Origin of the sequence: Lactobacillus sp. HMSC08B12 (genome assembly GCF_001808415.1) — a bacterium.
Classification (GTDB): domain Bacteria; phylum Bacillota; class Bacilli; order Lactobacillales; family Lactobacillaceae; genus Lactobacillus; species Lactobacillus delbrueckii.
In genome coordinates, this window is sequence record NZ_KV793194.1 from 14,336 (window position 1) to 68,646 (window position 54,311).

Consider the following 54,311-nt stretch of genomic DNA (forward strand, 5'->3'; position numbering starts at 1 on the left):
CGCCGCGTTTAGCCACTTCGCTATTCCTCCGTTGAAGTACTCTATTATATTAACGAAAAAACAGGGTAAGTGCAAGGTTTTTTGGCAATTTTTTTACTTTTTGGCTTAAACTTCCAGGCGCAGGTCCTCTGCCTGGGCAAAGCTCAAGCGGTCGATGAAGAGCCAGCGCATGAAGAAGCCCAAGGCAACTGGGTAAACGACGTAGAGAACCGTCAACAGGATGATGCTCCCCCAGCCTGGCGTCATCTTGGCGTAAGCCGCCAGGGGTCCGATCAGGCCGCTGAAGCCAAAGCCAGCGGAATTAGGCGTCCCCTGCAGGTTGAAGATGGCGGCCAGAAGACCGGACAAAGCAGACGAAAGCAGGACCGGGACAAAAAGCTTCGGCTTCTCCAGCATATTGGCCATCTGGATCTTTGGCGTCCCGATGAAGTGGGCCAAGGTGGTCCCCATCCCGTTGACGCTGTAGCTCATAATCCCCAAAGTGTAGGCCGCCCCAGTGATGCCCAGGTTGGCGGCCCCGGAGGCAACCCCGGTCAAGCCGATCGCCACCGCGATCCCAACTGAAGAAATCGGGGACACGATCATAGCCGCGAAGGACATCCCGATCAAGACACCCATCAAGAGCGGCTGCAGCTTGGTAAAGGCCATGACGATCATGCCGATAAAAGTGGTCACGGTTTTAACGTATGGCAATATCAAGAGGCCGATCCCGCCGCCAACGACCAAGACGATGATTGGCAAGAGAATGGTCGTGTAGGAACCAAGCTTGTTGCCAATCAATTTGATCAAGAGGATGGCTAGGGTGATCGTCAAGCCGATGTTGATAACGTCACCAGTCCCGGCGACCATGATCAAGCCGTTTTTAAAAGTAACCGCGCCAGACCCGATCATGGCCGCGGCTGCGACCGAACACATCTGGATCATGTTCATCTGGAAGAGGTAGGCCGCGCAGAAGCCGGCCATGGCCGCCAGCAGGCTCTGGGTAAAAGTAGTGATGTTGATGACCGTCTGGGCAAAAGCCGGAGCTACACCCAAGAGGGCCTTCATCAGCTGGCCTAAAATCGCGGCCGGCACCAGGGCAGCAATGACCCCGAGTCCGATCCCGTTTAAAATGTTCAGCGTGCCTTGCTTAAGGCCGTTTGTTTCTTTACTTTCCGTCATTCTTATTTTCCTCGACAAATTTCTTGATTCTGCTTACGCCTTCTTTAATTTCGTCCAGTGCCGTCGCGTAGGAGAAGCGGAGCCAGCCCTGCCCGCCCTTGGCGAACCAGGAACCGGCACAAACACCGACATGGGCCTGGTCAGCCAGCTCATAAACGAATTCCGTTTCTTTTTGGTTAAGACCGGCTGGAATCTTGGCCCAGATATAGAAGGCCCCCTGCGGTTTGATCACTTCAAAGCCGGTTTCCGTCAAAGCCTGGTAGAGGTAGTCCCGGCGCTCTTTGAAGGCGGCCTTCATTTCCCGGGCATCCCTGTCCCCGTTTTTAAAAGCTTCCTCGGCCGCGTCCTGCATTGGGGTCGGTTCAGTCGTGGTGATGAACTGGTGGACCTTGGCCAGCTGGTCAGTGATTTCCTGGGGAGCCGCCATGATCCCGATCCGGTAGCCGGTCATGGCCCAGGACTTGGAGACCCCGTTTAAAACGATGGCCTGGCTTCTGAGGGACTTGGCCATTGAGGCGTGCTCTTGCTCGTAGTTCAGTTCACTGTAGATTTCGTCGCAGAGGACAAAAGTTGGCCGGTCCTTGATTACTGCCGCCAAAGCATCCAGCTCTTCCTGGCTGTACATGACTCCAGTCGGGTTGGTCGGGTAGTTCATGACCAGAATCCGGAGGCGGTCGCCGTATTCGTCAACGGCTGCTTGCAGCTGGTCTGGCGTTAATTTGAAGCTGGTCTGGGAAGTGTCGATCTGGACAACTTCAGCTTTTTCCAGGGCCGCGTCAGCAATATATAAAGGAAAGATCGGGGTTGGCAGGACCATCACGTCGCCTGGGTTGATGATGGCAGACATGACCGTGTAGATGGCTTCCGTTGCCCCGTTGGTAGCGATGATTTCGCTTAGCTCATAGTGCATGTCGTAATGCCGGGCCAGGAAGTCTGCCGCGGCTTTTCTGAGTCCTGGCGTCCCGTTTGAAAGAGCGTAGTGGGAGTGGTTGTCCACGATCCCCTTGATGGCAGCCGTCTTGATATGGTCCGGGGTATTGAAGTCTGGCTCGCCAACCGTGAACTTGACGATGTCCGGGTACTGGCTCGTATACTTGGCAAAATTCAGAATAGCTGAAGACTTTACTTCCGCTACTCCCTGCTTAAAGTGCTTAGTTAAATCAACCATGGTGTCCTCCTTGGCTACCGTAAAAACAAAAAATCGCGGATCAGATGATCCACGATTACCAAAGTCTGCTAATGCGCGTGTTCTTGAAACCGCCGGATCTTGATTCCTGCCGTTTCAAAAAATGCTGAGAAAACTCTTATTATTGAAACTGCAGATGCATGTTCTTGCTTGAAAACTTGCATCCGCAGATGCAAGCTAGTTCCAGTAATAAAAGCTAAAGAATTTCGCGTTCTTGCTGATTAAAGCGTTCATGATTCTTGTCCTCTCTCAACATTTGATGCTTTAACTATATCTTAAGAACAAATTAAAGTCAAGCGCGATATGTTAATTTTCTTCCCAATTTTCAGGATTAGCCAACAGGTCCTGCATGGCCTGCAGGAGGTCACGGCCGACTGTGATTGTTCCGGGCTTAAGGAAGTAGCTCAAGGAAATTTCTTCTTCCAGCTGGCCCAACAGCTTTTGAATTTTCTCCGCTTCTTGTTCTTTTCCAGCCATCTGCTGCCTCTTTTCTTAAAATCAATCTGACGACAAAAGTTCTTTTCCATTTTACCAGATTTTTGACCTGCTTTTTTGGTGCGCAAAAAAGGCCAAGCCTTCCGGCCTGGCCTTGCTTATTGCGTTAGCTGGATTCGAACCAGCGCATGACGGTACCAAAAACCGTTGCCTTACCACTTGGCTATAACGCAATCTTACTTGTGAGCTGATCGCTCAACAAATAATATATTACCTAATTTCCTAGCTTTGGTCAACAGTTTTCGACAACTTTTTCTAAAAATCTTTTCCCTTAAACCCGGGCCGGCAGGTCGACCTGGCTTTCAGCCAAAACCTTGCCCTTTAAGGCACGCAAGAATTCATTGTAGTAATAAGGCTGCTCCAGGTCCAGTTTCTCGCTTAAAGTGTAAACCCGGAAGCGGTAGTCGTGGTCCTTGTCCGGCGGAGTCGGCCCGATATAGCCCGTATGCACTTCTTCTGGATCGGTTAAAAAGCGGGAAACAGTACTATTGTAACCCTGGGGCGTATCCGTCGTCCGGCTGAAGTCAGCTGGAATTTCGCTGACTGCTGGCACGTCGCTGGCCAGCCAGTGGATCCAGGCAAAGCCGCAGACCGGAATGGAATCATAGTCGACCAAGGACCAGGCCAGGTACTTGGTCCCTTCCGGCAGGTCCGTCAAGGTAAAAGGAAAAGACACTACCGGATTGCCGGCTTCTTTAACGCTGGCATACTTGGCATATTCATCGGGCAAATAGCCCTTATCCAATTTAACTTGAATCTGCATGGTTAAACCTACTTTCTTTACTCAAGACTTACTATACATCATCTTCATTTTAACATTTTTTCTGTTAAACTAATTAACGGCGTATTTTATAGGAGTTTTCTCATGTCACGTTACAAAATTCAAGCCTTTCTCTTCGTTTTCGTAGCCTTCATGTTGGGCTGCAATGAATATATGATCGTCGGCGTTTTGCCGGATATTTCCCGGGAAATAAATGCCTCCCTCAGCAGCTTGGGCTACCTGGTTACCGTATTTGCCTTGGTTTATGCTGTCGCCACTCCCCTGGTCACTTCCCTGACCAAGTATTTCAAGCGCCACCAGCTCCTCTTCTTTTTGATGGGGATCTTCTTTATCGGCAATACCTGGACGGCCTTGTCACACAGCTATGTCAGCCTGCTTTTGTCCAGAATCCTGTCAGCCACGACAGCCGGGGCGATTATTTCCCTGATCCTGGTTATCGCCAACTTCGTGGCTCCCTTGGAAAAAAGAGCCTCGCTTCTCTCCTGGATTTTTGCCGGCTTCTCGATTGCTTCCATCATCGGCCTGCCAATCGGGACCTTGATCTCAACGACTTTTTCCTGGCATGCTAGTTTCTGGATGATCTCGCTTCTGACACTCGTAACCTTTATCCTTTTACTGGCCTTCGTGCCCCGGGACACTCCGCAGAGCCAGTCCAGCAAGGGCAATAAGCAGTTTGCCATCCTGGGCAACTGGCACATCCAGCTGACCCTCCTGGCCATCATCCTGGTCTGCGCGGCTCAGTATACCTACTATACCTACATCCGGACCTTGATCACCGACTACATGCATTTCCCGAAGAGCTGGCTGAATGTCCTGCTCTTGCTGCTAGGCTTGGCCTTTATTGCCGGCAACAAGACTGGGGGCTTTCTGGCCAACCATGGCGGGATCAAGCGCCTGCCTTTGGTCTTTGGCATCCAGACTGTTCTGCTCGTCCTCTTGGCTCCCCTTTTGCCTCTGTCCTGGCTAGCCTTCCTGTGCATCGTCGGCATCTGCTGCGTCAACAGCATGTACGGGTCTTCCACCCAGGTTTATTTCATGGACCTGGCCGCGGCTGAATATCCAGAGTCAATCGACTTCGCTTCCAGCTTCAACTCAATTTTTGCCAATGTCGGCATCTCCCTGGGCTCCTTTACGGCAGCGCAAGCGGCAGGCTTGACCGGGATCGCCAGCACCCCCTACTTTGGCGGGGTCTACAGTTTGCTCAGCTGCCTTCTGATGCTCCTGGTCTGCCGGCAATTAGCTGCTAAGAAGTAAAAATAGGCAAAAGCTGAAAAAATGAATAGATAGTAAAAACTCGCCGCACGGCGAGTTTTTTAGTCGAATAAAGTTTGCCAGTTGGCATCCCGGTGTGCGGCAAAGCACATCTTCACCTGTTCAGTTGAGTTCTTGTTTTCTGCCAAAGGCGGCAGGTCATCTTCCTTAAACCAGGCCGCCTGGCTCGTTTCAGAGTTGGCCTGGAATTCCCCACCTAAAGACTGGCAGAGATAATAGATGTCGGTAATCCCATAAGGGTGAATGGAGCCATGGTGCTTGAAGTGGTCTTGAACAGCGATAATTTTGACCGGTTTGACAGTTAAGCCTGACTCTTCCCGGCACTCCTTAATGCAGTTGTCAGCTGGAGACTGGTCGACGTCACACCAGCCGCCGGGCAGGGACCAATGCCCTTCTTTTTCCTGGACCAGGAGAATCTGGTCATCCTTGAAAATGGCCGCCCTGGTCGCGATTTTCGGAGTCTGGTAGCCAATTTCATTACAAAAGAGCTCTTTGACCTTGTCATAACTGACCGCGCTTTTTTCCGCCAGCATTTCCGCGGCTATTTCCCGCAGGCGGCTGTAGCGCTCCGTGTCAAAAATATCCTTGCTGTAGGCCAGGCCGGTCTGCCCGATCGCTTGGATTTCCATGGCCCAGTCAATCAATTTGTCGCCTTTTTTCATCATGCCCTCTCTTCCTTCTGCTGTAATTGTTCCTGCCTTAATTATAGTCAAAAGGGAAAAATTTTTGCGCAAAAAAGCAGATCCGGAGATCTGCTTTCTTGACTATCTTTAATCTCGATTATTTGACGTAGGCTTCCTTGAAGTCCCAGTTGCCCCGGTTGTAGACCGCGTTCTTTACACTGGTCCGGACCAGCATGACGCTGGTTGAGTAGTAGAGCGGGCAAATGCCGGCATCGTTTAAGAGGATGTCTTCAGCCTTGCTCATGTCGCTCCAGCGCTGGCTGGCAGACATGGTAGTCTTGGAGTCAGCAATCAGCTTGTCGTATTCGCTGTTTGACCATTGCCCGTCGTTTTGGCTGTTGCCAGTCGTAAACAGGTCCAGGAAGGAGATTGGGTCAGCGAAGTCGGCGATCCAGTCGATCAGGCCCAGCTGGAAATTGTGGCTGGCCAGGCGGTTCAGCAGGGTCTTGAATGGCACGCTGTTAACTTCCACCTTAACCTGCGGCAGGGTTGCTTCAATGTTGGACTGGATTGATTCTGCCGTCTTCTCGGCACTGTCCGTGTCACTGGAGATCAAGGTCAGCTTAATCTTGCTCTTGCCCAGTTCAGCCAGGCCCTTAGCCAGGTACTGCTTGGCCAGCTTCTTGTTGCCGTCCTTCGGGTAAAGGCTCTTTGCGCTGCTGGAGATCAAACTAGTGTAATCTTTGCCGTTGACCTTGGTCAAGTCCTTGGAGGTCAAGGTGTTGGCCGGCTGGCTGGCCCCGCCGTCGATGGTAGAAACCAGGCCCCCGCGGTCAATTGCCAGTGACAGGGCCTTGCGGATGTTGGCGTTCTTGACGTATTCGTTGCCGCTCTTGCCCTGGCTGAATGTCATGTAGTAGGTCCCGCCTTGCGGCAGCAAGGTGAAGGCCTTATCGCTCTTCAGCTGCTTGATTTGTGAAGGATCAAGGGAAGTAGCGTCCAGCTTCTTAGCCTGGTAGAGGTTGTAGGAGGTCGTGGTTGATTTTTGTACGCTCCAGTTGATCTGGTTCAGCTTGACCTTGCTCTTGTCCCAGTAGTACTTGTTCTTGACCATCTTCCAAGACAGGTTGGACCCGGTCCAGCCCTTTTGGATGTAAGGGCCGTTGTAGACCAGGTACTTGGAAGCTGTCCCGTACTTGGAGCCATACTTCTTAACGGCTTTTTCATTTTGCGGGAAGAAGACCGCGAAGCCCATCAGATTGTTGAAGTAAGGGATCCGCCGTTCCAGGGTCACGACCAGCTTGTACTTGCCAACCGCTTTGATCCCCAGGCTCGTTGCCGGCTTCTTGCCAGCTACGATCTTGTCAGCATTCTTGATGCCAGAGAAGAGGTATGAGTATTCTGATTCAGTCTTCGGGTTGACTGTCCGCCGCCAGGAGTAGACAAAGTCCTGGGCCGTCACCGGATCCCCGTTGGACCACTTGTCGTTCTTTCTCAAGGTAAAGGTGTAAGTTTTACCGTCTTTGGAAACTTTTTCAGAGGTTGCCAGGCCGGGAGTAATCTTTGAGTCCTTGCCCAGGCGGTACAGGCCTTCAAAGGTGTTGGAGATCTGGGTAAAGGAAACTGAGTCGGTCGCTTTTGACAGGTCCATGGTCGGAATTTCAGCACCAGCTGACCAGTTCAGAGTTTTTTTGGCAGATGAACTTGCCCTTGAAGAGCCACATGCCGTTAACGCGAGTGCCGCCAGGCAGACGCAGGCTGCTTGACCTAAGTTTTTCGGAATTTTCATTGTCTTGCCCCCTGCTTTCACATCTTTGTCATCACTAGTTAATTTTTTAAGCTTGTACTCATTGTATTTCCATTTTGCAGCATATGCAAGGACTTGTCTTTTTTTCCGGAAAACTCTTAGTTTTGGAAGTTTTCTGTCCGACACGGATTTACTTTATTCAGTTGGTCTAGACTTTTGCTTAATTTTCTTATGTGGATAAGCTGGGGAGAAAAATTGGTCTGCTCAGTCAATTTCCTTGAAATACAATCCTTGGTGCTCAACCAGACTCTCTCCTTCTTCCCGCAACTGCCCCTTAAGGTTAAAGAAAATTGTACTAAAACCATCTTCAATCCGCATAAGCGAAAAATCATTCTCCTGCTTAAGCAAGATATTTAAGCTGCCGTAATTGTCAATCACCATAGTATCGATGATTTCTCCCAGCCGCTCTAAGCCACTGTTTCCTAGGTTATTGTTTTTCAGATCGGGGTAAAGGGCATTAGCCACTGCTTCATCTAAGTAGACATATGACTCGTGCTGGTACATCAGCGCGAAGGCAATAAATTTTATTTTTTCTGCAAATCGCGGCTTAAAGTGTACGTTTAAATACATCTCTAGTTCTGCATAATCTTCATTTTGAAAAGTAAACGGAACAAAATCAGCAAAATACTTGTCTGATTGCTGGTCAATCAAGTGGTCAATAAGATCAACGGCATTGTCATAATTCATGGGCAAAACTCCACTGTTCATTACATTATATTTTGATCTATAGATTACTTACTATTCATTAATCTATAGAGTTCCAAAACACCTAAAAGCAGACTAAACCCTCCTAAAATTAAGTAGTCATATGTCGAATTAGACCTTTCTGTCCGTACCGTTAATCTTGCGGCAGACCACCCCGTAAAAAATATAAATATAAACGCTAATATGCTTCTGGAAACTTTACTAGTCAAGATTTTTTTCATCGCATTTTTTATACTTCCGTTTTATATAATGTAAGCATTTTTATTTAATTTCATATCAATTTTACCCCCACTAAGCAAAAATACAAGTAACAGCTAAAAAAGGGCATCCCTACAAGCACATTTCATGGCTTAAGAGATACCCACGTTTCTACTGAAAAACATTATCTGAAATTGATGCAGAAAAAAAGCACCAGCAAAATGCTGATGCTTTAAATCTCTTGGATTCGATATGATCTGTTGTGACCATATGTGACCATTTGAAGTCTCGAAACCGCTGATCTGATGCCGTTCTTGACGATCCAGATTAACGCTTTGAGAATTGTGAAGCCTTGCGGGCCTTCTTCAGACCTGGCTTCTTTCTTTCCTTCATTCTTGGGTCACGAGTCAAGAAGCCGGCCTTCTTCAGTGGACCACGGAAGTCTGGGTCTACTTCAAGAAGGGCACGGGCGATACCATGACGGATCGCACCGGCTTGACCTGAGAAACCACCACCGTTAACGTTAATGATAACGTCGTATTGGCCTTCAGTTTCAGTCAAAGTCAAAGGTTGCTTAAGGTCCTTAACCAAGATTGGCAATGGAATGTAGTCAGCAACATCCTTGTTGTTAACAGTGATCTTACCATCGCCTGGTACTAAACGAACGCGAGCTACGGCGTCCTTACGACGACCAGTACCTGCATATGCAGCTTGTTGTGCCATCTAAACTACCTCCTAGATCAAATTGTTAATGTCTAACTTTTCAGGCTTTTGCGCTTCGTGCTTGTGTTCTTCACCAGCATAAACGTGCATCTTCAAGAATTCTTGGTGGCCAAGAGTGTTCTTTGGAAGCATACCCTTAACTGACAATTCAACCAATTTAACAGGGTTCTTGGCAAGCAATTCGCCAGCTGATACAGACTTCAAGCCGCCACGGTATTCTGAGTGGTGGTAGTAGATCTTGTCAGTTGCCTTCTTACCAGTCAGCTTTAACTTAGAAGCGTTAACGATGATGACGTTGTCACCAGTGTCAACGTTTGGGGTAAATTGAGGCTTGTTCTTACCTCTAAGGATAGTAGCAACAGCAGTTGAAAGACGGCCCAATGAAACATCAGTAGCGTCAATCAAGTACCACTTACGTTCAATTTCACTAGTCTTTGCTAATGGTGTAGTACGCAATGTAAATTCCTCCGTTTAATTCGTAGTTTGAATACAATAAGTTTCCGGGGCCTACCGTGGACAAACATACTCCTATATCATATGTCCTAAATACCAAAATGTCAATTATAAATCAAGGTCGAGCCGATATTTTCTTGGCACCTCCTCGTAAAAGACATGGTAGAGGTACAAGCCGCAGGACTGGGCGGTCTGCTGGACCTCCAGCCGGTTCTTGGCCGCGATCACCCGCTTTAAGTCGTGCACCGGCCGGCGGCCATTGCCGATCTCCAGCAAGGTGGCCACCAGGATCCGGACCATGTTGTACAAAAAGCCGGTCGCGATAAAGTCCATGATCACTTCGTTGTTTTCTTCATCCAGGGCCACGTTGACATAGTACATGTCCCGGACTTTATCCTCAATCTGCCCGCCGCTGGCCGCGAAACTGGTAAAATCATGCCGGCCCAGGAGGTCCTTGGCGGCTTCTTGCATCTTTTCCACATCTACAGGATATGGGTAGTGTCCTGTGTAAAAACGCTTAAAGGGGTTTACGAAGCCGTCCAGGCTGACCCGGTAGCGGTACCACTTCCCCTTGACGGAAAAACGGGAGTGGAAATCTTTATCCACAATTTCACAGTCAGTAAAAACCATATCCATCGGCAGCTGGGAATTTAGGGCCTTGATCATGTTGGCTGCCGGAATTTCCCTGCCTGGATAGTCAAAGTGGATTACCTGCCCGACTGAGTGGACTCCGGCATCAGTCCGACCTGACCCGAAGACCCGGACCTCCTGGCCCTTAGTCATCCGCTTGAGAATCTCCTCTACCGTCCCTTGAATCGTTCTTTGCCCCGGCTGGGACTGAAAGCCATGAAAGTCATGGCCGTCATAGGACAATGTCAATTTGTATCTGCTCGTCATCAATGCTTCCTTGTCGTGATCATCAAAATTGTCAACAGCAGGCAGTAGGCTGCTGGAATCAAGTCCACCTTACTCCATTCCAGGATCCGGTAGCGGGTCCGGCCCTCACTGCCCTTGTAGCCCCGGGATTCCATGGCTGTGGACAAGTCCAGGGCCACTTCCAGAGAATCGATAAAAAGCGGCACCAGCATCGGGACAACTGACTTAGCCCGCTTGACCAGGCCGCCGTCGTTAAAGTCGGCACCCCGGGACCGCTGGGCATTCATGATCTTGACCGTCTGGTCAAACAAGGTCGGCACGAAGCGCAGGGCGATCGAAATCACCAAACTAATCATGCCCACGTTGACCTTGAAGAGCTTGAGCGGCGTCAGCATCCATTCCATGGCATCCGCGATTTCCAGGGGCTTGGTCGTCACCGTCATCACTGTTGACACCAGAATGATCATGGCAAAACGGATGAAAACGTACAAACCATTGATCAAGCCCTCGCTGGACAGGGTAAATATCCACCAGTGCCAGTAGACTTTTCCACCGGCCATGAAGAAGGTCTGCAGAAGGGAGGTGAAAACAATCAGCCAAATCATTGGCTTGACCCCGTCCCAAAAAACTCTGGCCTTTAGTCCCGTCGCGAAAACGCAGGCCAGGCCGAAGATGCTGATCACCAGATAGCTGACCCAGTTGTTGGCCAGGAAGATCATGATGATAAAGTAAAAAGTCGTCAGCAGCTTGGCCCGCGGGTCTACCCGGTAGACAAAGGTCGTCCCCGGCAGGTAGCGGCCGATAATAATCTTACTCATGCTCTCCCCCCTTCAAGCTTTGCTTGATCGCGTCCGCCAGCTCCGGCATGGTTAAAGGCTGGCCCGGCAGCTTTAAGCCAGCCGCCTCAAGTTTTGCGGCAAAACGGGCGCTGCGGGGTTCAGCCAGGTGGTGTTTTTGCAGCCATTCACTGTCTTTGAAGACTTCCTTAGGGCTGGCATGCTTGATCAAGCGGCCATGCTCCAAAACCAGTACGTCGTCGGCGTAATCTGCCACGTCATCCATGTTGTGGGTTACCAAAATCACCGTATGCCCAGCTGCCTGATAGTCCTTAAACAGCTGCATCATTTCCAGCCGCCCCATTGGGTCCAGGCCAGCTGCCGGCTCATCTAAACAGATGATCTCCGGCTCATAGGCCAAAACCCCAGCCAGGGCCACCCGCCGCATCTGCCCGCCGGACAGGTCGAATGGCGAATGCTCAATCAAGTCATCTTTCAGACCCACCTTTTTAAGCCATTTTAAGGCCGCCTCACGGGCCTCATCTTCACTGAAGCCAAAGTTCCTTGGCCCATACTCAACGTCCTTTAGAACCGTGTTTTCGAAGAGCTGGGCCTCTGGAAACTGAAAGGCCAGGCTCACCTTGCGGCGCAGGTCCTTCAAGCCCTTGTTGCCAGTCTCCGGGGTGATGGTGTAGCCCGCGATTTCGATCTTGCCACTGGTGGGCTTTAACAGCGCGTTAAAGTGCTGCATTAGGGTCGACTTGCCGCTGCCCGTATGGCCAACCAGAGCGATGAACTTCCCCTCTTCCAGGCTGAAATTCAGCTGGTCCAGGCCGATCGCCTCCAGCGGTGAGCCAGGGCTGTAGACATAACTTACATTTTCGAATTTAATTGCCATAAGCTCTGAACCAACTTTTCCTCATCATCAATTTCATCCGGGAGCACAATCCCCCGTTCCTTCAAGAGCTGCTTGAGCCGGTAGACAAAGGGAATATCCAGGCCGATCCGCTCCAGCATCTCCACCTTGGAAAAAATTTCCTCCGGCTTACCTTGGTCTAGCAGCTGGCCGTCGTCTAAGACCAAAACCTGGTCAGCCCCCGCGGCCTCTTCCAGGTCGTGGGTGATGGAAATAACCGTCAAGTTATTGTCTTCCTTGATCTTCCGAACCAGGTCCAAGATCTGCTCCTTGCCTTCCGGGTCCAGCATGGAGGTCGATTCATCCAGGATGATGACCTGGGGCTTGACTGCCAGGATGCCGGCGATCGCTACGCGCTGTTTCTGCCCCCCTGAGAGGTTGCTGGGCTCGCTGTCAGCATAATCAGCCATACCAACGTCAGCGACCGCCTGAGCGACGATTTTCAGCATTTCCGGCCGGGGCACTGCCCGGTTCTCCAAGCCAAAAGCAACATCGTCACTGACCGTGGCCCCGACAAACTGGTTGTCAGGATTCTGGAAGACAATGCCGACCTTCTCTCTGACTTCCCAAACCGTGTCAGCCCCCAGCTTGACCCCGTCAACTGTAATAGAGGACTTATCCAAATCATCTGGGGCCAGCAGGCCATTGATCAATTTAGAGACCGTTGACTTGCCGCTGCCGTTATGCCCGATCAGCGCCGTCCAGCTTCCCCGCTCAATCGCAAAAGAGAGGTCAGACACAGCTGGCCGCGGGCTGTCCGGGTAAGTAAAAGTCACATGGTCAAAAGAAATAATATTGTCGCTCATCGCGTCACCACCTATTTGCTCATTTCCCTCTATTGTATCAAGCCAGGGTAAAAAAGCGCAAAAAAAAATCATCCATGAAGAGGGATGATATCGAACCATCTAAGCTAGACTAAGGTTTCCCCACCATCATCGCGCTTATTCTCGCTTTCATGAATAATTTCAAAAAGTATTAAATTTGCAGCTTGAGAATTAAACCAATTCCAAAACTACCATAGGAGCTGCGTCACCCTTACGAGGAACTGCCAGCTTCATGATCCGGGTGTAACCACCGTTACGGTCCTTGTAACGAGGAGCTACGTCGCTGAAGAGCTTTTGAAGTGCTGACTTAACAACTACTTCGTCGCCTTCTTCGTGGATATCAGCGATTTCGTTACGTACAAAAGCAGCAGCCTTTCTTCTTGCAGCCAAGTCACCGCGCTTGCCCAAAGTGATCATCTTTTCAGCAGTGCGACGTACTTCCTTAGCGCGAGCTTCAGTAGTGACGATGCGTTCGTTAATGATCAATTGGGTAGTCATTTCACGGAGCATAGCTTTTCTTTGACTACTGTCCCAACCTAATTTACGGTATGACATTAATGTGCCTCCTTTATTACAGACTAGTCTTCTTGACGAAGTGAAAGACCCAGGTCTGCCAATTTATTCTTAACTTCTTCCAATGATTTACGTCCCAGGTTGCGTACCCGCATCATTTCCGCTTCTGACTTAACAGTCAAGTCTTGCAGGGTGTTGATGCCAGCCCGCTTCAAGCAGTTGTATGAACGAACTGAAAGGTCCAGGTCCTCGATAGTCATTTCGAGTTTCTTTTCCTTTTGGTCGTTCTCTTGTTCTACCATAACTTCGCCGATTTCGGCAGCAGCGTCAGCTGATTCGAAGGCCTTGAAGTGTTCGACCAGAACACGGGCGGCAAAGTTGAGGGCGTCATTCGGAGCGATTGAACCATTTGTCCAAATTTCCAGGGTAAGCTTGTCAAAGTCTTCTCTCTTACCAACCCGGGTTGATTCAACTTGGTAGTTGACCTTTTCGATTGGTGAGAAAAGTGAGTCAACTGGAATGTCGCCGATGGACATTTCAGCAGACTTGTTTTCGCTGGCTGGTACGTAGCCCCGGCCGTTGCAGACATCAATCCACATGTGCAGGTGGCCACCTTGAGCGATGGTACAAATGTATTGGTCAGGATTCAAGACTTCAACATCAGCATCAGCCTTCAAATCTTCAGCAGTTACCGTAGCTGGACCTTCAACGTCGAGTTCGATCGTCTTTACTTCTTCAGTGTAGGCCCGGAGTTCAAGCTTCTTCAGGTTCAAGATGATCTTGGTTACGTCTTCTTTAACACCGGGAACAGTAGTGAATTCGTGCAAGATACCATCGATCTTCACCTTCACCAAACCGGTCCCTGGGACAGAAGTCAGCAAAACCCGACGCAGTGAATTACCTAAGGTAGTACCAAACCCACGCTCCAGCGGTTCAACGACAAACTTCCCGTAACTGTCTTCTTGATCCACGACGGTAATATTTGGTTTTTTAAATTCAATCATTACTGGGCCCCTTTCAAAACGCACGTCTCAAAGTAAGATTTTATTAAACACGACGACGCTTTGGTGGTCTAGAACCGTTGTGAGGTACTGGAGTAACGTCACGGATTGAAGTGATTTCCAGACCAGCAGCTTGCAGAGCACGGATTGCTGATTCACGACCAGAACCTGGGCCCTTAACTGATACTTCGATGTGCTTCATACCTTGGTCAATTGCGCTCTTAGCAGCAGCTTCAGCAGCCATTTGCGCAGCAAATGGAGTAGACTTACGGCTACCCTTGAACCCCAAAGCACCAGCTGAAGACCAGGCAACGGCGTTACCTTGAACGTCAGTAATCATAACTAAAGTGTTGTTAAACGTTGAGTGAATGTGAGCCACGCCACTTTCAACGTGCTTCTTCACACGACGCTTACGAGCAGTTTTCTTTGCAGGCATCAATAAACCTCCTTATATTATTTTTGGATTAACGGCTTCTCTTAGCACCCTTACGAGTACGTGCGTTGTTCTTGGTGTTTTGACCACGAACTGGAAGACCGCGACGGTGACGGATACCACGGTATGAACCGATATCAACAAGACGCTTAATGTTCATGCTTACTTCACGACGCAAGTCACCTTCAACACGGTACTTGTCGACTTCTGCACGAAGCTTTTCTTGTTGTTCTGGGGTCAAGTCCTTTGAACGAACGTCTTCAGATACACCGGCTGCTGCACAGATTTCTTGTGCAGTGTGTTCACCGATACCGTAAATGTAAGTTAAAGCGATAACGACTCTTTTATCTCTTGGTAAGTCAACACCAGCGATACGTGCCATAGAATGCACCTCCTACTTTCTAAAATTAACCTTGACGTTGCTTGTGCTTTGGATTTGCAGGGCAAATAACCATAACACGACCATGTCTCTTAATGACCTTGCAATGTTCGCACATTGGCTTAACAGATGGTCTAACCTTCATGTTTGCCTCCGTTTTTATTTAATAAACCGATACGTAATTCTACCTTTAGTCAAGTCATATGGAGACAGCTCCACAGTGACCCGGTCGCCAGGCAGGATCCGAATGTAGTGCATTCTGATCTTGCCGGAAACGTGAGCCAAAATAGTGGCACCGTTTTCCAATTCGACTTTAAACATAGCATTAGGTAAGGTATCAACTACCTTACCTTCTACTTCAATGACATCATCTTTTGCCAAAGTTGCCCCTCCGCAATCAAAACAGTCATACTTCGAAATTATAACATGTTCGAAAAAATTTGCAAATTCTTTTAGCTAATCCTTGCTCAGGATAGCGTCGATATCTGCAAAAACTTTTTCAGGTGCTTGTTCGCCGTTTACAGTAGCGAGCAAACCCTTCTTGTCATAGTACTCCTTCAATGGAGTATTCATCTTTTCGTTAACTTCCAGCCGGTTCTTGACAACTTCAGGCTTGTCGTCTTCACGTTGATAGAACTCGTGGCCGCCGCAGCGGTCGCAAGTCCCTTCGACCTTAGGTCTCTTTGAGAACTTGTTGTAAGTCGCGCCGCAATTCTTGCACATGAACCGTGCAGATAAACGATCGATTAAAGTCTCTTCCTTGACATCGATTGCGATGACGTTGGTCAGCTGCTTGTTCAAGCGGGTAGTGATTTCGTCGAGCAATTCTGCCTGGTTAGTCGTTCTCGGGAAACCGTCAAGAATGAAACCATTCTTAACGTCGTCTTGACCGAGACGTTCTTCAACCAACTTAGCAGTTACTTCGTCTGGAACCAAATCGCCCTTGTCGATGTAAGACTTGGCTTCCAAGCCTACTGGAGTCTTGTTAGCCATAGCTTCTCTAAACATATCACCGGTTGAAATGTGAGCCAAGTGATACTTGTCAACGATTTGTTCAGATGCAGTACCCTTGCCTGCGCCTGGCAGACCAAGAAGAATCAAATTAATCATATTTTTTCACCTATCTAATAAATCCGGCATATTCACGCTTCATCAACAAACCGTTGATTTGCCGTGACAATTCCAGAACAACCCCGATAACGATCAACAAGCTGGTCCCACCCAAGCCAATTGAACTTGGCAGGTCCCAGATGTTGGTTGCAAGCTGTGGAAGCAAAGCAACCAAACCCAGATATACGGACCCGACCGTTGAAAGCTTCAGCAACATTGAACTTATATATTTCTCAGTGTCCTTACCTGGCCACACGCTAGGAATATATGCACCCTGCTTTTGTAAGTTTTCCGCCAGCTTCTCAGGATTTACCTGAACGAAGGCATAGAAGAAAGTAAATAGAATGATCAAAAGGGTGTAGATAATTGCACCAGGGGTTGTCTGCAAGCTAAAGATATTCGATAAGACCTGATACCAAGTCGTGTCGCCGTACTTGCCTTGGAAAGCCATCAAAATCGTGGCTGGCGTAACGATGAACGAACTGGCGAAGATAACTGGAATAACGCCGGAGACGTTAACCTTTAATGGTAGAAAACTTTCTGATCCACTGGTCGTCGCTCTTCTCGTATATTGAATCGGAATACGACGATCAGCTTGTTCAACCCAGGTAACGAATTTCGTTACCAATAAAATTGCGACAATAAGCGCAACGAAGAACGCAACTCCTTGCCAGCGATCACTTGCACTGTTGTTGATCACCTGATCTTGGAAGACTTGGTAAAGTCCGCCTGGCAGACGGGCAATGATCCCAGCAAAGATAATTACTGAAACCCCATTGCCTAAACCCTTATCGGTAATTTCATCACCCAGCCAAGTTAACAGGAAGGTACCAGCTGTCATGATCATACCGATTTCGAAGTAGGTTTGCCAAGTTTGAGTCTTAACCAGACCGAAGGAAGACAAGGCGTTAAAACCTAATGTAATCCCCACACTCTGGACAAAAGCAACAAACAGCGTTAAATACCGGGTAACCTGGTTGGTTTTGCGCCGGCCAACTTCCCCTTGCTTGCCCCATTCGACAAGCGTTGGTACGATGTCCATCTGCAACAGTTGGATAACGATTTGCGCAGTGATGTATGGTGATACCCCCAATGAGAAGATGGAGTAGTTGTCCAAGCCACCACCGGAAACCGTATCTAACACGGAAACAAGTCCCGTATTAGCAACTGTCGTCAGAGCCTTCGCATTTATCCCCGGAACTGTAATATTTGCACCGAGTCGGTAAATTACAAGGATAAACAAAGTATAGAAAAGCTTATTTCTAATTTCCTTATCCTTGAAGGCGTTCTTCAAGGTTGAAAACATTAGATCACCTCTACAGTGCCACCAGCTGCTTCGATCGCGCTCTTAGCAGCTTCAGAAACCTTGTTAACCTTTACAGTCAACTTAACGTTCAATTCGCCGTTGCCAAGTACCTTGACACCTGACAATTGCTTCTTAACCAAGCCCTTAGCCTTCAAAGCTTCGAAGTCAACTACGCTGCCTTCTTCGAACTTGTTCAAATCTGCAAGGTTAACGATTGCGTATTCCTTGCGGCTGATGTTCTTGAAACCACGCTTAGGCATAGTTCTGAACAATGGCATTTGACCACCTTCAAAACCTAAACGGGTTTTACCGCCGGAACGTGCGTGTTGACCCTTTTGACCACGACCTGAAGTCTTACCGAAGCCACTTGAAGTACCACGGCCGACACGCTTTCTAGCGTGGCGTGAACCTTCGGATGGGTGTAATTCATTAAGTTTCATTAAATTGGACCCTCCTTGATTTATTTGTTAACTTCTTCAACAGAAATTAAGTGAGCGATTTTCATCAGCGCGCCACGAGTTGCAGCGTTGTCTGGTTGGACAACAGTACTGTTGATCTTGCCTAAGCCGAGAGCTTCAACAACTTTTCTTTGTTCAGGCAGACGGTGGGCAACACTTCTAATTAAAGTAATCTTTAAATCTGTCATCTATAATCTCCCTAATCTTGCAAGCTCTTAGCTGATTCACGAAGCTTCAGAACGTCTTCGCGAGTCTTCAACTTTTGCAGACCATCGATAGTGGCCCGGATAACGTTGATTGGAGTGTTTGAACCCAAAGACTTGGAAGTAACGTCGCCGATACCAGCCATGTCCATAACGATACGTACGGCACCACCAGCTGCAATACCTGAACCGGCTTCAGCTGGCTTAAGCAGAACGTTACCTGAGCCGTAGTGGCCAAGTACTTCGTGAGGAATAGTAGTACCAACAGTTGGAACTGAGATCATGTTCTTCTTGCCGGCTTCGACTGCTTTGCGGATAGCTTCTGGAACTTCAGTTGCCTTACCAGTACCAAAGCCAACGTGACCCTTCTTGTCACCAACGACAACTAAGGCAGCAAATCTTTGACGGCGACCACCCTTAACAACCTTGGTAATCCGGTTGATGGCGACCAATTGATCTTCGATGTCTTCCTTGCTTCTACGATTTTTTGAATCGTTTCGGTTTGCCATGTGTTAATCTCCTTTCCTAGAATTCTAAGCCGTTTTCACGAGCTGCGTCAGCCAAAGCTTCTACACGACCGTGGTAGATGTAACCACCTCTGTCAAAGACAACTTCAGTGATGCCCTTGGCCTTACCAGCTTCAGCAATGGCCTTGCCAACTGCTTGAGCTTGTTCTACCTTGGTAGCATCCTTTGAAACGGACTTATCTAAAGTTGAGGCACTTGCAAGCGTGACACCCGCTACGTCATCAATCAATTGAGCGTAGATGTTAGTGTTTGAACGGAAAACACTCAAGCGTGGGCGCTCAGCAGTACCAGAAATCTTACCGCGAACACGTCTGTGGCGCTTTAAGCGCAACTTGTTTTTATCTGGTTTTGAAATCACAATTTCACCTCAAAATTTATTTTCTATTACTTACCAGTCTTACCTTCCTTGCGGCGAACTACTTCGTCAGCGTAACGGATACCCTTGCCCTTGTAAGGTTCAGGTGAACGCACGGCGCGAATTTCCGCAGCAAATTGGCCGACTACTTGCTTTGAGATACCTTCAATAGTAACGTCAGTTGCTGATGAGGTAGTCACAGTAACGCCTTCTGGGGCCTTCATTTCAACTGGGTGTGAGTAGCCAACGTTCAGAGTCAAGACATTGTTCTTGGCAACTGCACGGTAACCAACACCGATCAGCTTCAATTCCTTCTTGTAGCCAGTTACGACACCTTCGATCATGTTAGCCAGGTTGGCTCTCATAGTGCCGTGGATAGCCTTGTCATTTTCGTTTGAACGGCTGAAGCGGATTACGCCGTCTTCTTGTTCGAACTTGATGCGTGGGTCGAATTCTCTAGTCAATTCACCCTTTGGGCCCTTAACAGTAATTTCATTACCATTCTTGGTAACAGTGACACTTTCAGGGACGTTAATTACCTTTAAACCAATACGGCTCATTAATTGTTCTCCTTCCTGTCAGAATTACCAAACGTAAGCGATAACTTCGCCGCCGACGTTCTTTTCTCTAGCTTCCTTGTCGGTAAGGATACCAGCTGAAGTAGAAACAATGGCGATACCTAAGCCGTTCAGAACCTTTGGCAGGTTGTCAGCTGAAACGTAGTTTCTCAAGCCTGGCTTGGAGATACGCTTCAAACCGGAGATAACACGTTCACCGTTTGGACCGTACTTCAAGGTAATCTTGATTACGCCTTGCTTACTGTCTTCAGTTACTTCGTAGTCACGGATGAAACCTTCTTGCTTCAAGATTTCTGTAAGTGACTTCTTAATGTTTGATGCAGGAATTTCTACTGAATCGTGCTTAGCCATGTTGGCGTTTCTGATTCTAGTCAAAAAGTCTGCGATTGGGTCAGTCAATACCATCTATGCTATCCTCCTTACCGATTTACCAGCTGGCCTTCTTAAGACCAGGGATTTGACCTTTGTGTCCCAATTCCTTCAGGCAAATGCGGCACAAACCAAACTTGCGGTAAACAGAGTGTGGACGCCCACAACGTTCGCAGCGAGTGTATTCACGTGAAGAAAACTTTGCAGGACGGTGATTTCTTACCTTTTGTGATGTCTTAGCCATGTATGTCCTCCAAATTACTTAGCAAATGGCATGCCAAATTGAGTCAAAAGTTCACGAGCTTCTTCATCAGTTTGAGCAGTAGTTACGATAACGATATCCAACCCTCTAGTGCGGTTAACCTTATCGAAGTCGATTTCTGAGAAGATCAATTGTTCCTTAACACCCAGAGTGTAGTTGCCCCGGCCGTCAAATGAACGAGTTGAAACACCACGGAAGTCACGAACACGTGGAAGAGATACGTTGATCAGCTTGCTCAAGAAGTCGTACATTCTGTCGCCTCTAAGGGTAACCTTAGCACCGATAGACATACCTTCACGCAAACGGAAGTTGGCGATTGACTTCTTGGCCTTGGTAATCATTGGCTTTTGGCCAGAGATCAGAGTCAATTCTTCAACAGCTTCGTCCAGGTTCTTTGCGTTGGCAACGGCGTCACCAACACCCATGTTCAAAACGATCTTGTCGATCTTTGGTACTTGCATGCTTGAAGTGTAGTTAAACTTCTTAGTCAATGCAGGAACGATTTCTTCGTTGTACTTAGTTGCAAAACTATTAGCCATTAGTGTCCTCCTTCCCTAATTAATCTTTGTTGCTTTCAGCTTTAGCAATAACCTTAACGTTAGAAGCGTGGATTGAACCTTCAGTTTCAACCACACCGCCGTTAGCGTTAGCAGCTGAAGCCTTGGTAGCCTTCTTGATCATGTTGACGCCCTTAACAACAACGCGGTTCTTCTTAACGTTTACGGAAAGGACAGTGCCTTCCTTGCCTTTTTCTGAGCCGGCAATAACTTTTACCTTGTCACCAATTTTAACGAACATTCGCGCAACTCTCCTTTTACAATACTTCAGGGGCAAGTGACACGATCTTCATGAAGTCCCCTTCACGGAGTTCACGTGCAACTGGCCCGAAAATACGAGTACCACGAGGGCTCTTGTCAGCGTTGATAATAACTGCTGCGTTTTCGTCAAACTTGATGTATGAACCGTCTTCACGACGAGCGCCTGACTTGGTTCTTACGATAACAGCCTTAACGACGTCACCCTTCTTTACAACACCACCTGGCGTTGCTTGTTTAACAGCTGCGACAACGATGTCACCGATGTTACCGGTCTTGCGCTTTGACCCGCCCATAACGCGGATAACAAGCAATTCACGTGCACCGGAGTTGTCAGCTACCTTCAAACGAGTTTCAGTTTGAATCACTATTAAATCCTCCCTTAGCTAATCCGTAAATTAAACAGATTTCTTAACAATGTCAACTAAACGGAAACGCTTAGTACGTGATAATGGACGGGTTTCCATGATACGAACGATGTCGCCTACCTTGGCTTCGTTATTTTCATCCATAGCGTAGTACTTCTTTGAGTAACGAGTACGCTTGCTGTAAACTGGGTGGTTCTTGTAAGTATCAACTACAACAACGATAGTCTTGTCCATCTTGTCGGAAACGACACGGCCTTGGTAAACGTGGCGGCGGTTTCTTTCGATTGATTCGCTCAAGTTAGTATCTCCCTTCCACTAGTTTTGTTCTAATTCTTTTTCGCTCAAGATAGTCTTGATCCGAGCGATGTTCTTACGGACTTGGCTCAAGCGAGCGGTGTTTTCTAATTGACCGGTAGCTTGTTGGAAACGCAAGTTGAACAATTCTTCCTTGTATTGCTTTTCCTTTGCCAACAATTCATCAGTTGATAATGATCTGATTTCCTTAGTCTTCATTAGTTGCGCCACCTGCTTCCTGGTCTTCTCTCTTCACGAACTTGCACTTAATTGGAAGCTTGCTTGCTGCGAGGCGCATTGCTTCGCGAGCAGTTTCTTCTGAAACGCCACCAATTTCGAACATGATCTTTTCTCTCTTAACTACAGCTACCCAACCTGCTGGTGCACCCTTACCGGAACCCATACGTACACCAACACCCTTAGCAGTGTAGGACTTTTGAGGGAAGATTCTGATCCAAACCTTACCACCACGCTTCATGTAACGAGTCATCGCAACACGGGCAGCTTCGATTTGACGGTTAGTAATCCAGTGGGATTCAAGTGCTTCAAGACCGTATTCACCAAATGCTACAGTCTTGCCACCCTTGGCAGCACCACGCATCTTACCACGGAATTCACGACGGTGTTTTACACGCTTTGGTACTAAAGGCATTACTTCTTACCTCCCTTTGAACGCTTTGCAGGTTGATTCTTGCGACCTGGCAAAATTTCGCCACGGTTGATCCAAACCTTAACACCGATTTCGCCGTAGGTAGTAAATGCGTTTACCCATGCGTAGTCGATGTCAGCTCTTAAAGTATGAAGTGGAACACTGCCTTCAGTGTGCCATTCACGGCGAGCCATGTCAGCACCGTTCAAGCGGCCTGCAGTTTGTACCTTGATACCCTTGGCGCCGGTACGCATTGAACGTTGCGCAGCTTGACGGCTGGCACGACGGAAAGCGATACGAGCTTCAAGTTGACGAGCGATGCTGTCAGCAACAAGCTTGGCGTCGAGATCAGGCTTCTTGATTTCAACAATGTTAATGTGAACTTGCTTGTTAGTCAAAGCGTTGATTTCCTTGTTCAAGGCTTCAACTTCAGCGCCGCCCTTACCGATAACCATACCTGGACGAGCAGTGTGGATAGTGATGTTTACACGGTTAGCAGCACGTTCAATTTCAACAGTGGATACGGAGGCATCCTTCAACTTTTCATCGAGGAACTTTCTGATCCGAAGGTCTTCGTTTAAAGTTTCCTTGTAGCCTCTAGCAGCGTACCATTTAGCTTCCCAGTCGCGGTTAACACCAAGACGGAAACCAATTGGGTTAATCTTTGAACCCATTCAAATACCTCCCTTAATCGTTCAATTCTGAAACAACAACAACTACGTGGCTGGTTCTCTTCATGATTGGAGAAGCAGAACCCTTGGCACGTGGACGGAATCTCTTCAAAGTAGCACCTTCGTTAACGTATGCTTCTGATACGTAAAGGTTTGCACTTTCAAGATCGTAGTTGTGTTCCGCGTTAGCAACTGCTGAACGCAAAACCTTTTCAACGATTGGGGAAGCAGCTTTTGGCGTAAACTTCAAAATTGCCAATGCTTCAGCAACGCTCTTACCCCGGATCAAGTCTACAACGAGACGAGCTTTTCTTGGGGCGATACGAACAGTTCTTGCTTCAGCTCTAGCTGAACTAATTTGTTCTGCCATTTAATTGTTTCTCCTTCCTTATTACTTGGATGCCTTGTCGTCAGCCTTGTGGCCGCGGAAGGTTCTAGTAGGTACGAATTCGCCCAGCTTGTGACCAACCATGTCTTCAGTTACGAAAACTGGAACGTGCTTTTTACCGTCGTAAACAGCGATAGTCAACCCTACGAAAGAAGGGAAAATAGTTGAACGACGTGACCAAGTCTTGATAACTTGCTTCTTTTCTGCGGCTTGTTGCTCGTCAACCTTCTTCAAAAGGTGGGCGTCTGCAAAAGGACCCTTTTTAATACTACGGCTCATTTAATTACCCCCTTCTCTTACTTACGACCCTTGCGGTGACGGATGATTAACTTTTCACTAGCCTTCTTGCTGTCTCTAGTCTTAACACCACGTGACTTCTTGCCCCATGGAGTCATTGGCTGTGGACGGCCGACAGGTGCCTTACCTTCACCACCACCGTGTGGGTGATCGTTAGGGTTCATTACAGAACCACGGGATTGTGGACGCTTGCCCATCCAACGTGAACGACCAGCCTTACCGATGTTGATCAGTGAGTGTTGTTCGTTGCCGACAGCACCGATAGTAGCGCGGCATTCTGAAAGGATTTCACGAACTTCGCCGGATTGCAGACGAACTTGAGTGTACTTGCCGTCAACACCCAAAACTTGAGCTGAAGTACCAGCACTACGTGCGATTTGGCCACCCTTGCCTGGCTTAAGTTCGATGTTGTGAACTTCAGTACCAGTTGGGATGTTCTTCAGTGGCAATGCGTTACCAACCTTGATGTCGGCATCTGCGCCTGATTCTACCCATGAACCTACAGTCAAGCCCTTAGGAGCCAAGATGTAAGCCTTAGTACCATCAGTGTAGTGCAACAAGGCGATGTTTGCTGAACGGTTTGGATCGTATTCGATTGCGACAACCTTAGCCTTAGCGTTGTCCTTAGTACGCTTGAAATCGATGATACGGTATTGTTGCTTGTGACCGCCGCCACGGTGTCTTACAGTAATGTGACCGTATGAGTTACGACCTGCAGTCTTTGACTTAGAAGCAAGCAAAGTCTTTTCAGGCTTTGACTTAGTGATTTCTGCAAAGTCAGAAGAAGTCATATTACGACGACCGTTTGATGTTGGCTTGTAAACTTTAATAGCCAATTGACTGACCTCCTAATTACTTGATTTATTCGTTGTTTTCGTCTTTGAAAATCTTGATGTCGTTTGAATCTTCAGTTAAAGCAACAATAGCCTTTCTGCGACGAGCAGTCTTGCCAGTGTAGCGGCCTACGCGCTTTTCCTTGCCGCGAACATTCATGATGTTCACGCTCTTAACCTTAACATCGAAGATTTCTTCAATAGCGTCGCGAACTTGAAGCTTGGTAGCAGTTAAGGCCACGTCGAAAGTGTACTTCTTGCTGTCCATCAAGTCGGCTGACTTTTCAGTGATAACAGGTCTTAAGATAATGTTGCGTGCGTCCATTAAGCCAATACCTCCTCAATCTTCTTAACGTCGTCTTGAGTCAAAACGAGCTTGTCGTAGTTAACGGCGTCTTCAACGTTCAAGCCGTTAACTGGAACAACCTTAACCTTTGGCAGGTTCTTGGCTGAAAGTTGTACGTTCTTGTCGTCTGAAACAACCAGAACCTTGCCTTCAAGCTTCAAGCCGTTCAAGATTGCAATGAAGTCCTTAGTCTTAGGAGCGTCCAGAGTCAGCTTGTCCAGAACTACCAAGTTTTGGTCAAGGAGCTTTTGTGACAAGACAGACTTGATAGCCAGACGGCGTTGCTTTCTTGGCATGCTGTAAGCGTAGGAACGTGGAGTAGGCCCAAAGACAACACCACCGCCGCGCCATTGTGGAGCACGGATTGAACCTTGACGAGCACGACCAGTACCCTTTTGTCTCCAAGGCTTCTTACCACCACCGCGAACGGCAGATCTGTTCTTCACCTTAGAGGTACCCTGACGCTTGCCAGCTCTTTGTCTGATGATTGCATCAAAGACAACAGCTTCGTTTGGTTCAACGCTAAACACGTTGTCGTTTAAAGTTACTTCACCAGCGTTGTTGCCGTTTTGATCCATAAGTTTGAAATTAGCCATTTGAGTCCTCCTTCCTACTTGCTAGCCTTTGCAGATGACTTAACAATGATCAATGAGTTCTTGGCACCTGGCACGTTACCCTTGATCATCAAGACGTTCTTGTCTGCAACAACTTTTTCTACTACTAGGTTTTCAATAGTAACAGTCTTCACACCCATGTGACCTGGCAACTTCTTGCCCTTTGGCACGCGGTTGATGATTGAACCCATTGAACCCGGAATTCTGTGGTAACGGGAACCGTGAGTTTCAGGACCACGTGATTGGTGGTGGCGCTTGATGTTACCTTGGTAGCCATGACCTCTTGAAGTACCAGTAACGTTGACAACGTCACCTTCCTTGAACGTCTCCACAGTAGTTTCTGAGCCGACTTCGTAGTCACTAAGCTCTACTCCGCGGAGTTCACGAATGAAGCGCTTAGGTGAAGTCTTTGCCTTATCAGCATGACCTTTTTCTGGCTTGTTGCTCAAAACTTCACGCTTGTCTTGGTAGCCCAATTGTACAGCTTCGTAACCGTCGTTTTCTACAGTCTTAACTTGCATAACAACGTTTGGAGTTGCTTCAATAACAGTTACTGGTACAAGAACACCATCTTTAGTGAAGATTTGAGTCATGCCAACTTTTCTTCCTAAGATTCCTTTGGTCATGATTACACCTCTTTCTATCTAAAAATTAAAGTTTAATTTCGATGTCTACGCCGCTTGGCAGATCGAGCTTCATCAATGAGTCAACCGTCTTAGGGGTTGGGTTCAAGATGTCGATCAGACGCTTGTGGGTCCGCATTTCGAATTGTTCACGTGAGTCCTTGTTCTTGTGTGGTGAACGCAGAACAGTGAACAAAGTTCTTTCAGATGGAAGCGGAACTGGACCTGAGATTTCAGCGCCAGTTCTCTTCGCAGTGTCCACAATCTTAGCAGCTGATTCATCGAGAATGCTATGTTCGTAAGACTTTAATCTAATACGAATCTTTTCATTTGCCATCTAATTACCTCCTATACGTCTTCTTTAAAAGATGACTAGCTCGGCGAAAATTCCCTGCACAACCACTGTGGCAATGCAGCCTGGCGTGCCGCAACCTTCCGCGTCGAAGCTACCTACAATTTGTACTCAGAGGGCCTTTTCCCTCTCAAAAGCACTTTATCTAGTATAAGGCCTTAAGCCTTAAATAGCAAGGGTTTAGCCCTATTTTTTTCGAAAAAGTTTCCTAGAATTGCTTTCCCTTGGTGGAGAAATTTTTCTTTCCTTTTTAACATATTTCCAGAAGCCAGTTTTTCCTTAAAAATACAAAAAATACAAAAAATCCTAGCAAGGACAAGTAATGTCTTTACTAGGATTTCTGTTTTGGCCTAAATCAAGGCTTAGATCATGCTAGGAAGCATTAAGCGTTGCCGCCGCGCTTCTTGATGATTTCAGCTTGGATTGACTTAGGACATGGTGAGTAGTGGTCCATAACCATCGTGAAGGTACCACGGCCTTGAGTGGATGAACGCAGGGTAGTTGCGTAACCAAACATTTCTGACAATGGAACCATCGCGTTGATGACCTTGGCACCTGCTCGGTCTTCCATACCTTCCATTTGGCCACGACGAGCAGTGATTGAGCCCATAACGTCACCAAGGTATTCTTCTGGAGCGATGACTTGAACCTTCATGATTGGTTCAAGGATAACAGCGCCAGCCTTTGAAGCAGCGTTCTTCAAAGCCAATGATGCGGCAACCTTGAAGGCAGCTTCGCTTGAGTCGACTTCGTGGTATGAACCGTCGTACAGCTTAGCCTTAACGTCGATCAATGGGTAGCCAGCCAGAACACCGTTCTTCATGGCTTCTTGCAAACCAGCGTCAACTGCTGGGATGTATTCACGAGGAACTACACCACCGACAATGGCGTCTTCGAATTCGTAGCCCTTGCCTTCGTTTGGAGTAAATTCGATCCAAACGTCACCGTATTGACCCTTACCACCGGACTGACGAACAAACTTACCTTGAGCTTGAGTCGGTACAGTGAAGGTTTCACGGTAGGCAACTTGTGGTTCACCGATGGTTGCTTCAACGTTGAATTCACGCTTCATACGTTCAACCATGATGTCCAGGTGAAGTTCACCCATCCCGGAGATCAAAGTTTCACCAGTTTCTGGGTTAGTTTCAGCCCGGAAAGTTGGGTCTTCTTCAGTCAGCTTTTGCAAAGCGACATCCATCTTGTCCCGGTCAGCCTTTGACTTAGGTTCAACTGAAACTTGGATAACTGGAGCTGGGATGTCCAGGCTTTCCAGAATCAATGGGTGAGCTGGGTCAGTCAAAGAGTCACCAGTAGTGGTGTTCTTCAAACCGATGGCACCAGCGATGTCACCTGAGAAGACTTCTGGGATTTCAGTACGTGAGTTGGCGTGCATTTGCAGCAAACGACCAACACGTTCACGTTGGTTCTTTGAAGCGTTCAAAACGTAGGAACCTGATTCCAATGAACCAGTGTAGACACGGATGAAAGTCAAACGACCAACGAATGGGTCAGTGGCGATCTTGAAGGCCAAAGCTGCAAATGGCTTGTTGTCGTCAGCCAGCAGTTCAACTTCGTTGCCTTCCTTGTCGTGGGCGATGTAAGGCTTAACGTCAAGTGGTGATGGCAGGTAGTCAACAACACCGTCAAGCATCATTTGCACACCCTTGTTCTTGAAGGCTGAACCAGCAAATACTGGGAAGGCCTTCAACTCCAAAGTTGCCCGGCGCAAGGCAGCCTTAAGTTCTTCGTTGGAGATTTCTTCACCGCCAAGGAACTTTTCCATAATGTCGTCGTCAACTTCAGCGATCTCTTCGATCATTTCTTCACGACGGCTTTCGGCTTCTTCCTTGTATTCGTCTGGAACTGGAATAGTTTCCCAGTTTGCGCCCAGCTTGTCTTCGTCGTAGACGTCGGCAACCATGTCGAACAAGTCGATAACGCCTTCGAATTGGTCTTCAGCACCGATAGGCATTTGAACGGCGATAGCGTTAGCGTTCAAACGTTCGTGCAGACTCTTAACTGAGAAGTCGAAGTTGGCACCGATCTTGTCCATCTTGTTAACGAAGACGATCCGCGGAACACCGTAGTTTTCAGCTTGACGCCAAACGTTTTCAGTTTGTGGTTCAACACCTGATTGTGCGTCCAGAACAGTTACGGCACCGTCAAGGACACGCAGGGAACGTTCAACTTCGATAGTGAAGTCGACGTGTCCTGGGGTGTCGATGATGTTGATCCGGTGGTCCTTCCATTGCGCAGTAGTGGCTGCGGAAGTGATCGTGATCCCACGTTCCTTTTCTTCTTCCATCCAGTCCATTTGGGAGTCACCTTCGTGAGTTTCACCAATCTTGTGGATCTTACCAGTGTAGTAAAGGATACGTTCAGTAGTAGTAGTCTTACCGGCATCGATGTGGGCCATGATACCGATGTTGCGAGTCTTCTCTAATGAGAATTCACGTTTGTTAGCCATATTTTTCTATCTCCTTAGATAACGAGCACTGGATTAGAAACGGTAGTGAGCGAAGGCACGGTTAGCTTCTGCCATACGGTGCACGTCTTCACGCTTCTTAACGGCTGAACCAGTGTTGTTTGAGGCATCGATCAATTCGTTTGCCAGACGTTCATCCATAGTGTGTTCGTTACGCAGGCGGGAGTATGAAACCAGCCAACGCAATGCCAAAGTAGTTTGTCTTTCTGGACGAACTTCTACAGGAACTTGGTAGTTAGAACCACCGATACGGCGAGCCTTAACTTCCAAAACTGGCTTAACGTTGTTCATGGCTTCTTCAAAGACGTCCATTGGTTCCTTGCCAGTCTTGTCCTTGATGATGTCAAAAGCATCGTACAAGATTGATGAAGCTTGAGCTCTCTTACCATCCTTCATCAAGTGGTTGATCAGCTTAGTAACCAGCTTTGAGTTGTAAACTGGGTCTGCTAAAACGTCTCTCTTTGAAACATGACCTTTTCTTGGCATTATTTAAGTCCTCCTTTAACCCTTCTTAGCGCCGTACTTAGAACGAGCTTGCTTTCTGCCGTCAACACCAGCAGTGTCAAGGGCACCACGAACGATGTGGTAACGTACACCAGGAAGGTCCTTTACACGGCCCCCACGGATCAGTACAACTGAGTGTTCTTGCAAGTTGTGGCCTTCACCTGGGATGTAGGCAGTAACTTCAGTCAAGTTTGAAAGACGTACACGGGCGTACTTACGCAAAGCTGAGTTAGGCTTCTTTGGCGTCATAGTACCGACACGAGTCGCAACCCCACGCATTTGTGGTGCTGGGTTGAAGACTTGTTCCTTCTTCATGCTGTTGTAGCTGTAGTTCAAGGCTGGTGACTTTGACTTAGTAGTCTTTGAGTGACGGCCTTTTCTAACCAATTGATTAATGGTTGGCATTAACTAGTTCCTCCTAAATTTATATATCATTTTGTTCACATATCCGGGAGTTTCTTTTTTGCCTCGCGGAGTAATCTTCAAAACATACATCTGTTAGTATACTCCATTTGCCAGCTAATGCAAAGCTTTTTTCAAGAATTTCCAGCCTGGAAAAAGCTGCGCTTTTTCACTCGATGACAGCGTTTTCTATCTATGCTAAGATTGATTTTATGCGAAAAATATTAATTTGTTGTTAGTAGAAAAGAAAAAATGAGGTAAAAAAATGATCAAATTAATTGCTATCGACACTGACGGCACCCTGCTCAACTCCCAAGAAGAAATCCAGGCCAGCACAAAGGAAGCCATCTCTAAGGCACTTGACCGCGGCGTTAAAGTCGTCCTCTGTTCCGGCCGGCCAATCGCGGGCCTGGCCCCTTACATGAATGAACTTGGTATAAAGGGCGAGGACCAGTATGCCCTAACCTTAAACGGGGCAATCAGCCGCAAGGCCAGCGGGGAAATCATGACCAGCGACTTGATCGCTAATTCAGTTTACCGGCGGCTGACCGCCTACGCCCTCTCTTTAAAGCTCCCCTTCAACATCGTGGACTTTGAATCCCGGATCATTACGCCGAACCATGACATCGACCCGATGGTTTACCAGCAGGCTTACGAAAACCAGGCCGTCCTCTTTGTCAGAAGCGTTGAGGAATTTCCGGAGAAGGGCCAGGCCATTGCCAAGGCCTGCTTTGTCGGCAGCCAGGAGCTTTTGGACAGAGTAGAAGACCGGGTCAAGGAAGACTGGGGGCAGGACTTCAACGTTCTGCGGACTGACGCCCGCTTCCTTGAACTGCTCAATCCCAAGGTCAACAAGGGCCAGGGGCTCAAAGAACTGTGCGGCCGGCTGGAAATCGCGCCAGAAGAAGTCATGGCGATCGGCGACGAGAGAAACGACTTAGACATGTTTGCTTTTACCGGCACCAGCGTGGCCATGGGCAACGGCAATGACCTGGTTAAGCAAGCCGCTGACTATGTCACCAGTAGCAATGATGAAGACGGGATCGCCCAGGCTCTGGAGAAGTTTGTTTTTTAGCAGGTAATTTTCCCTAAACTGACAATTTTTTGCCTTTTTAAAAAATATTGGCAAAAAAGGTGTAATAGTAAGTGGAGGGAAAAAATGCTCAGCGAAATGATTTCTTTACTCTGCGGTCTTTTGGCAGCTCTCATCGCCGACCGTTATCGTTATAATACCTTTCTTGAGTGTAAAAGCCGGCTGGCGGATGATATCCCTTACATCATCCTGGCCGGAAATTTGTTAGTTTATTTAATCTCCAATTCTAGGAGCAGTGCTATTTCTTTGCTCTTTATAATCAACTTCTTTTTAATGGTTGTCAGCGACCTGCATGAACAGTCTTTTGATACTTGCCTGCTCGTCGTACCGCTGGCCACCGGGCTGATGCATTTTTTCCAGGCACCAAACACGGAAGGCCTGGGGCAGGCTGCAATTTTTCTGGCAGTCCTGGTCTGGCTCGCTTTTACAGGGAAAATGGGCAGCGGGGACGTTTGGCATTTTTTACTCCTGTCTTTAAATTTTTCATGTCCCGTTGCTGTGAAGAGTTTCCTGCTGGCCTCCCTGCTGGCCATCGCCCACGCGCTTTGGCATAAGCGGCCGGGTAAAGAGCCCTTTGCCTTCCTGCCCTACTTATTCTGGGGCCTCAACCTCCAATTTTTCCTTTAGGGTAAAAAAAAACGTTCGGATGACTTTGAGCCATTCGAGCGTTTTTTCTTGTTAATTAAACTGGATTACTTGCTTTCAGTTTCCTTGTTTTCGTCTTCCATCTTCTTTTCCAGGTCAGCGATTGAGTAAACTGAGTCTGGTTGTTGAACATCGGCCTTTGGCACTTGGTCGCGGTAAATTGGCATACCAGTACCAGCTGGGATGATCTTCCCGATGATGACGTTTTCCTTCAAACCAAGAAGCGGGTCGTTCTTTCCGCGGATTGACGCGTCGGTAAGAACCCGGGTAGTTTCTTGGAAGGAAGCAGCTGACAGGAAACTGTTGGTTTCCAAGGCAGCCTTGGTGATACCCAGAATGTCAGCCTGGGCAGTAGCCGGGATCCCGCCGCTGATGATGACGTCACGGTTTCTGTCGCGGAATTCAGCGATGTCCATGACTTCACCTGGCAAGATGTCGGTTTCACCTGGGTCAAGAACCCGGACCTTCTGCAGCATCTGTCTGGTCAAGACTTCGGCGTGTTTGTCGGCCAGGTCAACCCCTTGAGTCCGGTATGACTTCTGGACTTCAGCCAGGATGTATTCTTCAGTCGTCAAGGTGTCAGTTACCTTGATCAATTCCTTAGGGTCGATAGAACCAGGGATCAGCTTGTCACCACGGTGGATTTCATCACCTTCCTGAACTGCTGGCTTAGCAGTGTAAGGAATGGTGTAGACTCTGGTGTCGATCTTGCCCTTAACGGTGATTTCCTGCAAGTGTTCAGCCGCGTTGCTTTCGATCTTGTCAACAACACCGTCAACTTCAGAGATAACCGCGCGACCCTTAGGGTTGCGGGCTTCGAACAATTCTTGCACACGAGGCAGACCTTGAGTGATGTCTTCTGCGCCGGCAACACCACCGGTGTGGAAAGTACGCAGGGTCAGCTGGGTACCTGGTTCACCGATTGACTGAGCGGCAACCGTACCAACTGCTTCACCGATTTCAACTTCTTCGGCAGTGGCCAGGTTCCGGCCGTAGCACTTCCGGCAGATACCGTGGGAAGTGTTGCAAGTCAGGATTGACCGGATTTGAACTTCCTGCACGCCAGCGTCAACAATCTTCTGCGCCATTTGTTCGTCCATCAGGACACCCTTAGGGCAGATGACTTCACCAGTTTGCGGGTCACGGATAGTCCGGTTGGTAAAGCGGCCGACCAGACGGTCGTAAAGTGATTCAATCAAGCCGGCATCCTTGTCAACGATGGCCTTGGCAGTAATGCCGCGGTCAGTGCCACAGTCGTCTTCACGAATGATAACGTCCTGGGCAACGTCGACCAAACGACGGGTCAGGTAACCAGACTGGGCAGTCTTCAAGGCCGTGTCAGTCATCCCCTTCCGGGCGCCGTGAGTGGACATGAACAGTTCCAGAACGGTCAGACCTTCCTTGAAGTTGGAGATAACCGGGATTTCGAACAACTCACCACTTGGAGTGGCCATCAAACCACGCATACCAGCCAGCTGGGTAAAGTTGGAGATGTTACCACGGGCACCGGACTGCTGCATGACGGAGATTGGGTTCTTTTGGTCCTTGAATTCAGCAATTTCCTGTTGAACGGCATCCTTACAGTCAGTCCAGATCTTGATGACGTTGTCGTGACGTTCCTTGTCGGACAGCTTGCCCCGGCGGAACATCTTGGATACTTGCTTAACCTGCTTGCGGGCTTCAGCAACCAAGGCATCCTTGGTCTTGGTTTCCGGAACGTCAGCCATACCGATGGTCAAACCGGAAATAGTTGAAGCTGAGTAGCCCATTTCCTTCAAGTCGTCCAGGTATTCAGAAGTTCTTTGTACCCGGTAGCGCTTGTAGATTTCAGAAATAGTGTCACCCAGGAAGCCCTTCTTGAATGGCGTAGCCACCAGGTCCTGGCCAATTTCAGCGATCTTGTCCTGGATGTCCTGGCCATCTTCCAAGAAGTACTTGTCAGCCATTGGCTGCTTTAAGTTGTCCTGGGTTGGTTCGTTGATGTAGAAGTAGTCGTCTGGGAAGAGGGAGTTGAAGACCAAGCGGCCGTAAGTAGTTACGAAAATGCTGTCTTCGTGGCCCGCGCCCCAGTCCTTCTTCGGCATCGAAGCGGCTGACACACCGATGATGGTGTGGTAGTGAATATCACCGTTGTTGTAGGCGATGGTTGCTTCTTCTGGAGTAGCAAAGATCATGCCTTCGCCTTCCCGGCCGATTTCAGCCTGGGTCAGCCAGTAGTTACCCAAAACGATGTCCTGGGACGGAGTAACGATTGGCGTACCGTCCTTAGGAGTCAAGATGTGGTGGGCAGCCAGCATCAAGAGGCGGGATTCAGCTACAGCTTCGTCTGACAACGGCACGTGGATGGCCATCTGGTCACCGTCGAAGTCGGCGTTGTAGGCTTCACAAGCCAGCGGGTGCAAACGCAGGGCCTTGCCTGGGACCAAAACTGGTTCAAAGGCCTGGATTGACAGCCGGTGCAGGGTAGGTGCCCGGTTCAAAAGAACTGGACGTTCCTTAATGACGTATTCCAATACGTCCCAGATGTCGTCGTCTTCCCGGTCGATCTTGCGCTTGGCGTTCTTGATGTTGGAAGCAATGCCCCGGCGGACAAGTTCCCGCATAACGAATGGCTTGAACAATTCCAGAGCCATTGGACGCGGAACACCACATTGGTAAAGCTTCAGCTTTGGAGAAACGTCGATAACTGAACGGCCGGAGTAGTCAACACGCTTACCAAGCAAGTTTTGACGGAAACGCCCTTGCTTACCCTTCAGCATGTGTGAGATAGACTTCAGTGGCCGGTTGCCTGGCCCAACAACTGGGCGGCCCCGGCGGCCGTTGTCGATCAAGGCGTCAACTGCTTCTTGCAGCATCCGCTCTTCGTTTTGCACGATCAAGCCAGGAGCGTGCATGTCCAGCAGCTTCTTCAACCGGTTGTTACGGTTGATAACCCGGCGGTAAAGGTCGTTCAAGTCGGAAGTGGCGAAACGGCCACCTTCCAGCTGAACCATTGGCCGCAAGTCCGGCGGAATAACCGGAACAGTTTCCATAACCATCCATTCAGGCTTGTTGCCGCTGTTTCTGAAGGCATCAAGGATGTCCAGCCGGCGGATGGCCCGGGTCCGCTTTTGCCCCTTCAAGGTTTGCAGTTCTGCCTTAAGGGCAGTAACTTCCTTGTCCAGGTCAACCTGCTTAAGCAGGTCGCGGATAGCTTCGGCACCCATCTTAGCCACGAAGCGGTTGCCGTACTTGGCCTTTTCTTCCCGGTATTCAGCTTCAGTCAAGAGCTGCTTGGCTTCCAGGCCAGTGTCACCTGGATCGATGACAATGTAGGCAGCGAAGTAGATAACTTCTTCCAATTGCTTTGGAGACACGTCCAAAACCAGACCCATTCTTGATGGGATACCCTTGAAGTACCAGATGTGGGTTACAGGAGCAGCCAGTTCGATGTGGCCCATCCGTTCCCGGCGCACGTGAGAGGTCGTTACTTCAACCCCGCACCGGTCACAGACGATCCCCTTGTAGCGAACGCCCTTGTACTTGCCACAGGCACAAGCGTAATCCTTGGTCGGCCCGAAGATCCGTTCATCGAACAGACCGTCTTTTTCTGGCTTCAAAGTCCGGTAGTTGATGGTTTCCGGCTTCTTAACTTCTCCGTAAGACCAGCTTCTGATCTTGTTTGGTGAAGCCAAACCAATCTGCATGCTTTCAAACTTATTTACGTCGATCAAAGTTTAACCTCCCAATTACTTTGAAGCCTTGTCGTCGTCAGCAGTTTCAGCTTCATTTGCATCAGCATTTGCATCAGCATCTGCTTCAGCTGCGTCTTCTTCCGCGCTGCCTTCTGCTTCAGCTTCCGCGGCGATTTCGGCCTCTTCTTCGGCCAACTTCTTCTTTTCTTGCGCTTCCGCAAGGCGAGATAAAGCATCGATGTTTACATGTTCATTTGAGTCTTCGTCCATGTCGCGCAGTTCAACTTCGTTTTCGTCGCTGTCCAAAACGCGCAGGTCCAGACCCAATGATTGCAGTTCCTTGACCAAAACGCGGAATGATTCAGGCACGCCTGGCTTAGTAATTCTTTCGCCCTTGACGATTGCTTCGTAGGCCTTGACACGGCCGACAACGTCGTCAGACTTGTAGGTCAGGATTTCTTGCAGGGTGTAGGCTGCACCGTAGGCTTCCAAAGCCCAGACTTCCATTTCACCGAAACGCTGGCCACCGAATTGCGCCTTACCACCCAAAGGCTGTTGGGTAACAAGTGAGTAAGGCCCGATTGACCGCGCGTGGATCTTGTCATCAACCATGTGAGTCAGCTTCAGGTAGTACATAACCCCGACTGAAACCCGGTTGTGGAATGGTTCACCGGTCCGGCCGTCGTAAAGGACAGTCTTACCGTCTGAGTCAACGCCGGCTTCGCGGACAAAGTCCCAAACGTCGTCTTCGCTGGCCCCGTCGAATACCGGAGTAGCCACGTGGATACCCAAGGCCCGGGCTGCCCGGCCCAAGTGGATTTCAAGTAGCTGCCCGATGTTCATACGTGATGGCACACCCATTGGGTTCAAGCAGATGTCGACTGGAGTACCGTCTGGCAGGTAAGGCATGTCTTCAACTGGAGCAACCAGGGCAACCGTACCCTTGTTACCGTGACGACCGGACATCTTGTCCCCGACTTGGATCTTTCTCTTCTGTACGATGTAAACCCGGACCAGGGTGTTAACGCCTGGTGCCAGTTCGTCGCCGGCTTCACGGGTGAAGACTTGAACGTCTTGAACCACACCGCCACCGCCGTGAGGTACCTTCAATGAAGTATCACGGACTTCACGGGCCTTTTCGCCAAAGATGGCGTGCAGCAGTCTTTCTTCAGCGCTCAGTTCAGTGATCCCCTTAGGGGTAACCTTGCCGACCAGGATATCGCCGTCGTGAACTTCGGCACCGATCCGAATGATCCCGCTTTCGTCCAGGTCCTTCAAGGCGTCTTCACCAACGTTAGGGATTTCCCGGGTGATTTCTTCCGGCCCCAGCTTGGTGTCACGGGCTTCTGAGTCGTAGTCTTCAATGTGGATTGAAGTGTAGACGTCTTCCTTAACCAGGCGTTCGCTCAGCATGATGGCGTCTTCGAAGTTGTACATGTTCCAAGTGGTGAAGGCGATAACCGGGTTTTGACCCAGGGCAAGTTCGCCGTCAGCCATTGACGGACCGTTGGCAATTACCTGGCCGTCAACAACCTTGTCGCCGCGCTTGACGTTTGGCGTCTGGTTGTAGTTCTTAGTCGCGTTTGACCGGCGGTACTTTTCAAGGGTGTAAGTGTCCAGTGTCTGGTCTTCGCGGCGGACGCGGATTTCGTTTGCGTCCACGTATTCAACTTCACCGTCTGCTTCAGCCAGCAAGGCGTCACCGGAGTCGTGACCTGCCCGGTATTCCATACCAGTAGCCACAAGCGGACCGTGCGGGTTGATCAAAGGAACAGCCTGACGTTGGTGGTTGGCCCCCATCAAGGCCCGGTTGGAGTCGTCGTTTTCCAGGAATGGAATACATGCGGAAGTTACGGAAACAACCTGCTTTGGAATAACGTCTATGTAGTCGATCCGGTCTGGACTTACTTCGACGTTGTCTTCCCGGTGCCGGCAAAGGATCACGTCATCAACGAAGGAGCCGTCTTCGTTCAAAGGAGTATTGGCCCCGGCGATGATGTAGTTGTCTTCTTCATCGGCAGTCAAGTAGTCGATCTTGTCGGTAACCTTGTGGGTTGCCCAGGAAACGCGCCGGTATGGGGTTTCCAGGAAGCCGTACTTGTTGATGATGGCGTAAGTGGCCATGGAGTTGATCAAACCGATGTTAGGGCCTTCTGGCGTTTCGATTGGGCACAGACGGCCGTAGTGGGTGTAGTGAACGTCCCGGACTTCGTAGCCGGCCCGGTCACGGGACAGACCACCAGGCCCCAAGGCGGACATACGCCGCTTGTGGGTCAATTCACCCAGCGGGTTGTTTTGGTCCATGAATTGGGAAAGCTGGGATGAACCGAAGAATTCCTTGATTGAACCAACGATTGGCCGGATGTTGATCAATTGCTGCGGAGTAACCGTAGCCGCGTCTTGAATTGACATACGTTCGCGGACAACCCGTTCCATCCGGGCCAAACCGATCCGCATCTGGTTTTGCAGCAATTCGCCAACCCGGCGGATGCGACGGTTACCCAAGTGGTCGATGTCGTCGATGTTGCCGACGCCTTCTTGGAGTTCCAGGAAGTAGTTGACAGAAGCGATGATGTCGGCTGGAGTGATGCACTTAACGTCTTCAGCAATGTGGCCGTTGGAGATCAGCTTGATTTCCCGGTCAGGAATTTCACGGGAGAAGACCTTGATTTCCTGAACAGTTACAGGTTCTGGGATTGCACCTTCATCAGATGGGGTGTAGGTAACAGTCTTGAAGTCGTCGCGGTCCAGGTAGTCCTTCAGAACGTCCATGACTTCGTTGTTGACAACCGTCCCCTTGGCAGCCAGAACTTCTCCAGTGTCAGGGTCAGCCAGGGTTTCAGCCAAAGTGTAGCCCAAAAGCCGGTTCTTCAAGCTCAGCTTCTTGTTGACCTTGTAGCGGCCAACAGCAGCCAGGTCGTAACGGCGTGGATCAAAGAAGCGGGAAACCAGGAGGCTCCGGGATGAGTCGGTAGTCTTTGGTTCACCTGGACGCAGGCGGTCGTAGATGTCCTTCAAGGCTTCTGCTACCCGGCTGTCTGCTGGGTTCTTGTGAACATCCTTGTCCAAAGTCAGGTCCAAAGTGTCGCTGTCGCCGAAGATTTCCTTGATTTCGCTGTCAGAGCCAAAGCCAAGGGCCCGCACCAGGACAGATAAAGGAAGCTTCCGGGTCCGGTCAACCCGGACGTAGGAAATGTTCTTGGCGTCAGTTTCGAATTCCAGCCAAGCCCCGCGGTTAGGGATGACAGTCGTGCCGAAGATTTGCCGGCCGTTCTTGTCGAATTCGCCACTGTAGTAGACACCAGGTGATCTAACCAGCTGGGAAACGATAACTCTTTCCGCCCCGTTAACGATGAAGGAGCCGGACTTGGTCATCAGCGGCAAGTCGCCGAAGAAGACGTCTTGGGTCTTGATTTCGCCAGTTTCGTGGTTGGTCAGCTTCAGAGTCACGTGCATTGGAGCGGAGTAAGTCGCGTCGTGCTTGCGTGATTCATCGACAGTATACTTAGGTTCTTGCAGCTTGTAGTCGACGTATTCCAGAGTCAGGCGGCCAGAAGCGTCGCTGATTGGCAGAATGTCGTCGAAAACTTCCTTAACGCCTTCGTCAAGGAACCACTTGTATGATTCAGTCTGTACGTCGGTCAAGTTTGGCAGCGGCAGGATTTCCTTAATCCGTGAGAAGCTGCGTCTTGTCCGGTGTTGTCCGTAATTTACTACGTGTCCGTTTAGCAAGGAAAACATCCTTTCTATCCTGTTGAAGAAAGCAAATATTACATTTGTGTTACATTTTAAAAAGGCCGGGATTTTGGGCATAAAAAAGACAAAAACGAACCAGTCGTTTTTGTCTGTATCATTTTACTGGACAATATATCAGTAAAATCCTGAACTTCAGCCTTTTAAATCGCCCAATATTGTACCACTAATTTTAAAGGAAAGCAAGCCCTAGCGGCCGCTAAAAAGCATGGCCGCCTGGCTGGCCAGACCAACCCCGGTGAGCTGGTAGCCGCCAGCCGTGATATTCCAGAAAATCTGCTTGCCTTGCGGGCTGAGCTGGGATTTGATCGCGACCGGCTCTAAAGCGATCCGCAAGTCCCGCATCACCTTGCCCAGGTAAACCTTCTCTTCCAGCTGCTGCTTAGCTTCAAGCAGGGCCTCCCGCTCTTCTCTTGGCATTTCGTCGTAAAGAGCGTCGATGATGTCGCTGTAAAGCAGGATCCGCCCGTCAGTCTTCTTGCTTGCTTCTTGTTCTGCCTTAGCAGCTTCAGCTTTTTTCTTCTTGCCAAACATAATCTGCCTCCAAAAATCTATTGATTATCCCTTGATCTTTTCACCGGTCTTGGCCTTGACGATTTCAAAGCGCAGCTTGCCGCCCCGGGCACCGATCTTGACCGTGTCGCCGGCCTGCAGCTTTTCGCTGACCAGGTCCTGGGCCAATTCGTCTTCAACTTCATCCTGGATGGTCCGCCGCAATGGCCGGGCCCCCATTTCCGGATTGTAGCCGTCCTTGGCCAATTGGTCCAAGGCAGCTGGCGAAAGGCGCAAAGTAATGTCTTTTTCCGCCAGCCGCTTGACCAGCTTCCGGGTCAAAAGCGTCACGATTTCCCGCAGCTGCTTGGCTTCCAGCGGCTTGAAGACGATCTTTTCGTCGATCCGGTTCAAAAATTCCGGCCGGAAGAAGTCCTTGGTGGCCCTGGTTACCTTTTCTGCGATCAGCTTGCCCTGGTCTTCCTGGCTGGCTGAGAAGCCCACGTGGCTGCCAGCTTCCAGGCTTCTGGAACCAAGGTTGGAAGTCATGATGATGATCGTGTTTCTGAAGTCGACCTTCCGGCCCAGAGAATCAGTCATGAAGCCTTCATCCAGGACCCGTAGCAAGACGTTGAAAATTTCCGGGTTTGCCTTTTCCACTTCGTCAAAAAGAACCACTGAGTAAGGATGTTCCCGGACTTTGTTGGAGAGCTGGCCCCCTTCTTCGTAGCCAACGTAGCCAGGCGCTGACCCGATCAGCTTGGAGGAAGATTCCCGGTCCATGTACTCTGACATGTCGACTCTGATGATGTTGTCTTCTGAGCCAAAAACTGCCTCAGCCACAGCCTTAGCCAGTTCAGTCTTGCCGACCCCGGTTGAGCCTAGGAAGAGGAAGGAACCGATCGGCCGGTTCTCGTCCTTCAAGCCGCTTCTGGACCGGCGGATGGCATTGGCCACGGCCTTGACGGCATCGTCTTGGCCGATGACTCTTTCATGCAGGATCCCCTCCAGGCGGGCCAGGCGCTTATTTTCGCTGGTCTTAAGCTGGGTTACCGGAACCCCGGTCCAGATGGAGACCACCTTGGCCACGTCTTCAGCCCCAACGACTGACCGCTTCTCATCCTTGCCGGCCAGCTTCTTGGCAATCTCATTCCGCTTTTGCCGCAAGGCGATTTCCTGGTTGCGCAGCTTGGCCGCTTGGGCAAAGTTCTGCTTGGCTGCTTCATCGTTCTTCTGCTTGAGAGTCCGGCTGATTTCCAAATCGATTTCAGCCAGGTCCTTGTCTTCGCCAGTGTCATTAGCCAATTTAACCGCCGCGCTGGCTTCATCGATCAAGTCGATGGCCTTGTCCGGCTGGTAGCGGTCGGCAATGTAGTGGCTGGACAAATCAACTGCTGCCTGCAAGGCTTCTTCTGACAAAGCTACCCGGTGGTAGTCTTCATACTTGTCCTTGATCCCATGCAAAATTTGCAGGGTTTCCTCTTCATTTGGCTCAGCCAGGCGGACCAGCTGGAAGCGGCGGACAAAGGCAGAGTCTTTTTCCATGTGCTTGCGGTATTCTTCAAAAGTCGTGGCCCCGATCAATTGAATGTCCCCGCGGGCCAATGCCGGCTTCAAGGTGTTGGAGGCGCTCATCGCCCCTTCCGCGTCCCCGGCCTTGACCAAAGAGTGGATTTCGTCGACAAAAAGAATGACATTCTTGCTGGCAGTAACTTCCTTGATTAAGCGGTCCATCCGCTCTTCAAATTCACCCCGGTAGCGGGTACCGGCCACCATGCTGTTGACATCCAGTGAAACCACCCGCTTGTCAGCCAGGTCCCGGGGAACCTTTTTAGCAACGATCGCGCTGGCCAAAGCTTCAGCGACCGCGGTCTTGCCGACCCCAGGCTCACCGACCAAAAGGGGGTTGTTCTTGGTCCGCCGGGACAGGATCTGAATCACCCGGTCCAGTTCCCGCTGGCGGCCGATCACCGGGTCAATGTTGCCTTCTTTAGCCCGCCGGTTCAAGTCGATCCCGAAGCGGTCCAAAATCGGCGTCTGCGACTGGCTGCTGCCTGCCGCGGCTGGCCGGCTGGTCTGGCTGCTTTCCCCGGTCACCTGGTTGGCGTCGTCCAGTTCGTCTTTCAAGTTTTCCAGGTCCACGTCCAGGTTGCGCAGGATCATGGCTGACAGGATCTGCTCACTGGAGACCAAAGCCTGGAGAATGTCAGTCGTTTCGATTTCCTTGCTGGACCGGAGTTCAGAATTCCGCTTGGCATAATCCAGCGCCAAAGTCAGGCGGGGAGAAAATTCCATGTAGCTGGTCGGGGCCGCTGAGCCGTAGTCCGTGTAGCGCTCGATTTCTTCCCTGACTCCGGTCGGCGTCACGTTCATGGTCCGCAGGATCTTGCCGGCTTTGCCGTCAGCTTCGATTACCAGGGCCAAAAGGACGTGCTCTGTCCCGACCAGGCGGTGGTGAAACTCCTTGGCTTGTTCCTGGGCAATTTCCAAGACCTGTCTGCTGCTCTTACTGTATGAATTTTGCATATAAAAATCGCCTCACACTGGACCTAGTTGCCTAAAGCTACTGCCGCGATCTGCTCTAAGTACTTCTGGTCCAAATCATCAAAATTGTCTAAATTAGTCGAGTCAAAGTCGTACACGCCCCAAAGGCTGCCATCCCGGTTAAAAACCGGCACGACGATTTCTGAATTGGAGGCACTGTCGCAGGCTATGTGGCCTGGGAAGTCATGGACATTGGCCACGATCTGCGTCTTCTTTTCCAGGGCGGCTTTCCCGCAGACCCCCTTACCCAGCTGGATGTGCACGCAGGCCGGCATCCCCTGGAAGGGTCCCAGGATCAATTCCCCCTTTTCAAAGCGGTAGACCCCAGCAAAATTAACGTTTTTCATCCCCGCCTTCAAAAGGGCCGAAACATTGCCGGTATTGGCGATCCAGTCGCTCTCCCCGGCCGTCAAGGCCTTGGCCTGCTCAAGCAATAACTCGTACTCTGCCTGACTTGCTGCTGCCATGATTTCCTCCTTCACGTCTGCCAATAAATAGGTAAAAAGGCAAAAATTGCTATGCTTGCAAGCATAACATTTCCCGATCTTTTCGACAAGCCAGGCGCCCTGCAGATCTATTATAAGGCAAAAAGAAAAGGCCCGCTAAATTAGCGAGTCTTTGATGAAGCGGAAGACGTGATTCGAACCCGCGACCCCCACCATGGCAAGGTGATGTTCTACCACTGAACTACTTCCGCGATACATTTATTAGTTTACCAAAAAATTTCTCTTTTGCAAGTCTTTTTTGCCCATAAATGAGAAAAAAGCGCCGCTATAAAGTAACGCTTTGATCACACATTGGCTAATCGGGAATGCAGGATTTGAACCTGTGACCTCTACGTCCCGAACGTAGCGCTCTACCAAACTGAGCTAATTCCCGAAGAAGCGGAAGACGGGATTCGAACCCGCGACCCCCACCATGGCAAGGTGATGTTCTACCACTGAACTACTTCCGCAATACATCTATTAGGATAATCTAAAAGCCGGGTCTTGGCAAGGGCTTTTTTATAAAAAATAGTATTTTTCTCGGGGGCAAGTTCGATTAAACTAAGAGTAAGAAAACGTTTGTCTAAATGAAAGGAAGAGAAAAAATGAAAAAGAAAAGACTCCTGGCGGCCTGCCTGGCCTTGGCCCTCCTGCCTCTCCTGTACTCCTGCTCCATGATCAGCGACTACACCCTGGACCTCAAGTCCAAGCTGGTCGGCATCCCCTTTACCGTCTCCACCTATGACTACGACGGGCAGAAGATCGACCAGATCAAGGGTAAGTCAGTCCACATTGAGACCTACAAGCCGATGAGCAAGAAAAATTCCAGCGGCGACGAGCAGTCCAAAGTCATCGACGTGGAATTCGGCGGCCAGCAGATGATTCATGTCGGCTCCAGCTTGATCGCCAACGAAGGCCTGCGCAATTACGAAGATACTTTTTCCAAAAAGGTCACCATTACCGACAAGCAGCGGTCCATTCCGGTTCTGTCAATAATGTACAACAATTTCAGAAACGACTGGCTCTCCAAGGGCAAGGTCATCATGATCCGGTCCCAAGCCGGCAAGCCGATCGCCGTTTATGCCGGTAACAAGGTCCGGGTCAGTACCACTGACATGCCATCAACCACCCAGATCAATGTCGACGGCCACCGGCTCTTTATCTACCGCTGCGACTACTCCATCTATGACATGGAGACTATCAAGAAGATGTAGACGCAAAAAACGTTTCCTCAAGCAGGAAACGTTTTTTAGCATGCTTTTTAGTATTAAGGAGTATTTTTCAAAAATTACAGCTTGGCCAGGGCCTGGTCCAGGTCGGCCAAAAGGTCGTCGATATTTTCCACCCCAACGGAAATTCTGATCAAGTCCGGAGTAATCCCGACGCTGTCCAGTTCTTCGTCGTTCAGCTGGGCATGGGTGGTTGAAGCTGGCTGGATGATCAAGGACTTGGCGTCAGCCACATTGGCCAAAAGAGAGAAGAGCTTCAAGTTGTCAATCAGCTGCTTGCCGGCTTCTTCCCCGCCCTTCAGGCCAAAGGTGAAGATTGAGCCGACCCCCTTCGGGAAGTCCCGTTCAGCCAGGGCATGGTCCGGGCTGTCGGCCAGGCCCGAGTAGCGGACCCAGGCAACCTTTGGATGCTTGCTAAGGTATTCAGCTACTCTTTGCGCGTTGTAGACGTGGCGTTCAACCCGCAAGGACAAGCTTTCCAAGCCCTGCAAAAGAAGGAAGGCGTTGAAAGGACTGAGGCTGGCCCCGGTGTCGCGCAGAACTGTTGCCCGGATTTTGGTCGTGAAGGCCCCAGTCCCCAGCTTGGCCCAAGTCACGTCCTTGTAGGACGGGTCAGGGTTAGTGAAAGTCGGGTAGCGGCCGGACTTTTCATAGTCAAACTTGCCGCTTTCCACGACTACCCCGCCCATAGTCGTCCCGTGGCCGCCGAAGAACTTGGTCGCTGAGTGGACAACCACGTCAGCCCCATGCTCAAATGGCCGGTAGAGGTAAGGGGTAGCAAAGGTGTTGTCGATAATGACCAAAACCCCGTGCTTATGGGCCACTGCTGCTACCGCGTCAATGTCGATCAAGTTGGCATTCGGGTTGCCGATGGTTTCAGCGTAAACCACCTTGGTATGGTCGTTGATTTCTTTTTCAAAATTGGCCGGGTCGCTTGGGTCAACGAAGTGGGTCTTGATGCCCAATGGCGGCAAGGTCTGGGCAAACAGGTCGTAGGTCCCGCCGTAAATGGTGGAAGCAGCTACGATTTCGTCGCCCGCCCCGGCTACGTTCAAGATAGCCGCGGTGATCGCTGCCGCCCCAGTTGCCAAAGATACACCGCCAGTGCCGCCTTCCAGGGCAGCCACCCGGCTTTCAAAAACAGCCGTGGTTGGGTTGGTCAAACGGCTGTAGATGTTGCCGGCGTCGGTCAAGGCAAAGCGGCCAGCTGCCTGGTCAGCGTCGTCAAAGACATAGGACGTGGTCTGGTAGATCGGCACTGCCCGGGCGCCAGTTTCGTCGATTGGCTGGCCGGCGTGGACCTGCAAAGTTTCAAATAACAAACCTTCGTTGCTGATAGCTTCTTTACTCATGTTTTTTACCTCGCTTGTGTTGTTGCTGTGTAATATTTATTTTTTAGTTGTTAGTTGTTGGAAATGATTAGATTGCTGAAATATTGCTGTTACAAACACAAGTGACACATGCAACTGGCCCCAATCGCTGCTCCCCGCCAGAGGATCAGCCAGCGTTTCGTCTGTTGATACCGTTTCCTGCACATGAACCTTACCTCGTAAAAAAAGCCGCCCAACTAACCAGTAGTTCAGGCGGCCTTTACTATCTTCAATATAGTAACGATCTTAGGATGGTGAACCACAGGTATTCGCTTCTACGCTAAAAGGCATGCTGGACATCAGCATGTTCATTGGCATGACTTGCATTTGACAATTCTTAGCTGCGAATTCCATCTTGGTTCTCCCTTCTTCATCAGTTCTTAATTTAGTTTTAAGTATACTAGCCTTAGGGAAAATGTCAATCCGTTTTTTAGAAAAAAGGGCAAACAAAAACCAGGGAATCATGGCAGTGATTTCCTGGTTGATCGTCCTATTCACCAAATCAAGCCGCTGAAAGCACTTTCCCAGCTAAACTTAACCTGTATTTAAAGTATACGAGCTTTTTGTCCAAAGTCAATCTCTTTTCCGGAAAAAATCAGGACCGGGCCAGCAAAACATTGCCCCCGCCCTGCTTTTTCACCTCGTACATCAATTGGTCGGCCTTTTGGTAGAGCTGATCGACATTAGGCAAGTTGTTTAGGTAGTGGATGACCCCGCAGGAAAAACGCAGCTGGCTGAGCCGCTGGCCGTAATTGTCGTTGATTTGCTTTAAGTAGTCTATGTCAACCAGGCCGATGAAGAGGTCAGTGCACTCCGGCTGCTCGATTGCTTTTTGTAAAAGGTCCATGAAGGTCGACCGGAGCATCACCCCGCTCAAGTGGTCAAAATTAGCCTGGACCCGGAGCTCGCGCTGGTTCTCCTTGTACTTGTTAAAAAGCAGGAAAGAGGCGATCCGCTCTCTTTGCACGATATGAAAAAACTAGGCAGCCGGGAAAGACATAAACTGGTGGGGCAGCATGGTCAAAGCGGCAAAGACCAGGTTCAAGACTAAAGCCAGAGTCCAGGCCCAGGTCTCTTCCCTTTTCAGCAAATAGTTGATTGCCAATAAAGCCAGGGCACTTCCAGCTGCCAGGCCTTCTCCCTGCCAAAACAAAAGCAAAGCTGCCGCCAGCAGGCCGCCATTCAAAACGGCTAATGCCCGCTTCCCCGGCCGCCAGAGAAGGTAGGCGCTAAGCCCCTCTAAGAGGCAGAGGACGGCAAAAATCCCCGCCTTTAAGGGCTGGCCGGCCAAATAAGCCGGCAAGCCGCTGCTGGCAGCCAAAAAGGCCCCGGCCAAGGCGGAGATAGTGGTTAAGATCGACAATAAGTATTTGTAGATTGGCAAAAATTCACCTTTTCTAATAGCAGCTCGCAATTTAATTGCCTATATTCTAGCAAAAAAGCTCTAATATTCATATCTTGAAAACGATTCGTTTTATTTTTTCAAACAAAAAACTCTCCAGGTAAAGCTGGAGAGTTAAATTTAGCGATCTGGACTACTTGTCCAGGTTAATGTTCTTTTCGTCGTCGACGATCTTATCCGGCCGCATGGTTGGGAAGAGGAGGACGTCGCGGATTGAAGCCGCGTTGGTCAAAAGCATGACCAGACGGTCGATCCCGATGCCCAGACCACCCGTAGGTGGCATACCGTATTCCATGGCCCGCAGGTAGTCTTCGTCGATGATGTCGGCTTCGTCGTTACCGGCGTCACGTTCAGCCATTTGGGCTTCGAACCGTTCCCGCTGGTCAAGCGGGTCGTTCAGTTCTGAGAAGGCGTTGCCGTATTCATTGCCCATGATGAAGATTTCGAAACGGTCAGTGAAGCGCGGGTCATCCGCGTTCTTCTTGGCCAGCGGTGAAACTTCAACTGGGTGGCCGTAAACGAAGGTTGGGTCAACGATGGTCTTTTCACCAAATTCTTCAAAGAAGGCGTTGATGATGTGGCCAACTTGCCAGTAAGGTTCAACTTCAACATGGTGTTCAGCGGCAACCTTCCGGGCTTCTTCCAGAGTCATTGGCTGCCAGAAGTCAACGCCAGTCAGTTCCTTGATCAGGTCAACCATGTGCACCCGGCGGAATGGCTTGCCCAAGTCCAGGTCAGTGCCCTGGTAGTTGATCTTGCCGTCTTCCGAAACAACCTTGGCCGCTGCCCGGATGATGCCTTCAGCTTCATCCATGACATCGTGGAAGTCGTAGTAAGCAGCGTAGGTTTCCAGTTCAGTAAACTCAGGGTTGTGCTTGAGGTCCATCCCTTCATTTCTGAAGACCCGGCCGATTTCGTAAACCCGTTCCATGTCACCGACGATCAGACGCTTCAGCGGCAATTCCAGAGCAATCCGCATGTAGAGGTTGATGTCCAAAGCGTTGTGGTGGGTGATGAACGGACGTGCTTCAGCCCCGCCTGGGATGTTGTGCAAAACTGGCGTTTCAACTTCCAGGAAGTCCTGCCCGTTCAAGTAGTCACGGATGGCCTGGATGATCTTGGTCCGGTTAACGAAGCGCTGGTAGCTTTCGTGGTTGGTGATCAAGTCCAGGTAGCGTTGGCGATAAATGGATTCAACGTCCTTAAGACCGTGGTACTTGTCAGGCAGTGGCCGCAAAGCCTTGGACAGGAAGGTCACGTGCTGGGCCCGGACAGACAATTCGCCTGAGTCAGTCTTGAAGACTTCGCCTTCAACGCCCAGGAAGTCACCAAGGTCGGCCTTCTTGAAAATCTGGTAGTTTTCTTCACCGACCATGTCCTTGCGGACGTAGATCTGGATCTTGCCGCTACGGTCATAGAGGTCCGCAAAGCCGACCTTGCCCTTGCCCCGCTTGGCCAGCATCCGGCCAGCGATCTTGGTCTTCGGCATATTTGCGTTCAGTTCGTCCTTGTCAAGGCCCAAGTACTTTTCGTCCAGGTCGCGGGCCAGGGCTTCCCGGCCATATTTGCGGCCGAAGGGTTCAATCCCCATCTCCTTAAGTTCTTCAAGCTTTTGCCGACGAACAAGCAATTGGTCGTTAATTTCGTTCTTTGCCAACGTGTTTTTCCTCCATTTACATAGATTGGGTATCAGCGACGCGGTCTTGCTTCTGCCGCGCCCTTTTTTCGTAAATTTCGACGAATTCGTCAAGCAGGTCAAAAACCTCCTGACGCGTCCAGACTTCATTTATTTTAGCACGAGTCCGGGCTGAACGGGGAATTCCCTTCAAATAATATGCTGCCTGCTGGCGAAATTCCGGCACGGCCCGCTTTTCCCCATGCAGCTGGACCAGGCCGTCGAGCTGGTGCTTGGCGGTTTCCACCTTTTCCCGGACGGACTGCTTCGGCAGTTCTTCGCCCGTTGCCAGGTAGTGGGTCATTTCCTTTAAGATCCAAGGATTGCCCAAGGCGGCCCGGCCAACCATGACAGCCGTGCAGCCGATCTCGTCCAGGGCCTTCTTGGCCAGCTGTGGGGTCGTGATGTCCCCGTTGGCCACGAAAGGAATGTCCATGACCTGGGCTACTTCATGCAGGGTTTCCCAGTCAGCTTCGCCTTGGTACATCTGCTTTCTGGTCCGGCCGTGCATGGCCAGCATGGAAGCACCGGCTTCCTGGGCGGCCAGGGCATTTTCCACGGCAAAAATGTGCTTGCGGTCCCAGCCGATCCGCATCTTGACGGACACCGGCTTTTCCACGTTCTGGACAACCTTGTGGACCATCTGGTAGATCTTGTTTGAGTCCAAGAGCCACTTGGAACCCGCGTCAGTCTTGGTTACCTTCGGCACCGGGCAGCCCATGTTGATGTCGATGATGTCGGCATCGGTGTGCTGGTCGATGTACTGGGCCGCCTGCAAAAGGCTGTCTTCCGTCCCCCCGAAGATCTGGATGCTCATCGGGTGCTCGCCCGGGTCGACGTCCAGCATACTCAAGGTTTTCTCGTTGCCGTAGATGATCCCGTGGTCGGAAATCATTTCGCAGACAACCATGCCGGCGCCGAATTCCTTGCAGACTTTTCTAAAAGCCATGTTGGAAACGCCAGCCATCGGCGCTACCATCACCCGGTTGGGGATTTCGATTTCACGTATCTTCCAAGTAGTGTCCATTGCCACCTTTTTCCTTTCAATAACTACAACTCTATATCATAACAAGAATAGGCCTGAAGGACAAATCAAAAGCCCGCTAAAAGAGCATCCCCCGTTAAAAGAGGATGCTCTTCTTATCTTTACCAGTATTTTTCCAGAGGCCGCTTGTCTTGCCCCTCCTTGCTCTGGCGGGCATGCTCAGCCGCGATCGTCACCAAGACCTCGGCCAGCTTGTCCATCTGCTCGACAGTCACGTATTCGTAGCGGCCGTGGTAGTTGCCCCCGCCATTGAAGAGGTTGGGGGTCGGAATTCCCTTTTTGGTGATGAAGTTACCGTCGGTTCCCCCTCTAAAGGTCTGCACATTTGGCGCCAGGCCTGCTTTTTCATAGCTGTCTAAGGCCAGGTTGACCACATAAGGCCGGTCCTTGACCCCGTTGTAGATATTCTCGTACTGTCGGCGCAGGTCCAGCTGGAAGCGGTCTGGCCCGTATTTCTCCCCTAAGGAAGCGACGAGCTTTTTGACCAAATCTTCTTTAGCCAAAAATTCATCCCAGTCAAAGTCGCGGATGATCAAGCCGACATGGGCTGAATCGACACTGCTCTGGGCGTCCGTAACCATAATAAAGCCCTCGTGGCCCCGGGACTTTTCCGGCACCTGGTCTTGGGGCAAGGCCGCCAAAAATTCCGTCATGATCGTCGTGGCGTTGACCAGCAGCCCGTAAGCTTCACCCGGGTGGACCACGGTTCCCTTGATCGTCAAATCAGCGGCTGAGGCATTGAAGGTCTCGTATTCAAAGTCGCCTGGCCGGCCATTGTCCAAGGTATAGGCAAATTCCACTCCCGGAAAATCAGCCGGGTCAAAGCGCTGCCCGCCCAGGCCAATTTCTTCATCCGGGCCAAAAGCCACATAGATGTCGCCATGTTCAACTTCCGGGTGCTCATGGAGATACTTGAGAGCTGCCAGTAGGCCAGCCACCCCGGCCTTGTCGTCAGTCCCCAGAACCGTTTTCCCGTCGCTGGTGATCAGGGTCTGCCCCTTTAAGGTCAGCAGGTCAGGAAATTCTTCCGGGTCCAGGAAAATGCCGTTCGCTTCATCCAGGGCCAGCTTTTGCCCCTGGTAGTCCCGGTGGACTTGGGGGCGGATGGGGAAGCGGTCGTCAAATTCAACCGTGTCCACATGGGCGAAAAAGCCGATTGGGGCAACGCCTGCCGTATTAGCGGCCAGGTGGCCGATCGCGAAGGCAGTTTTTTCATTGTAATAAGACTCAAGGCCATAGTCTTTGACCTGGTCAGCCAGTTCCTTCATCATCTTGACCTGATTAGGCGTGGTCGGAACCTGGTCTTTATTGGCGTATTTGGACTGGGTGTCTTCCTTGGCGTAGTGGATGAAGTTTTTTTCTAAAAAATCAAAGTCGGAAAAAGCCATGCCTGCCTCCTATTTCTTGATATAAACAAGCTTGAAGTCGTAAGGGATGCCCAGCGGGTTGTAGGACACGTTCTTGACGTGGCTTTGCACCAGCTGCGGCTTGGCCGTCTGGATCAGCGGGATAGTCCCCTGTTCATTCATCAACAGCTTTTCAGCTGCCACCAGCCGCTTCCAACGCTGAACCGGCTTGTTGCCGTAGACGTTTTCGGCTTCATTGAGCAGCTGGTCGTACTTGCTGCTGGCAAAGCCGCCGGTGTTGTAGCTGGAGTCCTTTTCAAAAACATCTAGAAAGTTGATCGGGTCACCTAAGATAGCCTGCCAGTTCTTGATGGTCAGCTGGTAGTTACCAGCGCTTTGCCGGGAGATCAAGGTCGTGTATGGCAGGGTCGTCACGGTGATCTTCACCCCTGGCAGTTCGCCCAGCTTACTTTGCAGGAATTCGCCCACCTGCTTGGCGGAGTCAGTATCGCTGACCGTCAGGTTGAGGTTAAGGGACTTGATGCCCAGTTCCTTGTAGCCCTTGGCCAGGTACTTCTTGGCTTCCTTCAGGTTGTAGCTGACTGCTTCCTTGACATAGGCTTCCTTGTAAAAAGCTTCCCCGGTCGTCGGGTTGTTCCCCATGCCGGATGGAACGAAGCCCTTGGCCGCCACTGACCCGTCACTCAAGACCTTGGCCAGGCTCTCTCTGTCGATAGCCAAGGACAGGGCCCGGCGGATGTTGAAGTTGTTAAAGGCCTTGACCTTCTTGCGGTTTAATTCCAGGCGCTGGATAGCGGAAGCCGGCCGGTCGTAGAAGGTGGACTTGCCCTTGTTGGCCTTGACTTGTTCCCCGGTCAGGTAAGTTTCATCCAGCTTGCCAGCCTGGTAAAGGTTGTAGGCAGTTGAAGAAGTTTCGCTGATGGTTTCGTTGACCTTGTCCAGCTTCACGTTCTTCTTGTCCCAGTAGTTTTGGTTTTTAACCAGGGTAAATTGCTTGTTGGACCCGGTCCACTTGGTCAGCTTGAAAGGACCGGAGGAAATGGTGTACTTGGCCGCCGTCCCGTACTTGCTGCCGACTTTTTCAATAAACTGCTGGTTTTCCGGGAAGAAAAGCGGGAAGGCCAGCAGGAGCTTAAAGTAAGAAACCGGCCGGACCAGCTTGATCTGCAGCTTGTTTTTGCTCAAGGCCTTGACGCCCAGGCTGCTGACAGGCTTCTTGCCGGCATTGATGGCTTCGGCGTTTACGATCTGGTAGAAGTAGAAGGCCATGGAAGACTTGGTCTTCGGGTTCAAGCTTCTTCGGTAGGAGTAGACAAAGTCATTGGCCGTGATCGCCTGGCCGTTGGACCACTTGGCGTCTCGCAAGACAAAAGTATATGTCTTGCCCCCGTCAGTAACCTTGGCGCTCTTGGCCAGGGCCAGCTGGGGCTTTTGCTTTTTGTCCAGGCGGTAGAGCCCTTCCTGGGTGTTCAAAAGAGCTTGGAAGGAAGTGGAGTCAGTCGTCAGTGACGGGTCCTGGGTTGAGATCTGGGCACTTTCGGTCCAATTAAGGACTTGCTTGGTTTGGGACTGGGAACTCTTTTGCTGGCCGCAGGCGGCTAAAACGAGGGCTGAGGCGGTCAAAAGACCGGCAGCGGTAATTTTCTTCAAGGTCATGATTTCCTCCGTTTTTTACTAGAAACAACAACTATTAACAAACACATCGCAGCTTAAAAAGAAAAACGCCCCTGAGATCAACTCTCAGGGACGCTAGTAGCGTGTTACCACCCATCATTCAAAGCAAAAAAGCTTCCTCAACAGATGCTCTGCCAGAAAAAAAGACGCCTCTTGGCCCAGAGGCCAAGGGACGTCTTCGCGCGTTACCACCCTTTATTCAGCCCCGCCTCACGGCCAGGGCCCTTAAAGTCTTCCAGTCAGAAGATCTGAACGCGCTAACGGGCGTTAAGCGGGTCCGGCTTATCAGCGACTCGCCGGGACCATGCCAACACAAGACCATCTTCGCCAGCTTCCGCCTCCTGTTTCTCAGCACCAACAGTTCTCTGTAGAGGCTTCCCCTAACTACTCATCTTCTTAAGCTTTGCTTAATTTAACTATAATTAGAGCATAAAGTTATTTTTACTTTTCGTCAAGGGAGAAAAAGTTATTTTTCTAGCTTTCTGTCCAAAATGGCTTGCAGTTCTGCTTCCGTAAAATTGTACTTGTTCCCGCAGAAGTTGCAGACCAGTTCAGCTCCGTGGTCTTCGTCGATCATTTCCTTGAGCTGGCTGCCTTTCAAAGTCTCCAGCATGCCGGCGTACTTTTCCTTGGAGCAGTCGCAGTGGTAGGAGACCTCGTCCTTTTCCAGGATCTTGCAGTCATCGCCCAGGATCTTCTTGGCCAAGTCTTCCGGCGTCATCCCGTCCAAAAAGGCGGATGAGAGCTGCGGCAGGGCCTTGATCCGGTCTTCAGTTTCCTGCAGCAGTTCTTCGCTGGCCCCTGGCAGGGCCTGGAGCAAAAAGCCACCCGCGGCCCCGATGGTGTCGTTCGGGTTGACGAAAACTGACAGGCCAACAGCTGACGGGATCTGTTCTGACTTGGCCAGGTAGTAGGTCAAGTCTTCAGCGATTTCCCCGGACACGATCGGCACTTCACCGGTGTAAGGCTGCTTTAAGCCCAGGTCCTTGGTTACCTGCAACCAGCCCTTGCCGACAGCCTTCTTAACGTCGATGTGACCGTCTTCTCTGGCCGGCAAGGCCACGTGGTTATTTTGGACATAGCCCTTAACAGTCAAATCTGACTTGGCCGTAACCACGGCTGCCCCAACCGGGCCATCGCCCAAGAGGCGCAAAGTCAGTTCCTGGTCACCCTTTAATTCTGCCCCGGCCAAGAGAAGCGTGCCCAAAAGGCTCCGACCCAATACAGCTGAAGAAGCTGACCAGGTGTCGTGCCGCTTTTGCGCTTCAGCGACCAGGTCCTTGCCGTTAATGGTCAAAAGGCGCAGGTCCTTGCTGGCATTGATTGCTTTGATTAAGTAGTCGTTCATGACTTTCCTCCATAAAAATAGAGCCGTTGCCGGCTCTATTTCTTCTATTCATCCTTGTCTGAATCGTCTGTTTGTTCAGTCTTCTGACTAGGAGCGTCATTGTCGCCCTTTTCAGGATCCTTTGCCAGGTCGCTTTCGCTTGGCGTCGGCAGAGAATCAGCAGGGTCTTCTTGACTTGCTGAAGCATCTGGCTCAGCGAGCTTGGCGGCGTCGGTTTCCGGCTTGACCGCGTCTTCGCTTGGCGTTGCCAGAGCTTGCTTTTCAGCAGTATCTTCTTCCGCCTTCTCTTCTGCCCGCTTCTGAGCAGCTTCCTTGGCTTCTTCATAGCTCAAGGCCTTGGCTTCAGATGGGAACTCTTCGCTGGACTTTTCAGGCATCTTCCCAGTCTTGTAGAGTGAGTAGATTTGCTTTTCATCCAGAGTTTCGTACTTCAGCAGGGCTTCAGCAATGATCCGGTGTTTTTCCCGGTTGTTTTCAACAATTTCAACCGCCTTGGCGTGGGCTTCGTCCAGGATCTTCTTGACTGCTTCGTCGATCTTGGCCGCGGTTGCTTCACTGTAAGGCTTGAAGCCGTAAGGAGTGCC

63 protein-coding genes and 5 tRNA genes (2 of these 68 running past the window's edge) are annotated in these 54,311 nt (G+C 50.0%); 4 read left to right on the forward strand and 64 right to left on the reverse strand.

The annotated features are described in order from the left end of the window. The 6 genes from HMPREF3168_RS10360 to HMPREF3168_RS07495 all read right to left on the reverse strand — a co-directional run. Positions 1–30: transfer RNA gene (locus HMPREF3168_RS10360), tRNA-Tyr, on the reverse strand (it extends 75 nt beyond the left edge of the window). 75 nt (positions 31–105) lie between these two features. Then, a complete protein-coding gene (locus HMPREF3168_RS07480) occupies positions 106–1,161 on the reverse strand; it encodes a PTS sugar transporter subunit IIC (RefSeq protein WP_003613369.1) in 1,056 nt (351 codons plus the stop codon). Next, a complete protein-coding gene (locus HMPREF3168_RS07485) occupies positions 1,148–2,329 on the reverse strand; it encodes an aminotransferase class I/II-fold pyridoxal phosphate-dependent enzyme (RefSeq protein ID WP_070489453.1) in 1,182 nt (393 codons plus the stop codon). The genes HMPREF3168_RS07480 and HMPREF3168_RS07485 overlap by 14 nt, the downstream gene beginning before the upstream one ends. Before the next feature lie 324 nt (positions 2,330–2,653). Then, a complete protein-coding gene (locus HMPREF3168_RS10365; RefSeq protein WP_002878112.1) occupies positions 2,654–2,824 on the reverse strand; it encodes a hypothetical protein in 171 nt (56 codons plus the stop codon). 119 nt (positions 2,825–2,943) lie between these two features. After that, positions 2,944–3,015, reverse strand: a tRNA-Gln gene (locus HMPREF3168_RS07490). Positions 3,016–3,113: 98 nt separating this feature from the next. Then, positions 3,114–3,605 (reverse strand): YbhB/YbcL family Raf kinase inhibitor-like protein, encoded by a 492-nt coding sequence (locus HMPREF3168_RS07495; RefSeq protein WP_070489455.1) that lies wholly within the window; start codon positions 3,603–3,605, stop codon positions 3,114–3,116. A gap of 102 nt (positions 3,606–3,707) precedes the next feature. On the opposite strand from HMPREF3168_RS07495, the gene HMPREF3168_RS07500 reads away from it, so the two are divergent. Then, positions 3,708–4,877, forward strand: a complete 1,170-nt coding sequence (locus HMPREF3168_RS07500) for an MFS transporter (protein ID WP_070489458.1) — start codon at positions 3,708–3,710, stop codon at positions 4,875–4,877. A gap of 59 nt (positions 4,878–4,936) precedes the next feature. Here HMPREF3168_RS07500 and HMPREF3168_RS07505 read toward each other — a convergent pair whose 3' ends face one another. The 41 genes from HMPREF3168_RS07505 to rpsL form a co-directional block, all read right to left on the reverse strand. Then, positions 4,937–5,560: an NUDIX hydrolase N-terminal domain-containing protein gene (locus HMPREF3168_RS07505; RefSeq protein WP_003613338.1), complete on the reverse strand. Its 624-nt coding sequence runs from the start codon at positions 5,558–5,560 to the stop codon at positions 4,937–4,939. 115 nt (positions 5,561–5,675) lie between these two features. Beyond that, on the reverse strand, positions 5,676–7,307 hold the full coding sequence (locus tag HMPREF3168_RS07510) for a peptide ABC transporter substrate-binding protein (RefSeq protein ID WP_070489460.1): 1,632 nt from the start codon (positions 7,305–7,307) through the stop codon (positions 5,676–5,678). Positions 7,308–7,529: 222 nt separating this feature from the next. After that, entirely contained in the window at positions 7,530–8,012 is a 483-nt protein-coding gene (locus HMPREF3168_RS10785) for a hypothetical protein (protein ID WP_070489462.1), read from the reverse strand. Positions 8,013–8,555: 543 nt separating this feature from the next. Next, positions 8,556–8,951 carry a 30S ribosomal protein S9 gene (rpsI, locus tag HMPREF3168_RS07520; RefSeq protein WP_002878121.1) on the reverse strand — a complete coding sequence of 132 codons (396 nt, stop codon included), beginning with the start codon at positions 8,949–8,951 and terminating at the stop codon, positions 8,556–8,558. Positions 8,952–8,963: 12 nt separating this feature from the next. Continuing rightward, on the reverse strand, positions 8,964–9,407 hold the full coding sequence (rplM, locus tag HMPREF3168_RS07525) for a 50S ribosomal protein L13 (RefSeq protein ID WP_003613334.1): 444 nt from the start codon (positions 9,405–9,407) through the stop codon (positions 8,964–8,966). A 105-nt stretch (positions 9,408–9,512) separates the two neighbouring features. Further along, on the reverse strand, positions 9,513–10,301 hold the full coding sequence (truA, locus tag HMPREF3168_RS07530; RefSeq protein ID WP_003613311.1) for a tRNA pseudouridine(38-40) synthase TruA: 789 nt from the start codon (positions 10,299–10,301) through the stop codon (positions 9,513–9,515). Then, complete coding sequence (locus HMPREF3168_RS07535; protein WP_003613308.1) at positions 10,301–11,098, reverse strand: energy-coupling factor transporter transmembrane component T family protein; 798 nt, start codon at positions 11,096–11,098, stop codon at positions 10,301–10,303. The genes truA and HMPREF3168_RS07535 overlap by 1 nt, the downstream gene beginning before the upstream one ends. Next, a complete protein-coding gene (locus HMPREF3168_RS07540; RefSeq protein WP_003613344.1) occupies positions 11,091–11,954 on the reverse strand; it encodes an energy-coupling factor transporter ATPase in 864 nt (287 codons plus the stop codon). The genes HMPREF3168_RS07535 and HMPREF3168_RS07540 overlap by 8 nt, the downstream gene beginning before the upstream one ends. Further along, complete coding sequence (locus tag HMPREF3168_RS07545; RefSeq protein WP_002878135.1) at positions 11,930–12,778, reverse strand: energy-coupling factor ABC transporter ATP-binding protein; 849 nt, start codon at positions 12,776–12,778, stop codon at positions 11,930–11,932. Before HMPREF3168_RS07545 ends, HMPREF3168_RS07540 begins: the two co-directional genes overlap by 25 nt. Positions 12,779–12,967: 189 nt before the next feature. Then, entirely contained in the window at positions 12,968–13,351 is a 384-nt protein-coding gene (gene rplQ / locus HMPREF3168_RS07550) for a 50S ribosomal protein L17 (protein WP_002878136.1), read from the reverse strand. A gap of 23 nt (positions 13,352–13,374) precedes the next feature. Beyond that, positions 13,375–14,313, reverse strand: a complete 939-nt coding sequence (locus tag HMPREF3168_RS07555; protein ID WP_002878138.1) for a DNA-directed RNA polymerase subunit alpha — start codon at positions 14,311–14,313, stop codon at positions 13,375–13,377. Positions 14,314–14,356: 43 nt separating this feature from the next. Beyond that, entirely contained in the window at positions 14,357–14,746 is a 390-nt protein-coding gene (gene rpsK / locus HMPREF3168_RS07560) for a 30S ribosomal protein S11 (protein WP_003613372.1), read from the reverse strand. A 28-nt stretch (positions 14,747–14,774) separates the two neighbouring features. Then, entirely contained in the window at positions 14,775–15,125 is a 351-nt protein-coding gene (gene rpsM, locus HMPREF3168_RS07565; protein WP_003613363.1) for a 30S ribosomal protein S13, read from the reverse strand. A 25-nt stretch (positions 15,126–15,150) separates the two neighbouring features. Continuing rightward, a complete protein-coding gene (gene rpmJ / locus HMPREF3168_RS09940; RefSeq protein WP_002878160.1) occupies positions 15,151–15,267 on the reverse strand; it encodes a 50S ribosomal protein L36 in 117 nt (38 codons plus the stop codon). A gap of 14 nt (positions 15,268–15,281) precedes the next feature. Then, positions 15,282–15,503, reverse strand: coding sequence for a translation initiation factor IF-1 (gene infA / locus HMPREF3168_RS07570; protein WP_002878178.1), 222 nt, complete (start codon positions 15,501–15,503; stop codon positions 15,282–15,284). Positions 15,504–15,578: 75 nt separating this feature from the next. Continuing rightward, entirely contained in the window at positions 15,579–16,232 is a 654-nt protein-coding gene (locus HMPREF3168_RS07575) for an adenylate kinase (RefSeq protein WP_003613355.1), read from the reverse strand. A 10-nt stretch (positions 16,233–16,242) separates the two neighbouring features. Continuing rightward, positions 16,243–17,538, reverse strand: a complete 1,296-nt coding sequence (gene secY, locus HMPREF3168_RS07580) for a preprotein translocase subunit SecY (RefSeq protein WP_003613349.1) — start codon at positions 17,536–17,538, stop codon at positions 16,243–16,245. Continuing rightward, positions 17,538–17,978, reverse strand: a complete 441-nt coding sequence (gene rplO / locus HMPREF3168_RS07585) for a 50S ribosomal protein L15 (RefSeq protein ID WP_003613360.1) — start codon at positions 17,976–17,978, stop codon at positions 17,538–17,540. Before rplO ends, secY begins: the two co-directional genes overlap by 1 nt. Positions 17,979–17,998: 20 nt before the next feature. Continuing rightward, on the reverse strand, positions 17,999–18,184 hold the full coding sequence (rpmD, locus tag HMPREF3168_RS07590; RefSeq protein WP_003613312.1) for a 50S ribosomal protein L30: 186 nt from the start codon (positions 18,182–18,184) through the stop codon (positions 17,999–18,001). An 11-nt stretch (positions 18,185–18,195) separates the two neighbouring features. Further along, positions 18,196–18,708 carry a 30S ribosomal protein S5 gene (gene rpsE / locus HMPREF3168_RS07595; RefSeq protein WP_003613365.1) on the reverse strand — a complete coding sequence of 171 codons (513 nt, stop codon included), beginning with the start codon at positions 18,706–18,708 and terminating at the stop codon, positions 18,196–18,198. Positions 18,709–18,724: 16 nt separating this feature from the next. After that, the gene (gene rplR, locus HMPREF3168_RS07600) at positions 18,725–19,084 is read right to left on the reverse strand and encodes a 50S ribosomal protein L18 (protein ID WP_003613307.1); all 360 of its coding nucleotides are present in this window, start codon (positions 19,082–19,084) and stop codon (positions 18,725–18,727) included. A gap of 26 nt (positions 19,085–19,110) precedes the next feature. Further along, positions 19,111–19,641 carry a 50S ribosomal protein L6 gene (gene rplF / locus HMPREF3168_RS07605; protein WP_003613373.1) on the reverse strand — a complete coding sequence of 177 codons (531 nt, stop codon included), beginning with the start codon at positions 19,639–19,641 and terminating at the stop codon, positions 19,111–19,113. 24 nt (positions 19,642–19,665) lie between these two features. Continuing rightward, positions 19,666–20,064: a 30S ribosomal protein S8 gene (gene rpsH, locus HMPREF3168_RS07610; protein WP_003613310.1), complete on the reverse strand. Its 399-nt coding sequence runs from the start codon at positions 20,062–20,064 to the stop codon at positions 19,666–19,668. Between the two features lie 22 nt (positions 20,065–20,086). Next, on the reverse strand, positions 20,087–20,272 hold the full coding sequence (locus HMPREF3168_RS09945; protein WP_002878192.1) for a type Z 30S ribosomal protein S14: 186 nt from the start codon (positions 20,270–20,272) through the stop codon (positions 20,087–20,089). Positions 20,273–20,286: 14 nt separating this feature from the next. After that, positions 20,287–20,829, reverse strand: a complete 543-nt coding sequence (rplE, locus tag HMPREF3168_RS07615; protein WP_003613323.1) for a 50S ribosomal protein L5 — start codon at positions 20,827–20,829, stop codon at positions 20,287–20,289. 19 nt (positions 20,830–20,848) lie between these two features. Then, complete coding sequence (gene rplX / locus HMPREF3168_RS07620) at positions 20,849–21,088, reverse strand: 50S ribosomal protein L24 (RefSeq protein ID WP_003613346.1); 240 nt, start codon at positions 21,086–21,088, stop codon at positions 20,849–20,851. 16 nt (positions 21,089–21,104) lie between these two features. Beyond that, positions 21,105–21,473, reverse strand: coding sequence for a 50S ribosomal protein L14 (gene rplN, locus HMPREF3168_RS07625; protein WP_002878195.1), 369 nt, complete (start codon positions 21,471–21,473; stop codon positions 21,105–21,107). A 30-nt stretch (positions 21,474–21,503) separates the two neighbouring features. Continuing rightward, positions 21,504–21,770: a 30S ribosomal protein S17 gene (rpsQ, locus tag HMPREF3168_RS07630; RefSeq protein ID WP_002878196.1), complete on the reverse strand. Its 267-nt coding sequence runs from the start codon at positions 21,768–21,770 to the stop codon at positions 21,504–21,506. Between the two features lie 18 nt (positions 21,771–21,788). After that, positions 21,789–21,986, reverse strand: coding sequence for a 50S ribosomal protein L29 (rpmC, locus tag HMPREF3168_RS07635; protein ID WP_002878201.1), 198 nt, complete (start codon positions 21,984–21,986; stop codon positions 21,789–21,791). Next, positions 21,976–22,419 (reverse strand): 50S ribosomal protein L16, encoded by a 444-nt coding sequence (gene rplP, locus HMPREF3168_RS07640; RefSeq protein ID WP_002878205.1) that lies wholly within the window; start codon positions 22,417–22,419, stop codon positions 21,976–21,978. The genes rpmC and rplP overlap by 11 nt, the downstream gene beginning before the upstream one ends. Beyond that, the gene (rpsC, locus tag HMPREF3168_RS07645; protein WP_003613357.1) at positions 22,419–23,090 is read right to left on the reverse strand and encodes a 30S ribosomal protein S3; all 672 of its coding nucleotides are present in this window, start codon (positions 23,088–23,090) and stop codon (positions 22,419–22,421) included. Before rpsC ends, rplP begins: the two co-directional genes overlap by 1 nt. 13 nt (positions 23,091–23,103) lie before the next feature. Then, positions 23,104–23,457 (reverse strand): 50S ribosomal protein L22, encoded by a 354-nt coding sequence (gene rplV, locus HMPREF3168_RS07650; protein ID WP_002878207.1) that lies wholly within the window; start codon positions 23,455–23,457, stop codon positions 23,104–23,106. A 21-nt stretch (positions 23,458–23,478) separates the two neighbouring features. Beyond that, on the reverse strand, positions 23,479–23,754 hold the full coding sequence (rpsS, locus tag HMPREF3168_RS07655) for a 30S ribosomal protein S19 (protein WP_003613342.1): 276 nt from the start codon (positions 23,752–23,754) through the stop codon (positions 23,479–23,481). Positions 23,755–23,771: 17 nt separating this feature from the next. Then, complete coding sequence (gene rplB / locus HMPREF3168_RS07660; RefSeq protein ID WP_003613318.1) at positions 23,772–24,608, reverse strand: 50S ribosomal protein L2; 837 nt, start codon at positions 24,606–24,608, stop codon at positions 23,772–23,774. Between the two features lie 25 nt (positions 24,609–24,633). Continuing rightward, positions 24,634–24,930, reverse strand: a complete 297-nt coding sequence (rplW, locus tag HMPREF3168_RS07665) for a 50S ribosomal protein L23 (protein ID WP_003613331.1) — start codon at positions 24,928–24,930, stop codon at positions 24,634–24,636. Further along, positions 24,930–25,547: a 50S ribosomal protein L4 gene (gene rplD, locus HMPREF3168_RS07670; protein ID WP_003613326.1), complete on the reverse strand. Its 618-nt coding sequence runs from the start codon at positions 25,545–25,547 to the stop codon at positions 24,930–24,932. The genes rplW and rplD overlap by 1 nt, the downstream gene beginning before the upstream one ends. Positions 25,548–25,561: 14 nt before the next feature. Then, a complete protein-coding gene (gene rplC / locus HMPREF3168_RS07675) occupies positions 25,562–26,191 on the reverse strand; it encodes a 50S ribosomal protein L3 (protein WP_003613313.1) in 630 nt (209 codons plus the stop codon). A gap of 25 nt (positions 26,192–26,216) precedes the next feature. Next, positions 26,217–26,525: a 30S ribosomal protein S10 gene (gene rpsJ, locus HMPREF3168_RS07680; protein ID WP_003613348.1), complete on the reverse strand. Its 309-nt coding sequence runs from the start codon at positions 26,523–26,525 to the stop codon at positions 26,217–26,219. A gap of 397 nt (positions 26,526–26,922) precedes the next feature. After that, complete coding sequence (gene fusA / locus HMPREF3168_RS07685; protein WP_003613351.1) at positions 26,923–29,007, reverse strand: elongation factor G; 2,085 nt, start codon at positions 29,005–29,007, stop codon at positions 26,923–26,925. A gap of 33 nt (positions 29,008–29,040) precedes the next feature. Beyond that, the gene (rpsG, locus tag HMPREF3168_RS07690) at positions 29,041–29,511 is read right to left on the reverse strand and encodes a 30S ribosomal protein S7 (RefSeq protein ID WP_002878218.1); all 471 of its coding nucleotides are present in this window, start codon (positions 29,509–29,511) and stop codon (positions 29,041–29,043) included. Positions 29,512–29,526: 15 nt separating this feature from the next. Next, entirely contained in the window at positions 29,527–29,934 is a 408-nt protein-coding gene (rpsL, locus tag HMPREF3168_RS07695) for a 30S ribosomal protein S12 (RefSeq protein ID WP_003613306.1), read from the reverse strand. 262 nt (positions 29,935–30,196) lie between these two features. Here rpsL and HMPREF3168_RS07700 point away from each other — a divergent pair, with 262 nt between their 5' ends. Beyond that, positions 30,197–31,006 carry a Cof-type HAD-IIB family hydrolase gene (locus tag HMPREF3168_RS07700; protein WP_003613330.1) on the forward strand — a complete coding sequence of 270 codons (810 nt, stop codon included), beginning with the start codon at positions 30,197–30,199 and terminating at the stop codon, positions 31,004–31,006. 84 nt (positions 31,007–31,090) lie between these two features. Further along, entirely contained in the window at positions 31,091–31,651 is a 561-nt protein-coding gene (locus HMPREF3168_RS07705; protein ID WP_003613309.1) for a hypothetical protein, read from the forward strand. A gap of 65 nt (positions 31,652–31,716) precedes the next feature. Here HMPREF3168_RS07705 and rpoC read toward each other — a convergent pair whose 3' ends face one another. The 8 genes from rpoC to HMPREF3168_RS07745 all read right to left on the reverse strand — a co-directional run bounded on the left by rpoC (position 31,717) and on the right by HMPREF3168_RS07745 (position 43,087). Next, positions 31,717–35,382: a DNA-directed RNA polymerase subunit beta' gene (rpoC, locus tag HMPREF3168_RS07710; protein WP_003612821.1), complete on the reverse strand. Its 3,666-nt coding sequence runs from the start codon at positions 35,380–35,382 to the stop codon at positions 31,717–31,719. Positions 35,383–35,397: 15 nt separating this feature from the next. Further along, on the reverse strand, positions 35,398–39,075 hold the full coding sequence (locus tag HMPREF3168_RS07715) for a DNA-directed RNA polymerase subunit beta (protein WP_035175111.1): 3,678 nt from the start codon (positions 39,073–39,075) through the stop codon (positions 35,398–35,400). A gap of 210 nt (positions 39,076–39,285) precedes the next feature. Further along, a complete protein-coding gene (locus HMPREF3168_RS07720; protein ID WP_003612790.1) occupies positions 39,286–39,630 on the reverse strand; it encodes a bacteriocin immunity family protein in 345 nt (114 codons plus the stop codon). Positions 39,631–39,654: 24 nt separating this feature from the next. Further along, positions 39,655–42,114, reverse strand: a complete 2,460-nt coding sequence (locus HMPREF3168_RS07725) for an ATP-dependent Clp protease ATP-binding subunit (RefSeq protein WP_070489464.1) — start codon at positions 42,112–42,114, stop codon at positions 39,655–39,657. Between the two features lie 23 nt (positions 42,115–42,137). Next, positions 42,138–42,599, reverse strand: a complete 462-nt coding sequence (locus tag HMPREF3168_RS07730; protein ID WP_002878237.1) for a GAF domain-containing protein — start codon at positions 42,597–42,599, stop codon at positions 42,138–42,140. Positions 42,600–42,757: 158 nt separating this feature from the next. Continuing rightward, a tRNA-Gly gene (locus HMPREF3168_RS07735) sits at positions 42,758–42,829 on the reverse strand. Between the two features lie 108 nt (positions 42,830–42,937). After that, positions 42,938–43,011 (reverse strand) — tRNA-Pro (locus HMPREF3168_RS07740). Between the two features lie 4 nt (positions 43,012–43,015). Further along, positions 43,016–43,087 (reverse strand) — tRNA-Gly (locus HMPREF3168_RS07745). A gap of 117 nt (positions 43,088–43,204) precedes the next feature. Between HMPREF3168_RS07745 and HMPREF3168_RS07750 the strand changes: the two genes are divergently transcribed. Further along, positions 43,205–43,831: a DUF5052 family protein gene (locus HMPREF3168_RS07750; RefSeq protein ID WP_003612846.1), complete on the forward strand. Its 627-nt coding sequence runs from the start codon at positions 43,205–43,207 to the stop codon at positions 43,829–43,831. A 74-nt stretch (positions 43,832–43,905) separates the two neighbouring features. Here HMPREF3168_RS07750 and HMPREF3168_RS07755 read toward each other — a convergent pair whose 3' ends face one another. From HMPREF3168_RS07755 to ftsH, 9 genes are all read right to left on the reverse strand, one after another. Then, a complete protein-coding gene (locus HMPREF3168_RS07755; protein WP_070489466.1) occupies positions 43,906–45,198 on the reverse strand; it encodes an O-acetylhomoserine aminocarboxypropyltransferase/cysteine synthase family protein in 1,293 nt (430 codons plus the stop codon). 613 nt (positions 45,199–45,811) lie between these two features. Continuing rightward, positions 45,812–46,183 carry a GGDEF domain-containing protein gene (locus tag HMPREF3168_RS07765; protein ID WP_231521307.1) on the reverse strand — a complete coding sequence of 124 codons (372 nt, stop codon included), beginning with the start codon at positions 46,181–46,183 and terminating at the stop codon, positions 45,812–45,814. A 12-nt stretch (positions 46,184–46,195) separates the two neighbouring features. Beyond that, complete coding sequence (locus HMPREF3168_RS07770; RefSeq protein WP_002878666.1) at positions 46,196–46,600, reverse strand: hypothetical protein; 405 nt, start codon at positions 46,598–46,600, stop codon at positions 46,196–46,198. Positions 46,601–46,751: 151 nt separating this feature from the next. Beyond that, entirely contained in the window at positions 46,752–48,275 is a 1,524-nt protein-coding gene (gene lysS, locus HMPREF3168_RS07775; RefSeq protein WP_070489471.1) for a lysine--tRNA ligase, read from the reverse strand. Positions 48,276–48,291: 16 nt separating this feature from the next. Then, entirely contained in the window at positions 48,292–49,320 is a 1,029-nt protein-coding gene (gene dusB / locus HMPREF3168_RS07780; RefSeq protein WP_003612850.1) for a tRNA dihydrouridine synthase DusB, read from the reverse strand. Between the two features lie 119 nt (positions 49,321–49,439). Next, positions 49,440–50,726 carry a peptidase T gene (pepT, locus tag HMPREF3168_RS07785; RefSeq protein ID WP_003612808.1) on the reverse strand — a complete coding sequence of 429 codons (1,287 nt, stop codon included), beginning with the start codon at positions 50,724–50,726 and terminating at the stop codon, positions 49,440–49,442. Between the two features lie 9 nt (positions 50,727–50,735). Beyond that, positions 50,736–52,361 (reverse strand): peptide ABC transporter substrate-binding protein, encoded by a 1,626-nt coding sequence (locus HMPREF3168_RS07790; protein WP_070489473.1) that lies wholly within the window; start codon positions 52,359–52,361, stop codon positions 50,736–50,738. 484 nt (positions 52,362–52,845) lie between these two features. Next, positions 52,846–53,727 carry an Hsp33 family molecular chaperone HslO gene (gene hslO / locus HMPREF3168_RS07795; RefSeq protein WP_070489476.1) on the reverse strand — a complete coding sequence of 294 codons (882 nt, stop codon included), beginning with the start codon at positions 53,725–53,727 and terminating at the stop codon, positions 52,846–52,848. 44 nt (positions 53,728–53,771) lie between these two features. Continuing rightward, a protein-coding gene (gene ftsH, locus HMPREF3168_RS07800) for an ATP-dependent zinc metalloprotease FtsH (RefSeq protein ID WP_070489477.1) crosses the window boundary here: on the reverse strand, positions 53,772–54,311 show its 3' portion. It continues 1,674 nt past the right edge of the window; only the last 540 of its 2,214 coding nucleotides appear in the window; the start codon falls outside the window, past its right edge — the gene reads right to left on this strand; its stop codon occupies positions 53,772–53,774.

Excerpts from the sequence above, each read along its gene's own strand:
- HMPREF3168_RS07500 (WP_070489458.1), top strand. The coding sequence starts at position 3,708 with ATGTCACGTTACAAAATTCAAGCCTTTCTCTTCGTTTTCGTAGCCTTC.
- rplP (WP_002878205.1), bottom strand. The coding sequence starts at position 22,419 with ATGCCTTTAGTACCAAAGCGTGTAAAACACCGTCGTGAATTCCGTGGT.
- truA (WP_003613311.1), bottom strand. The coding sequence starts at position 10,301 with ATGACGAGCAGATACAAATTGACATTGTCCTATGACGGCCATGACTTT.
- rpsC (WP_003613357.1), bottom strand. The coding sequence starts at position 23,090 with ATGGGTTCAAAGATTAACCCAATTGGTTTCCGTCTTGGTGTTAACCGC.
- rplD (WP_003613326.1), bottom strand. The coding sequence starts at position 25,547 with ATGGCTAATTTCAAACTTATGGATCAAAACGGCAACAACGCTGGTGAA.
- HMPREF3168_RS07700 (WP_003613330.1), top strand. The coding sequence starts at position 30,197 with ATGATCAAATTAATTGCTATCGACACTGACGGCACCCTGCTCAACTCC.
- rpsL (WP_003613306.1), bottom strand. The coding sequence starts at position 29,934 with ATGCCAACCATTAATCAATTGGTTAGAAAAGGCCGTCACTCAAAGACT.
- rplQ (WP_002878136.1), bottom strand. The coding sequence starts at position 13,351 with ATGTCATACCGTAAATTAGGTTGGGACAGTAGTCAAAGAAAAGCTATG.
- rpsE (WP_003613365.1), bottom strand. The coding sequence starts at position 18,708 with ATGGCAAACCGAAACGATTCAAAAAATCGTAGAAGCAAGGAAGACATC.
- rpsK (WP_003613372.1), bottom strand. The coding sequence starts at position 14,746 with ATGCCTGCAAAGAAAACTGCTCGTAAGCGTCGTGTGAAGAAGCACGTT.
- HMPREF3168_RS09945 (WP_002878192.1), bottom strand. The coding sequence starts at position 20,272 with ATGGCTAAGACATCACAAAAGGTAAGAAATCACCGTCCTGCAAAGTTT.
- HMPREF3168_RS07480 (WP_003613369.1), bottom strand. The coding sequence starts at position 1,161 with ATGACGGAAAGTAAAGAAACAAACGGCCTTAAGCAAGGCACGCTGAAC.
- rplF (WP_003613373.1), bottom strand. The coding sequence starts at position 19,641 with ATGAGCCGTATTGGTTTAAAGGTAATTAACGTCCCTGAAAGTGTCACT.
- rpsM (WP_003613363.1), bottom strand. The coding sequence starts at position 15,125 with ATGGCACGTATCGCTGGTGTTGACTTACCAAGAGATAAAAGAGTCGTT.
- rpsI (WP_002878121.1), bottom strand. The coding sequence starts at position 8,951 with ATGGCACAACAAGCTGCATATGCAGGTACTGGTCGTCGTAAGGACGCC.
- HMPREF3168_RS07505 (WP_003613338.1), bottom strand. The coding sequence starts at position 5,560 with ATGATGAAAAAAGGCGACAAATTGATTGACTGGGCCATGGAAATCCAA.
- HMPREF3168_RS10785 (WP_070489462.1), bottom strand. The coding sequence starts at position 8,012 with ATGAATTATGACAATGCCGTTGATCTTATTGACCACTTGATTGACCAG.
- HMPREF3168_RS07755 (WP_070489466.1), bottom strand. The coding sequence starts at position 45,198 with ATGAGTAAAGAAGCTATCAGCAACGAAGGTTTGTTATTTGAAACTTTG.
- rplX (WP_003613346.1), bottom strand. The coding sequence starts at position 21,088 with ATGTTCGTTAAAATTGGTGACAAGGTAAAAGTTATTGCCGGCTCAGAA.
- secY (WP_003613349.1), bottom strand. The coding sequence starts at position 17,538 with ATGTTTTCAACCTTGAAGAACGCCTTCAAGGATAAGGAAATTAGAAAT.
- HMPREF3168_RS10365 (WP_002878112.1), bottom strand. The coding sequence starts at position 2,824 with ATGGCTGGAAAAGAACAAGAAGCGGAGAAAATTCAAAAGCTGTTGGGC.
- HMPREF3168_RS07725 (WP_070489464.1), bottom strand. The coding sequence starts at position 42,114 with ATGCAAAATTCATACAGTAAGAGCAGCAGACAGGTCTTGGAAATTGCC.
- rpsJ (WP_003613348.1), bottom strand. The coding sequence starts at position 26,525 with ATGGCAAATGAAAAGATTCGTATTAGATTAAAGTCTTACGAACATAGC.
- rpsG (WP_002878218.1), bottom strand. The coding sequence starts at position 29,511 with ATGCCAAGAAAAGGTCATGTTTCAAAGAGAGACGTTTTAGCAGACCCA.
- HMPREF3168_RS07535 (WP_003613308.1), bottom strand. The coding sequence starts at position 11,098 with ATGAGTAAGATTATTATCGGCCGCTACCTGCCGGGGACGACCTTTGTC.
- HMPREF3168_RS07540 (WP_003613344.1), bottom strand. The coding sequence starts at position 11,954 with ATGGCAATTAAATTCGAAAATGTAAGTTATGTCTACAGCCCTGGCTCA.
- rplV (WP_002878207.1), bottom strand. The coding sequence starts at position 23,457 with ATGGCAGAACAAATTAGTTCAGCTAGAGCTGAAGCAAGAACTGTTCGT.
- rplW (WP_003613331.1), bottom strand. The coding sequence starts at position 24,930 with ATGGACGCACGCAACATTATCTTAAGACCTGTTATCACTGAAAAGTCA.
- rpsH (WP_003613310.1), bottom strand. The coding sequence starts at position 20,064 with ATGGTATTGACTGACCCAATCGCAGACTTTTTGACTAGAATCAGAAAC.
- HMPREF3168_RS07790 (WP_070489473.1), bottom strand. The coding sequence starts at position 52,361 with ATGACCTTGAAGAAAATTACCGCTGCCGGTCTTTTGACCGCCTCAGCC.
- rplE (WP_003613323.1), bottom strand. The coding sequence starts at position 20,829 with ATGGCTAATAGTTTTGCAACTAAGTACAACGAAGAAATCGTTCCTGCA.
- HMPREF3168_RS07555 (WP_002878138.1), bottom strand. The coding sequence starts at position 14,313 with ATGATTGAATTTAAAAAACCAAATATTACCGTCGTGGATCAAGAAGAC.
- rplC (WP_003613313.1), bottom strand. The coding sequence starts at position 26,191 with ATGACCAAAGGAATCTTAGGAAGAAAAGTTGGCATGACTCAAATCTTC.
- HMPREF3168_RS07705 (WP_003613309.1), top strand. The coding sequence starts at position 31,091 with ATGCTCAGCGAAATGATTTCTTTACTCTGCGGTCTTTTGGCAGCTCTC.
- fusA (WP_003613351.1), bottom strand. The coding sequence starts at position 29,007 with ATGGCTAACAAACGTGAATTCTCATTAGAGAAGACTCGCAACATCGGT.
- pepT (WP_003612808.1), bottom strand. The coding sequence starts at position 50,726 with ATGGCTTTTTCCGACTTTGATTTTTTAGAAAAAAACTTCATCCACTAC.
- rplO (WP_003613360.1), bottom strand. The coding sequence starts at position 17,978 with ATGAAACTTAATGAATTACACCCATCCGAAGGTTCACGCCACGCTAGA.
- rpmC (WP_002878201.1), bottom strand. The coding sequence starts at position 21,986 with ATGAAGACTAAGGAAATCAGATCATTATCAACTGATGAATTGTTGGCA.
- HMPREF3168_RS07510 (WP_070489460.1), bottom strand. The coding sequence starts at position 7,307 with ATGAAAATTCCGAAAAACTTAGGTCAAGCAGCCTGCGTCTGCCTGGCG.
- HMPREF3168_RS07485 (WP_070489453.1), bottom strand. The coding sequence starts at position 2,329 with ATGGTTGATTTAACTAAGCACTTTAAGCAGGGAGTAGCGGAAGTAAAG.
- HMPREF3168_RS07545 (WP_002878135.1), bottom strand. The coding sequence starts at position 12,778 with ATGAGCGACAATATTATTTCTTTTGACCATGTGACTTTTACTTACCCG.
- HMPREF3168_RS07720 (WP_003612790.1), bottom strand. The coding sequence starts at position 39,630 with ATGTTTGGCAAGAAGAAAAAAGCTGAAGCTGCTAAGGCAGAACAAGAA.
- HMPREF3168_RS07750 (WP_003612846.1), top strand. The coding sequence starts at position 43,205 with ATGAAAGGAAGAGAAAAAATGAAAAAGAAAAGACTCCTGGCGGCCTGC.
- HMPREF3168_RS07730 (WP_002878237.1), bottom strand. The coding sequence starts at position 42,599 with ATGGCAGCAGCAAGTCAGGCAGAGTACGAGTTATTGCTTGAGCAGGCC.
- rpmD (WP_003613312.1), bottom strand. The coding sequence starts at position 18,184 with ATGACAGATTTAAAGATTACTTTAATTAGAAGTGTTGCCCACCGTCTG.
- rpmJ (WP_002878160.1), bottom strand. The coding sequence starts at position 15,267 with ATGAAGGTTAGACCATCTGTTAAGCCAATGTGCGAACATTGCAAGGTC.
- HMPREF3168_RS07575 (WP_003613355.1), bottom strand. The coding sequence starts at position 16,232 with ATGATTAATTTGATTCTTCTTGGTCTGCCAGGCGCAGGCAAGGGTACT.
- HMPREF3168_RS07495 (WP_070489455.1), bottom strand. The coding sequence starts at position 3,605 with ATGCAGATTCAAGTTAAATTGGATAAGGGCTATTTGCCCGATGAATAT.
- dusB (WP_003612850.1), bottom strand. The coding sequence starts at position 49,320 with ATGGACACTACTTGGAAGATACGTGAAATCGAAATCCCCAACCGGGTG.
- hslO (WP_070489476.1), bottom strand. The coding sequence starts at position 53,727 with ATGAACGACTACTTAATCAAAGCAATCAATGCCAGCAAGGACCTGCGC.
- rpsS (WP_003613342.1), bottom strand. The coding sequence starts at position 23,754 with ATGAGCCGTAGTATTAAAAAGGGTCCTTTTGCAGACGCCCACCTTTTG.